This window comes from Bacteroides sp. AM32-11AC (genome assembly GCF_003603515.1).
Taxonomy (GTDB): Bacteria; Bacteroidota; Bacteroidia; order Bacteroidales; family Bacteroidaceae; genus Bacteroides; species Bacteroides uniformis.
Genome location: NZ_QTNH01000023.1, coordinates 401 through 42,247, shown reverse-complemented (window position 1 = coordinate 42,247; position 41,847 = coordinate 401). Strand labels below are relative to the sequence as shown.

General features: G+C 45.9%; 35 protein-coding genes and 1 tRNA gene. 16 read left to right on the top strand and 20 right to left on the bottom strand.

What is annotated here, in order from left to right:
* Positions 1 to 517: 517 nt before the first annotated feature.
* From DW800_RS19075 to DW800_RS19060, 4 genes are read left to right on the top strand one after another with little or no spacing between them, the layout of a single operon-like run.
* Positions 518 to 1,219: a YjbH domain-containing protein gene (locus DW800_RS19075; RefSeq protein ID WP_181979440.1), complete on the top strand. Its 702-nt coding sequence runs from the start codon at positions 518 to 520 to the stop codon at positions 1,217 to 1,219.
* A gap of 27 nt (positions 1,220 to 1,246) precedes the next feature.
* Entirely contained in the window at positions 1,247 to 2,494 is a 1,248-nt protein-coding gene (locus tag DW800_RS19070; protein WP_117703625.1) for a YjbH domain-containing protein, read from the top strand.
* Positions 2,495 to 2,535: 41 nt separating this feature from the next.
* Entirely contained in the window at positions 2,536 to 3,840 is a 1,305-nt protein-coding gene (locus DW800_RS19065; RefSeq protein ID WP_207814340.1) for a carboxypeptidase-like regulatory domain-containing protein, read from the top strand.
* A gap of 39 nt (positions 3,841 to 3,879) precedes the next feature.
* Positions 3,880 to 4,302: a BT0820 family HAD-type phosphatase gene (locus DW800_RS19060; protein ID WP_057281816.1), complete on the top strand. Its 423-nt coding sequence runs from the start codon at positions 3,880 to 3,882 to the stop codon at positions 4,300 to 4,302.
* A gap of 187 nt (positions 4,303 to 4,489) precedes the next feature.
* On the opposite strand, the gene DW800_RS19055 is transcribed toward DW800_RS19060, so the two are convergent.
* The 6 genes from DW800_RS19055 to DW800_RS19030 all read right to left on the bottom strand — a co-directional run bounded on the left by DW800_RS19055 (position 4,490) and on the right by DW800_RS19030 (position 12,809).
* Entirely contained in the window at positions 4,490 to 5,251 is a 762-nt protein-coding gene (locus tag DW800_RS19055; RefSeq protein ID WP_057281815.1) for a creatininase family protein, read from the bottom strand.
* Positions 5,252 to 5,313: 62 nt separating this feature from the next.
* The gene (locus DW800_RS19050; protein ID WP_005836102.1) at positions 5,314 to 6,192 is read right to left on the bottom strand and encodes a helix-turn-helix domain-containing protein; all 879 of its coding nucleotides are present in this window, start codon (positions 6,190 to 6,192) and stop codon (positions 5,314 to 5,316) included.
* Positions 6,193 to 6,266: 74 nt separating this feature from the next.
* Entirely contained in the window at positions 6,267 to 8,591 is a 2,325-nt protein-coding gene (locus DW800_RS19045; protein WP_117703623.1) for a TonB-dependent receptor, read from the bottom strand.
* 151 nt (positions 8,592 to 8,742) lie between these two features.
* Positions 8,743 to 9,081, bottom strand: a complete 339-nt coding sequence (locus DW800_RS19040) for a hypothetical protein (RefSeq protein ID WP_009036859.1) — start codon at positions 9,079 to 9,081, stop codon at positions 8,743 to 8,745.
* A 45-nt stretch (positions 9,082 to 9,126) separates the two neighbouring features.
* Positions 9,127 to 10,872, bottom strand: coding sequence for a bifunctional metallophosphatase/5'-nucleotidase (locus tag DW800_RS19035; RefSeq protein WP_057088204.1), 1,746 nt, complete (start codon positions 10,870 to 10,872; stop codon positions 9,127 to 9,129).
* 26 nt (positions 10,873 to 10,898) lie between these two features.
* The gene (locus DW800_RS19030; RefSeq protein ID WP_117703622.1) at positions 10,899 to 12,809 is read right to left on the bottom strand and encodes a sensor histidine kinase; all 1,911 of its coding nucleotides are present in this window, start codon (positions 12,807 to 12,809) and stop codon (positions 10,899 to 10,901) included.
* A gap of 119 nt (positions 12,810 to 12,928) precedes the next feature.
* Between DW800_RS19030 and DW800_RS19025 the strand changes: the two genes are divergently transcribed.
* A complete protein-coding gene (locus tag DW800_RS19025) occupies positions 12,929 to 15,064 on the top strand; it encodes a Tex family protein (protein WP_117703621.1) in 2,136 nt (711 codons plus the stop codon).
* A gap of 74 nt (positions 15,065 to 15,138) precedes the next feature.
* Here the strand turns inward: DW800_RS19025 and DW800_RS19020 are convergent, their stop codons facing one another.
* The gene (locus DW800_RS19020) at positions 15,139 to 16,035 is read right to left on the bottom strand and encodes a CPBP family intramembrane glutamic endopeptidase (protein WP_119958275.1); all 897 of its coding nucleotides are present in this window, start codon (positions 16,033 to 16,035) and stop codon (positions 15,139 to 15,141) included.
* Between the two features lie 112 nt (positions 16,036 to 16,147).
* Between DW800_RS19020 and DW800_RS19015 the strand changes: the two genes are divergently transcribed.
* Positions 16,148 to 17,200 (top strand): leucine-rich repeat domain-containing protein, encoded by a 1,053-nt coding sequence (locus tag DW800_RS19015; protein WP_009036854.1) that lies wholly within the window; start codon positions 16,148 to 16,150, stop codon positions 17,198 to 17,200.
* 280 nt (positions 17,201 to 17,480) lie between these two features.
* On the opposite strand, the gene DW800_RS19010 is transcribed toward DW800_RS19015, so the two are convergent.
* On the bottom strand, positions 17,481 to 19,100 hold the full coding sequence (locus DW800_RS19010) for an ABC-F family ATP-binding cassette domain-containing protein (RefSeq protein WP_057258978.1): 1,620 nt from the start codon (positions 19,098 to 19,100) through the stop codon (positions 17,481 to 17,483).
* Between the two features lie 221 nt (positions 19,101 to 19,321).
* Between DW800_RS19010 and DW800_RS19005 the strand changes: the two genes are divergently transcribed.
* Both DW800_RS19005 and dnaJ read left to right on the top strand, forming a co-directional pair.
* Positions 19,322 to 19,954 carry a nucleotide exchange factor GrpE gene (locus DW800_RS19005; RefSeq protein ID WP_005827933.1) on the top strand — a complete coding sequence of 211 codons (633 nt, stop codon included), beginning with the start codon at positions 19,322 to 19,324 and terminating at the stop codon, positions 19,952 to 19,954.
* Positions 19,955 to 19,965: 11 nt separating this feature from the next.
* Positions 19,966 to 21,138 (top strand): molecular chaperone DnaJ, encoded by a 1,173-nt coding sequence (gene dnaJ, locus DW800_RS19000; protein WP_035448062.1) that lies wholly within the window; start codon positions 19,966 to 19,968, stop codon positions 21,136 to 21,138.
* A gap of 81 nt (positions 21,139 to 21,219) precedes the next feature.
* Here dnaJ and DW800_RS18995 read toward each other — a convergent pair whose 3' ends face one another.
* The 5 genes from DW800_RS18995 to DW800_RS18975 form a co-directional block, all read right to left on the bottom strand.
* The gene (locus DW800_RS18995) at positions 21,220 to 21,681 is read right to left on the bottom strand and encodes a WbuC family cupin fold metalloprotein (RefSeq protein WP_009036853.1); all 462 of its coding nucleotides are present in this window, start codon (positions 21,679 to 21,681) and stop codon (positions 21,220 to 21,222) included.
* Positions 21,678 to 22,025, bottom strand: a complete 348-nt coding sequence (locus tag DW800_RS18990; RefSeq protein ID WP_005827910.1) for a UpxY family transcription antiterminator — start codon at positions 22,023 to 22,025, stop codon at positions 21,678 to 21,680. Before DW800_RS18990 ends, DW800_RS18995 begins: the two co-directional genes overlap by 4 nt.
* Positions 22,004 to 23,110 carry a Wzz/FepE/Etk N-terminal domain-containing protein gene (locus DW800_RS18985; protein WP_044468719.1) on the bottom strand — a complete coding sequence of 369 codons (1,107 nt, stop codon included), beginning with the start codon at positions 23,108 to 23,110 and terminating at the stop codon, positions 22,004 to 22,006. Before DW800_RS18985 ends, DW800_RS18990 begins: the two co-directional genes overlap by 22 nt.
* An 8-nt stretch (positions 23,111 to 23,118) precedes the next feature.
* Positions 23,119 to 25,587: an SLBB domain-containing protein gene (locus tag DW800_RS18980; RefSeq protein WP_117866191.1), complete on the bottom strand. Its 2,469-nt coding sequence runs from the start codon at positions 25,585 to 25,587 to the stop codon at positions 23,119 to 23,121.
* Positions 25,588 to 25,727: 140 nt separating this feature from the next.
* Positions 25,728 to 27,401: an SDR family NAD(P)-dependent oxidoreductase gene (locus tag DW800_RS18975; protein ID WP_117681626.1), complete on the bottom strand. Its 1,674-nt coding sequence runs from the start codon at positions 27,399 to 27,401 to the stop codon at positions 25,728 to 25,730.
* A gap of 199 nt (positions 27,402 to 27,600) precedes the next feature.
* Between DW800_RS18975 and DW800_RS18970 the strand changes: the two genes are divergently transcribed.
* The 8 genes from DW800_RS18970 (at position 27,601) to DW800_RS18940 (ending at position 34,502) form a co-directional block, all read left to right on the top strand.
* Positions 27,601 to 27,673 (top strand) — tRNA-Thr (locus tag DW800_RS18970).
* 380 nt (positions 27,674 to 28,053) lie between these two features.
* Positions 28,054 to 28,545 (top strand): hypothetical protein, encoded by a 492-nt coding sequence (locus DW800_RS20000; RefSeq protein ID WP_229103257.1) that lies wholly within the window; start codon positions 28,054 to 28,056, stop codon positions 28,543 to 28,545.
* Positions 28,542 to 28,700, top strand: coding sequence for a hypothetical protein (locus tag DW800_RS19765; RefSeq protein WP_165859505.1), 159 nt, complete (start codon positions 28,542 to 28,544; stop codon positions 28,698 to 28,700). Before DW800_RS20000 ends, DW800_RS19765 begins: the two co-directional genes overlap by 4 nt.
* 194 nt (positions 28,701 to 28,894) lie before the next feature.
* Positions 28,895 to 29,806, top strand: a complete 912-nt coding sequence (locus DW800_RS18960; RefSeq protein WP_117681632.1) for a TolB family protein — start codon at positions 28,895 to 28,897, stop codon at positions 29,804 to 29,806.
* A gap of 65 nt (positions 29,807 to 29,871) precedes the next feature.
* On the top strand, positions 29,872 to 30,909 hold the full coding sequence (gene mltG, locus DW800_RS18955) for an endolytic transglycosylase MltG (RefSeq protein ID WP_117681625.1): 1,038 nt from the start codon (positions 29,872 to 29,874) through the stop codon (positions 30,907 to 30,909).
* A 76-nt stretch (positions 30,910 to 30,985) separates the two neighbouring features.
* Entirely contained in the window at positions 30,986 to 32,578 is a 1,593-nt protein-coding gene (locus tag DW800_RS18950) for a thiamine pyrophosphate-dependent enzyme (protein WP_119958274.1), read from the top strand.
* Positions 32,579 to 32,582: 4 nt separating this feature from the next.
* Entirely contained in the window at positions 32,583 to 33,164 is a 582-nt protein-coding gene (locus DW800_RS18945; protein WP_009036846.1) for an indolepyruvate oxidoreductase subunit beta, read from the top strand.
* 30 nt (positions 33,165 to 33,194) lie between these two features.
* Positions 33,195 to 34,502, top strand: coding sequence for a phenylacetate--CoA ligase (locus tag DW800_RS18940; RefSeq protein ID WP_035448046.1), 1,308 nt, complete (start codon positions 33,195 to 33,197; stop codon positions 34,500 to 34,502).
* Positions 34,503 to 35,040: 538 nt separating this feature from the next.
* On the opposite strand, the gene rplT is transcribed toward DW800_RS18940, so the two are convergent.
* The 7 genes from rplT to ruvX all read right to left on the bottom strand — a co-directional run bounded on the left by rplT (position 35,041) and on the right by ruvX (position 41,704).
* Positions 35,041 to 35,391, bottom strand: a complete 351-nt coding sequence (gene rplT / locus DW800_RS18935) for a 50S ribosomal protein L20 (RefSeq protein ID WP_004289896.1) — start codon at positions 35,389 to 35,391, stop codon at positions 35,041 to 35,043.
* Positions 35,392 to 35,491: 100 nt separating this feature from the next.
* Entirely contained in the window at positions 35,492 to 35,689 is a 198-nt protein-coding gene (rpmI, locus tag DW800_RS18930) for a 50S ribosomal protein L35 (RefSeq protein WP_005827880.1), read from the bottom strand.
* Between the two features lie 67 nt (positions 35,690 to 35,756).
* Positions 35,757 to 36,359: a translation initiation factor IF-3 gene (infC, locus tag DW800_RS18925; protein WP_005827878.1), complete on the bottom strand. Its 603-nt coding sequence runs from the start codon at positions 36,357 to 36,359 to the stop codon at positions 35,757 to 35,759.
* A gap of 120 nt (positions 36,360 to 36,479) precedes the next feature.
* Positions 36,480 to 38,420, bottom strand: a complete 1,941-nt coding sequence (gene thrS / locus DW800_RS18920; RefSeq protein WP_117703611.1) for a threonine--tRNA ligase — start codon at positions 38,418 to 38,420, stop codon at positions 36,480 to 36,482.
* 79 nt (positions 38,421 to 38,499) lie between these two features.
* Positions 38,500 to 40,560: a tetratricopeptide repeat protein gene (locus DW800_RS18915; RefSeq protein WP_117703610.1), complete on the bottom strand. Its 2,061-nt coding sequence runs from the start codon at positions 40,558 to 40,560 to the stop codon at positions 38,500 to 38,502.
* Positions 40,561 to 40,677: 117 nt separating this feature from the next.
* Positions 40,678 to 41,235: a peptide deformylase gene (def, locus tag DW800_RS18910; RefSeq protein ID WP_005827872.1), complete on the bottom strand. Its 558-nt coding sequence runs from the start codon at positions 41,233 to 41,235 to the stop codon at positions 40,678 to 40,680.
* A gap of 43 nt (positions 41,236 to 41,278) precedes the next feature.
* On the bottom strand, positions 41,279 to 41,704 hold the full coding sequence (ruvX, locus tag DW800_RS18905; protein ID WP_005836066.1) for a Holliday junction resolvase RuvX: 426 nt from the start codon (positions 41,702 to 41,704) through the stop codon (positions 41,279 to 41,281).
* Positions 41,705 to 41,847: the final 143 nt, after the last annotated feature.

Genomic DNA, 41,847 nt, shown 5'->3' with positions numbered 1-41,847 from the left:
ATTTCAAAGAACGACTATGATTTTTTAGTGGACACTAATGTAATTATATAAAGAAGTAACTACTCTGTAATTATTAGTCTAAAATAAATTTTCCAACTTTACAATGAACTATACCAAATCTCCATCATATCCCCCTTTCTTATTATGGCTAGTTTTTATATACTCATTTTCAGAGTAGAGTATCACTATTTTGGAAAACAGTTTATGATTGGACACTTATATGAGATGCTATCATATTATCCATAAAATGCTGCTATAACATTACACTTCAACAAAAAAGTCTTACTTCATTATCCTTGATTAGTCCATTATATAAAATAACAAAGCAAAGAATATTACTACTAGTATAGGATATATAATTTTCCCCCATTTTTCTTGTATATCAGATATATTTGACGTAACTTTGCCACGTTTTGTAATCTATACGCCACCACGAACCTCTTCCCCCATGTGGCAGGCAGTAGCGTAGCGTACTTTAAACTCTTCAGACAACAACGCTCCAAAATCAAAAATTAGTATGAAATTTAGACAAGGACTTATGGTCTGTTGCCTATTGTGCTGTGTCCTCAAAGCACAAGCGCAATACTCCATGGGGAATACCGGGCAACTGAATATCCCCACAGCAGACATGCAGGAAGCCGGCACCTTTATGGGAGGTGGTAATTATCTGCCGGACGGCATGACACCGTTCAACTTCAATACCGGAAATTATTTCGTGAATATGACCTTCCTCTCGTTTGTGGAATTAAGTTATCGGTGCACATTATTGAAAACCAGACGATATGACGGGAAAAGAGGATATTTCCAGCAAGACCGGTCGATGACTGCACGTATACGACCATTGAAAGAAGGGAAATACCGGCCAAGTCTAGTAATAGGTGTAGACGACCCCTTCAAAAATACCGGAACAAACTATTTTGCCACTGTCTACGGCGCTCTTACCAAAGGCTTCTCCATTGCCCAAGGTGACCGTCTTGCTGTGACAGCAGGCTACTACATCCCACTGAATGATCACAGCATAAAGGACGGTCCTTTCGGAGGTATCAGCTACTCTCCTACTTTCTGCCGGGAAATGACTGTCATGGCCGAATATGATTCGGAAGGTTTCAATGTGGGAGCCGCCGCCAGATTATGGAAGCATTTCTCCATCCATGTGTTTACCAGAGAATTCAACAGCATATCGGGAGGAATACGGTATGAATGCAGGTTGTTGCACTAAGAGAGGGATTAGGGATTGGAGAATAGGATGAAAAACAAGAGAAAAAACAGTTTGAAGTGGATACTGGCAGTATGGTTCTGTGGCATTTCTGCAATGGCAGATGCTCAAGTGACAGAGAGCCTGAAAGCCATCGGAATGGAAAATATACAATGTGCACAGACCCCAGGGGTAACCACTGTAAGTTTTGAGAACAACGTATATAGAAGTACCTACACCGGAGTGGGCAAAGCCATAGATGCCTGCTTGGGAAGCGAGACAAAGGGCGATTTGCAATTGGTGGTACTGGAAAACCGGATTCCCAGGCTTTGCATCAATCTGCCGGATACACTGACGGCAGCATACAGAAACGGAGAAATTAGCCTGACACAAGTATATCAGCAAATGGGGATTACAGTAGATACGGATCCTGCCATGAAGGCATTGAAAAATGCCGGTCAGGAAGAAGTGCCGTCTGCCTGGAAGGTGGATTTGGTGATATACCCCGATTTGTTTTTGGAGAACAATACGTTTGACGAACTGTATACATATGCCATCAACCTGAATCCGGCAGTGGAAATGGCTCTATGGAAAGGTGGGAAAATGACCGCACAAGTGATACTGCCCGTAGCCACCAATCTGAGTGGAGAGATGAAACGGATAAGACCGGGAATCATAGCTCTATCGCAGGATGTACGCTTCAGGCACAACATCTTCGGGAAAATGACGGTGGGTAACTTCACCAACAACAGATATGGTGCACAACTGGAAATAAAATACCGTACAAACAACGGACGCTGGGAACTGGGCGGAACGGCAGGCTCCACCGGTTTCTCCGCCATCACCCGGGAAGACGGCTGGTATATAGGCAGAAAACAGCGTATCAATGCCTCACTGAATGCTTCGTACTACGAACCACGCCTCAACTTGCAGTTCGACTTGAAAGCAGGAAGATATATTTACGGTGATTATGGAGTGAGAGGAGACTGTACGCGGCACTTCGGAGAGTATGCCATCGGCTTGTATGCCCTTTGTACAGACGGAGAGATAAACGGAGGATTTCATTTTGCCATCCCCCTGCCGGGAAAAAAATGGAGTAGAAAAGGATTCTTCAGAGTAAAACCGGCTGACTACTTTGCATGGGCATACGGCATGGTGGCAGATGGAGAGTACATAGAAAAACAACTGGGAAAAAGTTACAGTACACGCCCTAACGAAAACCGAAGCAGCAACTTCTACCAGCCGGACTATATACGCTATTTCCTTATAAAGGAACTGCAAAAAGAAAAATCGAAATAAGTATAATTTAAACAGATTAGTTTTATCAAATGACGAAAATTATGAAAAAGAAAAGTTTATTTTTAGGAGGTGCATTGATGTTTGCAATAACCTTCAGCACAACAGTCCTTACATCTTGCCACGATGACGACAAGAAGTATGAAGAAGTGGAAGACCCGCTAAGAAGTCAAACAGCCTACTACATTGCAGGTACCATTACCGATGCCAACGGTCCATTGTCAGGAGCCACCGTAAAAAGCGGCGAATACTCTGCCACAACCGATGCAAAAGGCGTATACTCACTGACTGTGAACAAAACCGGCATCTACACGCTCACCGTAACAGCTGAAGGACATGATGACTACGAGGCCACAGCAGAATTTACAGACGGAACAGCCAACCACAGCTTGATGGTGGTAAATGTAAAAATGTCAACAACCATAGAATTCGGCGAGATGCAGGAGGCTGACGGAAGCACCATTGAGACTCCGAAAATAGAAAATCCGGAAAAGGAGAATGCCGCCACCATCAACATACCCACCGGAGGTACGGAAGAAAACACCAAGATTGCAGCCGTCGTGTTTGAAGAGGCACGTGAGGCCAATCCGGCAACTTCCACACAACCGGAAGCATCAAAGGCTTCTGTAAATAACGTAGCCATCAAGACAGAGCCGGCTGACGCTGTTGCCAAGGAAGATATCATCATTGCCATTCCCAATCCGTCGACTGATGCCAACCTGGGCTATTTTGATCCGGAAAACATGGAAGTGGAATCCAGCGAGGCGCCTGCAACCAGAGCCGCTGCTAAAACCGTAGGATTCAACAATAACAATTACATCATTACCATTCCGCAAGGCGAGAAGATAGCCGGCAAATATTCACCTAGAGTGAAATTTACCAAACAAGCTGCCGCCAGTGTAGCAGACGGCTACAACGAAGTGAATGGAAAAGCCGAGGTAATCAAGATTGAGAACAGAGATTACGATGCGCTGGAAAACATCATCCTGACCCTTAAAATCAAGAACGGATGGGACTATACCGTTTCTCCGGCTGAAGCGCTGAAAGCTGCAGGAGCATCCGATGCACTGGCCACATACATCAACAACTACATTGAAACTGAAGAGGGAGGTACGAACGGTTCTTATGAAATTGAACAAAAGCTGACTGCAAGTGTCAGTGGCAACCATGTACTGCTGTATGGCAGCAAGCGCATGGTACGCGTGAAGACATATACCTTTAAAGTAGTGGTAGGCAACCAGAGCAAAGACGTAAAAGTAGAGCTGAAAAGCTACACGGGACATCAGGAAGAATATTCAAACAATCCGGTCAGCCAGCACTCCGGCGGCACCACAGGCGGTCAAGGATAATTTTTTCCACAGTCTGAAACCAATAAAAGCTATTCATTTATGACCATAGCCGTTGATTTTGACGGTACCATTGTAGAACACCGCTATCCCCAGATAGGAGAAGAAATTCCCTTTGCCACCGCTACGCTGAAGATGCTGATAAACGAGCGTCACCGGCTGATTTTATGGTCGGTACGTGAAGGGAAACTCCTGGAGGAAGCTGTGGAATGGTGCAGGGAACGGGGTGTGGAATTCTATGCCGTCAACCGGGACTATCCGGAAGAAGACATCGCACACATCGGTTTTTCACGCAAAGTAAAAGCCGATCTCTTTATCGATGACCGCAACCTGGGCGGACTGCCTGACTGGGGAAGCATCTACCGCATGGTGCATGACGGGCTGACCTACGAAGAACTGTTTCGCGAAAACAGTGAACCAGTCCGGCAGAAAAAGAAGGGCTTTTGGGCACGTTTGAAAAAATAATATCCGAATGAGATTTTTGACTTATGTCAATTCATAACCCGCAAAAACCTTCTAATTTTGTACTCGAAATAGAGAAAGATTAGTTTTTATAAGAGTAAAGAGATTAGTTTTTAGGGTGCACTAAAAAAATAGGCAATATCCACAATGGTTATTGCCTATTTTTATATATAGCCGGAAGCCAAGTACATCAATACAGACTTCCTTGACCGACTTCCGTAAAGAGCTTCGACAACTTCTCCACCACCGGTTTCATATAACGTTCTCCTTTCTCGGCAGAAGCTTTTTTGGGGTTCCCTACCCCGCTGTCGACTGTAGCCTTATCCCAATGGCGAGGAGCCCAGCCAACCTTTTCATTCAAGGAAGGAATGGCAAACGGTTTGGATTCCCCGTCACCGGCCTCATCCAAATTCACCAGCTCGGGATGGTAATGCATCATGACGGAAGTCTCAGACTCGCCGGCATGGTCGTCGACAACAGCCTCAAAGTAGTCTTTGGGAGGGACGATGCTGAACCAGTCGGCAGCGATAATCAGAAAATCGGGATACACAAACGCCAGGTCACGAATCATTCCCTTGAAGTTGTTGCCGCCATGACCGCTGAGAATAATCAGCTTACGCATGCCTTGTGCATAGAGGGAGGCAACTATGTCTTCCAGAATGGCCTGCTGGGTGGAATAGCGGGTATGGATGCAGAACGGAAGTTCGCGCTGCCCCGGATTGTGTGCACCGAAAGGTACGGGAGGCATCACCATACAGCGTACACCGGAATTCTGCAAAGCCAGTGCAGCCGCATCTACGGCAATATCATGCGGCAGAATACAATCAGTGAGATAAGGCAGATGCAGATTATGGGGCTCCGTAGCTCCCCAAGGTAGGATGACAACGTCATACTTCACTCCTTTCACCTTTCCATAGCAGGAAACAGTAAGGTCAATTTCTCTTTTTTCCATGATAGTTTATTTTGGGGGTAAATCTTTACCGCAAAAATAAACATTATTCCGTCACATTGAACCTATTGCCGGCGATATTCTTTAGGTGACATGCCAGTGTGATGCTTGAAATACTTGCCAAAGAACGACTGGTTGGCAAAGTGCAGCTCGTCTGCAATTTCCTGAATGCTCAGCTCGGAAGACTTCAACAAGGCTTTGGCTTCCAAAACGACGAGACTGTCAATCCATTCGCCCGCCGTCTTTCCGCTGATTTCCTTCACTACGGTGGAAAGGTGCTTGGCAGTGAGGAACATCTTATCAGCATAGTAGGACACACTGCGCTCTTCCTTATAGGACTCGGAAATAGCACGGATAAAGCGCTCGAACAAGTCTTCCTTCCTGCTTTTGGGAATGCGTTCCTGGATGACATGTCCTTGATAGATATTATATATCTCATAAAAAAGGGCCAACAGCAACCCCTGAGTGATTTCCTTACGGAAAGGATTGTCTTTCAGCTTCACCTTGCTCCAAAGAAAAGAGTGATACTCCTGAAACGATTGGGATTCCTCCGGAGTGATGTGAACGAAGGGCCGCTCCTTAATCATGAAAAACATAGGGAAAAGCTGTTGCATGGTAGGTATCACCATATCCATAAAATCCCTTGAGACGGCAATGAAAAGACCGGAAAAATCATCGGAACGCTCGCGTTGCAGAACAATCTGGTCGGGAAGAATAATACCCAACATACCTTCCCGCATTTCACATTGCTGCAGGTTGAGTTCCAGTTTGCACCACCCTTTCAAGCAGACAGTCAGGCAAGCAGCATTCAAACGGGTGGGATAAGAGCTCAAAGGCATATCCTTGATGTCATTAAAAATAGCAAAATCATTGCCGATGAAATCAATCATCGGCAAATGATGTATCTGGGAAATGTCTACATTCCGTATTCTCTTAGTATCCATGGTTTTTGTGCTTTGGCGACAAATGTAGGACTATTTTGCGGAATTTAGCTCTAAAAATTCTTAAATGGAAACTTTTAGTTCATTATCTTGAAACCGATAAAAAAGGTTCTCGGCTGCGTCGGTCCGTAGAAATAACCCGCATCGCGGAATTCCCCTTTATCCAGGTCTTTCTGGAAACTGTTAAAGATATTCTGTACACCCGTATTCAACTGAAGCTTGATATGGTCGTGAAGCACAAACGTATAGTTCAACTTCACATTCAGATCCAGAAATTGGGGAGTATGCTCCATGCGGTCTGAAGTGATATTACAGAAGGCACCCTCGGGAGCATCTTCCGGTGCGTAGTGCGGAACAATCATCTTTCCCGTATAAGTGCCGGAAAGAGAGAAATCAAAATTCTTTACCGGTGCGGAAGAGAAAGTGAAGTACCCGTAATAATCCGGTGTACGGGGCATGCGCTTAGTGGTAAGGTCTTTTCCGTCCACCTTTGTCCAAGCTTCCTCATGGGTATAGCGGCTGCGCTGTGCCGTAAATCCGAGTTGGAACTGCGCCTCCTTACCATGGGCAATCCTCGCATCCAGATTGGCACCATATACACGTGCACCGTTTCCGTTGCGGCGCTCCTTAATAACATCCCCTACTTCGTTCTTGCCGATATCTTCGAGCACAAAGACATGGCGCAGGTCTGTATAGAAACCTTCCACCAGAATGTTTGCCTGCCAGTGCCCCAAATGGGCAGTCCAGTCTACCGAACCGCTGTAACTGTTGGAACGCTCTTCACGCAGATTGTCGGACAGTTTGATTTGGACACCCTTACCTCCTACTGCCGTTACGTGCAAGTCCTCATCGTATGCCTGCGGAGCACGGAAACCGGTAGAATAAGTCAAGCGTGCCTGAAAATCATCTGTCGGCTTGTAGAGCAGGTTGACGCGAGGACTGAAAATAAGCTTGTCAATCAGGTTGTGCTTGTCCAGACGGGCGCCGACCAACATGGTCAGTACATTCATTTTCCACTCATTCTGCACGAAAGCACTGGCAATGCGGACATCCTGCTCCATGTCACGATGATAGCCGGTCATAATGTCATGCAGGGAGTTGTTCTGATATTCCAGTCCGCCGGTGAAGGTAGCGGGAGCAAAGAAGCAGTTGTCCATATTGCCCACGTACATGCCGCCGGCAACCCAGGTCAGGTCTTTCGTCTTGCCGTAGGCATTCATGTTCTTTTGGGCACCATAGTAGCTGTTGCGGTCGGTGTGCTGGATGGAGGTGTAAGCCGAAATCTTATGCTTGTACTCTTTCCAGAACAAATCATAGCTCACGCCTCCGCTATTGATGATATGCTTGGTCTGCTCGGTGATGTCCGTCTCATGCGGCTGCAAATCAAATTTATTACCTCCACGACGAAGTTCGTTAGTGGTATGGTATTCCAGATTGATGCGGCTGAAATGCGTAGGACGGTAATAGGCGCGGAAACCGAAGGTATTCATGTTCAGCTTGCCCAGCTCGGAAAAGCCATCGCCATCGCGGTCGTAGGGGTTACGGTTGCGGTAACTCTCATAAAGGGCAATGCCGTAGGAGTTATCTTTGGCAACCAGCGATACATTGCCACCCATATATTGCTCCCAGGACTTGCCGTCCATATTGGAGAACATACTCGATACCTGGAAGGAATTGTTGATGGGATCTTTGGTTATGATGTTGATGGTGCCTCCCACAGCATTAGCTCCAAACAAGGCAGAGCCTCCACCACGCACCACTTCTACCCGTTCAATCATGTTCACGGGGATTTGCTCCAGTCCGTACACACCGCTCAATGCACTGATGATGGGACGGCTGTTTATCAATATCTGCGAATACGGACCTTCCAAGCCATTGATGCGCACCTGGGGGAAACCACAGTTCTGGCAGTTGTTCTCCACACGCAAGCCCGACTGGTAGTTCAGTGTCTTGGCAAGGTCGGTGGAGTTGACCATCTCGAACAATTTGGTACTCATCACATTCACGACTACCGGAGCTGCCTTGCGGCTTACCTCGTTGCGGTTGGCAGATACCACCACTTCATCGGTCATAAAACTCTCCTCTTCCATCGGGAAATGTATGACGGCAGTAAAGTCCTTGCTCACCGTCACTTCCTTCTCTTGGGTCTTATAGCCCACGGCAGACACACGGAGCTTGTATTTTCCCGCCGGAAGCTTGCGGAACTCAAATTGTCCTTCTTCATTAGAAACCGTTCCCTGACCGCTGCCGATAATCAAAACCGTAGCATACGGTATATTTTCCTCCGTACCTTTCACTATCACATGGCCGGAAATCATATTGCCTTCCTTTATAGGATTTACGGCAAAAGCTACGCTGGCACTTACCACTGCAAGTACCAACGCCAAAATGTATTGTTTCATCAAATTAGCGCTCTAAATAAAAAAATAATTCAAGTCTGAAAAAAGATAATAATCCGCAATGCCGCACTTCTTTCACTGAAATACCGGACATTCGAGACTAAAACACCTGGTATCTACATGCAAAAAATCCAGGCGTTTTTAAACCTAATGACTATGAAAAAAGAGCGGGAGGAGCGCGAAGGGAAAGAGTACGTATAACTTCCCCCTTTACAGTAGGCGTTGCCGGTTTGGCTCTGAGCATGGCCAGCAAAGGACGCATCGGGTGCTGAACCTCATACACATCCACTCCGGAAGAGTAGAATGCCGACAAATGCCCGATGACCAGAAGGGAAGTCTGGGAGTGAGAGTGTGTGCCATGAAAAGGGTGCGAGTGCGTTATCATCACCCCATTCACATAATGGACGTGAGTGAACGCGGTGATGCTTGCCTGGTACATGATAAACAGTACCAGCAAGCTCAATGCGCCTATAATTTTTTTCTTCTGCTTCACGTCCAAAAACTTACATTATAGATTCTGAGCCGCAAAGATAGTGAATTATTCTTTAACTTTGCCAAACAAGAACTCATAATCACGCATGGAAGCCGGAGCCACCCATTCTTCGGGAATAAACTTCCACTGATTCAGCGCACGCGGTTCAATCACCTTCTTTCGCTCGATGTACTGCATCAGATAATAGCGTAAGTCCTTATCCGTAGAGTGGATGATGCGCTCCTTCAATTCATCCTGCGAGATGCCGGAACCCTTTGTCAGCAATTCGCCGCCACCGTTTCCGCGATAAGAATTCACCGCTACCTTATACATTTTATCCATATCGAACGGGGTACCGTCTGCCATGCTGAGAATGGTTACCTTCTCCCCATCCGGCTTGGTCACATCCACCGTGTAGATAATACCCGCCGCAGAATCGAAGTTGAAACTGAAATTTTTGAATGAGGCCCTATCCGTAGCACCTTCGCGACGTTTCTCACGGAAGAGCAGGATATGGTCGTCCGGAGACTTCATCCGATTGGTCCACAAATCATACGACATCTCCAAGGCATCGCGTATCTCCTTTCCCGTCAAACGCATGGTGTAAAGCATATTTTCGTACTTATACAGATTGAACATATCGTTCACAAAAATGTCTCCTTTACGGATTTCCGTATCATAGGACAAAGGAGCCGCAAAAGAAATATCCGCTCCGCTGATTGCCAACTGCAACTCATGGATAAGGTCTATAAAAGCGGAAGAACCGAAATAGGCAGGACGTGTGGAGATGGTCTCGGTAAAGGAACCTATCTTCTTGGAAACAAAATTCTGCACAGCTTCATTTTCGGGGGCAAAGCGTTGCATGAACTCTTCGCTGATGCCGTAGTCTTTCGTATCGGACAGTATGCCGTCTATCTTCTTGCCAACAACCTTGCCGTCACGCAATTTCAAGGTTATATCCACATTACTCACAACGGCACCGTTGCTGGCAGGGTCCATCACCAGTACCGAGTCACCGGCTATGTTGCACACCCTCTTGCATTCGCGCGCATGGTCGTGCCCCATTAGGACAATATCGAATCCCGGCACGTTGCACGCCACTTCTACGGAAGCGTTTTCGCGATACTTGCCTCCCATCAGCTGGGCATCCTGGCCGGCATGGAACATACCGATAACCAAATCAGGCTTTTCCTGCTCACGGATAATCTTCATCCATTTGCGGGCAGTCTCCTCCATATCGTCGAAACGCAACCCTTTCCACAGATTCTCTGAAAGCCATACAGGAATGGCAGGAGTTATCATACCGAGAACCACAATTTTCACTCCGTCACGTTCCAGCACCTCATAGGGTTTGAAATGGGTTTCTCCGGTAGCAGTATCCACAATATTGGCACCCAATATCGGAAAACGGCAGTCACCTGCCCAACGGTCGAAAACGGTACGGCCGGTCTCTACGTCATGGTTACCCATATTGCCGGCATTATACCCCATGAAATTCATCATCTCCGCTGCCAGATGAGGGGCAACGGTATCTATGTAATTATAATAATAGGCTGTGGGCTGTCCCTGCAGAATGTCACCATTGTCCAAGAGAATCAGATTTTTGCCATAAGCCTCACGTTCTTTTTGCACCAAAGCATGCACACGTGCCAGACTGCCGGTTGCCTCCCGGCGGCGTATAAAGTCGTAGGGATAGTAATTTCCGTGTATATCACTGGTCTGTACGACTTTCAGTTTCACCTCTCTTTCCTGCGCAGGCAGTATGCTTGTCAGGACAAAAATCCAGATAAAAAAACAACTAAATCTTTTCATTATATTTCCTTATTTCTTGTCGGTTCTTATAAGTTCATAGGATGGGTAAACATAAACCGCGCTCCATCCGTATAGGCAGGATCTATCCAAATCTCGCCGCCCCACTTCTCAACGGTCAGCTTACAGATGGACAAGCCCAAGCCGGTTCCCTGCACATATTCGTTCAGCTTCTCGAAACGTTCGAACACCCGTTTCTGTTTGTCCAATGGAATGCCGCAACCGGTGTCAGTCACCGAGAATACTGCAACATTCCTCGCCGTATCCAGCTCCAGCTTCAAGGTTATCGTACCTTCTTTTGTAAACTTGTCCGCATTGGAAAGCAGATTTATCACAACCTGCTGTAAACGCTGCACATCCGTCCGCATCTCCACTACCTCACGTTCACACTCAAATAAGAATTGATTGGTCGACCTGCGTGCCTGGGCCACGGAAGCTACTACCTGCTGGCATATCTGCACTACATTGCAGCTCTCCAAAGAAAGGATGACGCGGTCGGCCTCCAAACGGGACACATCCAATATGTCATTAATCAACCGAAGCAGCAAATCAGAGTTGGTCCTAATAATCTCGAAATAGCCACGCTGTTCTTCTTCCGAGGCTCCTCCGGCAGACAGCACGTCCGAGAAGCCCACAATCGCATTCAATGGCGTACGGATTTCGTGGCTCATATTGGCAAGGAAAGCACTCTTCAGACGGCTGGATTCTTCGGCACGGTCTTTTGCTTCGCGCAAGGCACCCTCGGATACCTCCAGTTCATCCTTCAACTTCTTTGTATGATAATAAAAGTAAAGGGAAACGAACAAACCGCCCAACAGCACCAACAGAACAGCACCGACAGACCAGATATGATACTTGTACTGTTCGTAGAAAGAAGGGGTTACGTTCAGCATCTTTACCGGCTGCGGAAGGCCGGCGATATTCAGTTTCTTTTCCTTCACGAGCTTGCCGTCCAGTATGGTCTCATTCGGAATGACTTCCATATGAGTATTCCCATCCTGCGGGTCAGTCAGCAGACGATAAGATTGCCTTGCCATCTCCTTGCCCAAAGCACGGTAGGCAGGAACGATGCCTGCCACAGCCCAGTATCCCAAACCGGCAGAACTCAAAGAGAATGTGGGCAAGGCTGGAGCAGCTTCCATCATGGCATAAGTAGCATTACGCATAAAATAGCCATCATTCATATCCACGCGCCACGTCCCCATTAATACTGCCGTATGTTCCGGCAGTTCATGCAACCTATCACAAATAGTATATATTGTATTGACACGTCCGTCAAGCAGTATCAGATCCAATTCGGGAAATTTCTTCATTTCCTTCACTACATAAGCTTGCATAGCAACACCACCATAACTGTTGTCTGATATAAAAGCGATATTCTCGGTGTCAGGATACATCTGCTTTACCATGTTGATATTCGCCTCCACATCATACTCATAAACGAAGCCGGCCTTGATAGGTGAATCCGGAAAATCCGTGAAAAAATCTACGGATTCAGGCATCCAAGTCTTCAAATCGATGGTATCTCCCGGCAACAATATGGCGTTCCGGCTGGATAGCGCACTCACTACCGGAGTATTGCCGCGTACTGAGTCTTCCAAAGAAAGGTAGGCAGCCCAAGCTTCCTGCCCAATAAGAACAATCAATGCCGGACTTTTATCATTCTGGTATTTGGATAATAGCCCTGCCATTCTCTTTTCCCAAAAAGGAGCTTCGGAAAAACTTTTGCAATTCATGTTTTCCAATGCAACGGTATTCGTCCCTCCTAAACGTTGGAATTCCTCCATAAAGTCAGAGATATTGCTGGAAGTCCGACCGGCATCCGGATTATAGGAACTGATAATCAATACCGGATGCTCTCCCGTAATCGAGAAAGCAGGCAAAAGGCAGCAGAAAAGCGCTACCACGCATGGTAATATTGTACGATATATGTGTTTCAATTGATTGATTCGTTTAATTGCTCCATAGCTTTGACAAATATAGATAAAAGTTGGAACCTAAAGAAAAAACAACAATTGTTTTTTGTACTTTTGGCACCTATTATAAAATGAGATACAAAATGATACAAGATTTTCATCAAATGATATCTGCCGCTCTCGGCATATCAGAAAGACAAATAAGCCAGACCCTCGGCCTGCTGGAAGATGGAGCGACAATTCCTTTCATCAGCCGCTACCGAAAGGAAGTGACGGGAGGACTGGACGAAGTGCAGATTGAATCCATAAAGACCCACTACGAAAAGCTGAGCGAAACAGCCAAACGTAAAGAAACCATCCTCAACACCATACAGGAACAAGGCAAACTGACCGCCGAACTTCAGAAGCGTATCGAGGAGACCTGGGACAACACCCTACTGGAGGATATCTACCTTCCCTACAAACCCAAACGGAAAACACGTGCCGAAGCAGCCCGCCAAAAAGGACTGGAACCCCTCGCCACCTTGCTGATGCTGCAACGTGAACCTCATCCGGAGGAACGCGCCGCCAGTTACGTGAAAGGAGACGTGAAGAACGTGGAAGATGCACTGAAAGGTGCCCGTGACATCATAGCCGAGCATGTTAGCGAAGACGAACGTGCCCGAAACAGCGTGCGCAACGCATTTGCCCGCCAAGGCACACTGACCGCCAAGGTGGTGAAAGGCAAAGAAGAGGAAGCGACCAAATACCGCGACTACTTCGATTGCTCCGAATCGTTGAAGCGATGCAGCTCCCACCGCCTGCTCGCCATCCGGCGTGCCGAAGCGGAAGGCCTGCTGAAAGTCAGCATCAGCCCAGACGATGAGGAGTGCGTGGAACGGCTGGAACGCCAATTCGTGCGGAGCAACAACCCCTGCGGACAGCAAGTGGCGGAAGCCGTGCAGGATTCCTACAAACGCCTATTGAAGCCATCCATAGAGACGGAATTCGCCACGCAAAGTAAGGAACGTGCTGATGAGGAAGCCATCAAGGTATTTGCCGAAAACCTCCGTCAGTTGTTGCTGGCTTCACCACTGGGGCAAAAGCGTGTGATGGGTATAGACCCCGGATTTCGTACGGGTTGTAAAGTTGTGTGCCTCGATGCACAAGGAAATCTGCTCCACAATGAGAACATCTACCCCCACCCTCCGGTCAGCAAGCAGAAAGAGGCATTTGCCAAGCTGCAAATGATGATAGAGTCTTATAAGATAGATGCCGTAGCCATAGGTAACGGAACTGCCAGCCGCGAGACGGAGGAGTTCTTGAAACATCAGCGCTTCAACCGCGACATACAGATATTCATCGTCAGCGAGCAGGGAGCTTCCATCTATTCGGCCTCTAAAATTGCACGGGACGAGTTTCCCGACTACGACGTCACCGTACGCGGTGCTGTGTCCATAGGCAGACGACTGATGGACCCGCTGGCAGAGTTGGTAAAGATTGACCCGAAATCTATTGGTGTGGGGCAATACCAGCATGATGTGGACCAAACCAAGCTGAAAAAATCACTGGACCAGACCGTAGAAAACTGTGTAAACTTGGTAGGTGTCAACCTGAACACCGCAAGCAGCCATCTACTGACCTACATCTCGGGATTGGGTCCGCAACTGGCACAGAACATTGTGAACTATCGCGCCGAAAACGGTGCCTTCACCTCGCGCAAGGAACTGATGAAAGTACCTCGTATGGGTGCCAAGGCGTTTGAGCAATGTGCCGGCTTCCTACGCATTCCGCAGGCAAAGAATCCGCTGGACAATACTGCCGTACACCCGGAAAGCTATTGCATCGTAGAACAAATGGCAAAGGACTTGGGTTGCAGCGTAGCCGAGCTGATAGCCAACCGGGAGCTGCGTCTGAAGATTAATCCGGAACGCTACCTCTCCCCCACCGTGGGCATGCCGACACTGAAAGACATCCTGCAAGAGCTGGACAAGCCCGGACGTGACCCACGCGGACCGATAAAAATATTTGAATTTGATAAGAACGTGCGCACCATCAGCGACCTGCGCGAAGGCATGGAATTGCCCGGCATCGTAGGAAACATCACCAACTTCGGCGCATTTGTCGATATAGGCATCAAGGAAAACGGACTGGTACACCTCTCCCAACTCGCCGACAGATTCATATCAGACCCTAATGAAGTAGTGTCCATTCATCAACATATACGCGTAAAGGTACTCAGCATAGATATGGACCGGAAACGCATACAGCTGACAATGAAAGGAGTGGAACAGAATTAGTGATTAGGGATTAGGGATTAGTGATTAATGGTTAGTGGTTAATGGTTAGTGGTTAATGGTTTCCGTATTAATCATTAATCCCTAATCACTAATCCCTTATAATAGTGTCTTAAGATAATTACTGTACCAAGCACTAAAAGTAGTGAACACAGAATAGAGCCTTCGAACCCGAAAGTTCCTCCATTTATCAGATTTTCTTCCGGAAAGTGAAGAATCAGCAGATTCTTATTGCTAAATTCATTTCCACTGACTTTATATCCCAAAACAGAACCTTGAATCCAGTTCCAGAACCAATGCAAGGCAATGGGGAAACAGAGGTTACGCGTGTATATATAGGAAGCTCCCAAGAAACAACCCGCCAGCATGATATTCAAAAACGGGACGAAGGCAAAGCTGGGATTGAAAAGATGCATCAACGAAAATAACACCGCAGAGATAAGCAATGCCACAAACTTATTGACGCCTCCATCCAGCATACGCCCTAAAATGAAACCGCGTCCAATAACTTCTTCCGTAACTGCCACTAAAAAATAAAGCAAAAGACTCGACAACAACGAAATGGGAGAAAACAAGACCCCTGCCACTTCCACAGCCCCCAACAATAAAGACAAGCCAAAACCAACTACATACAAGAACACGACAAACAAAGCTCCGTTCAGCAGGCTTCTGCCCCATCCCTTCAAAGACAAGCCCAAGCTCGAAAAAGGAAGCTTCCTGAAGCCCAGCACCATACAAGCGGCAATAAGCCCACTGGCCAACATCAAGACTTCATTCAACATCATTAAATAGACGCTCATCCCACCAGCTTGTGTCTTCAACTCAGGGAAAGCAATCGCAAAAGGTATGGCAAACAAAAACAGAAAAATCATAAAAAGTACAGTAAACAGTACTATATCAACGAATGCCAGCCAAATACGTTTTGTTTTACTCATAGCAACACACTCTTCCTTCACCGTTTCTTCCGTCTCCATTTGTATCTCATTTTGATTAATATCCGACAAAAATAATAATAAAAAGAAAAAACTTCATGTATTCCTGCCGGTTTCTTCTTATATTTGAAAAATCAATCTGGAATCGACAAACATGAAACTAAGAAAAATACTTTTAGCCGTTGCCGGACTGGCGTTAATGCTGAATGCCTCGGCACAAAAATCCAAAAGATACTACGTGGCCAAACCTGGCACCCTGGTGGAACTGATGACAGAAGCGGAAGCCAATGAAATCACCCAACTGACCCTGCAGGGCAAGCTGAATGCCGTAGATTTCAGGCATCTACGGGATGAATTCAAAAACCTGCAACTGCTGGACATTTCCAATGCCTCCATCAGCATGTATGCAGGCAAGAACGGGACTTATCCAAACCGTTTTTATGTATATCCTGCCAATTGCATTCCGGCATATGCCTTCTGCAAGCAAATGGACGACAGTACCTTCATCGGCAAGGAGACACTGACCAGGATTATCCTTTCCGACAAGACCAAGAACATCGAAGATGCTGCCTTTAAGGGATGCAAAAATCTCAAGATATGCCAGATACGGAAGAAAACGGCTCCCAATCTGTTGTCCGAAGCATTGGCCGATAGCGTTACAGCCATATTTGTTCCATTGGGATGCAGTGACTCCTATCGTACCAAAAAGAAATGGGAGACCTTTGCATTCATTGAAGGAGAACCACTGACAGTAAATGTGCAGATTGGTAAAATGGGCAGCCTTGCCAGCGAACTGTTAAGAGCCGGATTTCAGCCCAAAGACGTTAACTTTCTGACCGTTGAAGGAAAAATGGACGAAGCCGACTTCACATTGATACGCGACTATATGCCCAATCTGGTTTCCATCGACATGACCAACAGTAATGCCACTGCAATTCCCGACTATACTTTCACCCAAAAGAAGTATCTGCTGAACGTACGGCTCCCGCAAGAGCTTAGAAGCATTGGACAGCGTGCATTCAGTGGCTGCGGCCGTTTGTGCGGCACGCTGGTGCTTCCTGCCAGTGTAACCGCCATTGAGTACGGAGCATTTATGGGATGCGACAACCTGCGCTATGTGCTTGCCACGGGGAATAAGATTACCACGTTAGGCGACAACCTTTTCGGCGAAAGCCAAGGCAAAATTATATATAAGGAGAAACAATAACTCAGACTATTCCCCGCCTTAATAAGAACAAAGAGACTCTTTTAATAGCAAAAGAAGGTGTGTCAGAATGATAGCTAAAAATCATTCTAACACACCTTCTTCTTTTTTTCAATATCGCACAAGCCTTTATTAAACAAAAAAGATATGAAAGAAGAATCGTTCCATCATGGCAGAAATATTGTTCCACCGTGGTGAAAAAATCGTTCCACCATGGTGGAACGATTTTTTCCTCATGATGGAACGATTTAAAATATGCTTATTTAGTCCTTAGCTTCCGTTATCACTTTGTTGCGTACATACGTGCACGCAACTCCTTGATGTGGTCTGAAGTGATGTATTCGTCATACTCCATCATCTTGTCGATAATACCGTTCGGAGTCAATTCGATGATACGGTTGGCAACCGTCTGAATGAACTCGTGGTCGTGGGATGAGAAAAGGATATTGCCTTTATAGGTCTTTAGATTATTGTTGAATGCCTGGATAGACTCCAAGTCGAGGTGATTGGTAGGTGTATCCAGAATCAAGCAATTGGCATTGCGCAGCTGCATACGTGCAATCATGCAACGCATCTTCTCACCTCCCGACAATACGCTTGCTTTCTTCAGCACCTCCTCGCCGGAGAACAGCATACGTCCCAGGAAGCTCTTCATATAGACTTCATTGCCTTCACCGAACTGGCTCAACCAGTCCACCAGATTCAGGTCTGTATTAAAGAATGCAGTATTGTCCAGCGGCAGGTAAGCGGTGGTAATAGTCACACCCCAGTTGAAAGTACCTGCATCCGGTTTCATATTCTCGTTGATAATCTCGAACAGGGCGGTCATGGCACGCGGGTCGTGCGAAAGGAATACAATCTTGTCTCCCTTCTCTACGTTGAAGTTGACGTCGCGGAACAGCACCGTACCATCTTCCAGCGTTTTCGTCAAACCGGAAACTTCCAGAATCTGATTACCCGGTTCGCGTTCGGGCGTAAAGATGATGCCCGGATACTTACGTGATGACGGCTTGATTTCTTCTACATTCAGTTTCTCCAACATCTTCTTGCGGCTGGTAGTCTGCTTGCTCTTTGCCACATTGGCACTGAATCGGCGGATAAACTCTTCCAGCTCTTTCTTCTTCTCCTCGGCCTTTGCCTTCTGGTTCTGCTGCTGACGGAGCGCCAGCTGGCTGGACTCATACCAGAAGCTATAGTTACCGGCAAAGAGGTTAATCTTTCCGTAGTCGATGTCCACCGTATGCGTACAAACGGAATCGAGGAAGTGACGGTCGTGGCTCACCACCAGCACCGTATGCTCAAAGTTTGACAAGTAATCTTCCAGCCAAGTCACGGTCTCCATATCCAAGTCATTGGTAGGCTCGTCCAGCAGCAAGTTATCAGGATTTCCATAGAGAGCCTGCGCCAGCATGACACGCACCTTTTCCTTGTTGTTCAACTCACCCATCAGCAGATAATGCTTGTCTTCCTTGATACCCAAGCCACTCAGCAAGGCGGCGGCATCGCTTTCGGCATTCCAGCCGTCCAGCTCGGCAAATTTCTCTTCCAATTCGGAAACCTTCAGTCCATCCTCGTCTGTGAAATCCTCTTTGGCATACAGCACTTCACGCTGCTTCATGATGTCCCACAGCACCGTGTGTCCCATCATCACCGTGTCCATCACCGTAAAAGCATCCCACTTAAAGTGGTCCTGGCTCAAAACGGAAAGACGCTCTCCCGGAGCCAGCATGATGGAGCCCGTCGTAGGGTCCAGCTCCCCGGAAATCGTTTTCAGGAAAGTAGATTTTCCGGCGCCGTTGGCACCGATGATACCATAACAGTTACCACTTGTAAACTTCAGGTTTACGTCATTGAACAACACTCTTTTACCAAACTGTACTGAGACATTAGAGACTGTAATCATCTTTATATTTACGATTTATTTATTTACAATTTACTATTTAATACCTATTAGTCTGCGAATTGCGAGTGCAAAGATAGTTATTTTTCCATGAATAGACACAGAGAAGCGCTGTCAATCTGACATAAAAGTATTACCTTTGCAGCGTTTTCGGCAAAAATATCCGTTTTGGCAAAGTTTTTGCTGGAGCACTAATATCGTATTAACTTAAACCCTTAACAGCAATGAAAGCTAAATCATTTTACAAGAATAATAAGCATAACAATATGAATCCGAAAGAAAAAGAAAACAACCAGGAAGAGGAGCTGAAAACTCAAGCTACTCCTAACGAATGTGACGAAGAAACTGTCGGACAAGAAACTTCACAAGAAAACGAAGCTCCCCTGACAGAAGAAGAAAAGCTCGCCCAGGAACTGGAAAAGGCCAATGAACAGATTGAAGAGCAGAAGGACAAATACCTGCGCTTGTCTGCCGAGTTTGACAATTACCGCAAACGCACCATGAAGGAGAAGGCAGAACTTATCCTGAACGGTGGTGAAAAGAGTATCAGCAGTATTCTCCCCATCGTGGATGACTTTGAACGCGCCCTCAAAAACATGGAAACAGCCACCGACGTAGCCGCCGTAAAAGAAGGCGTTGAACTTATCTACAACAAGTTCATGTCTGTATTGGGACAAAACGGCGTTAAGGTGATAGAAACAAAGGAACAACCGCTCGATACAGACTATCACGAAGCCATCGCCGTGATTCCGGCACCCAATGAAGCACTGAAAGGCAAAATTCTGGACTGTGTACAAACCGGTTACATCCTAAACGACAAAGTGATCCGTCATGCCAAAGTGGTAGTCGGAGAATAACATAAAACTGTATGGAAAAAAGAGATTACTACGAAGTATTGGAAGTCGAAAAGACAGCAACGGTAGAAGAAATAAAGAAAGCCTATCGCAAGAAAGCCATCCAATATCATCCGGACAAGAATCCGGGCGACAAAACAGCCGAAGAGAAATTCAAGGAAGCGGCAGAGGCATACGACGTACTAAGCAATCCGGACAAGCGTGCCCGCTACGATCAGTTTGGCCATGCCGGACTGGGTGGTGCCGCCGGTAATGGTGGTCCGTTCGGCGGCTTCAGTGGAGGCATGTCCATGGACGACATCTTCTCCATGTTCGGTGACATCTTTGGCGGACACAGTGGAGGTTTCGGCGGTTTTGGAGGTTTCGGCGGAGGCGGTGGAGCACAACAACAACGCCGTTACCGTGGTTCGGACCTGCGTGTCAAGGTGAAACTGAACCTCAAGGAAATCTCTACCGGCGTGGAAAAGAAATTCAAACTGAAGAAATACGTGCCTTGTACCCACTGTCATGGTACGGGAGCCGAAGGTGACGGTGGTTCAGAGACCTGCCCGACTTGTAACGGCAGCGGCACGGTAATCCGTAACCAGCAAACCATACTCGGCACCATGCAGACAAGAACCACCTGCCCGACGTGTGGCGGTGAGGGCAAAATCATCAAGAACAAGTGTAAGGAGTGTGCCGGTGAAGGCATTGTATACGGTGAAGAAGTAGTAACCGTAAAAATTCCGAAAGGCGTTGCAGAAGGTATGCAACTCTCTATGGGAGGAAAAGGAAACGCAGGCAAGCACAACGGCGTGCCGGGAGACCTGCTGATTCTTGTAGAGGAAGAACAAGACCCGAACCTGATACGCGATGAAAACGACTTGATTTACAATCTGCTCCTCAGCTTCCCGACAGCAGCCTTGGGTGGTGCGGTAGAAATTCCCACGATTGATGGAAAGGTGAAAGTAAAAATTGACTCAGGTACGCAACCGGGAAAAGTGCTCCGCCTGCGCGGCAAAGGTTTACCCAACGTGAACGGATACGGCACGGGAGATTTGCTGGTAAATGTCAGCGTATACGTACCCGAAACGCTGAACAAGGATGAGAAGAAGGCGCTGGAGGAGATGGAAGAATCGGATAACTTCAAGCCAAATACTTCGATTAAGGAGAAAATATTCAAGAAGTTCAAGAGTCTGTTCGACTGAAAATATGGTGCATAAAGAAGCCTCCCGGTATACAATAAAAAATATCGGGAGGCTTTCCTATGTTTTTTTATCGGGAAAATGTTAAAGTTCCAACATCCGCTTCATAAAAGCCTTTATTCCTTCCGTATCAGAAGTCTGAGGAGCCCACGAAGCCAAATCCTCTGAGGGTAGAGGCTGATATGGGCCTTTTTTAATTTCAAAAATAACGGTACCTGACTCCAAGGCAATAATACTATGCCATGTATTAGAAGGAATTTCCAGACCATATTTACCTTCCGAAGGATTGAGGCATACCTTATCTGTTACATTACCGGCATCATCATAAAAAAATGCCAGCAGACTTCCACGCAAAACCAGATAAGTTTCTTCCTTACCTGTATGACGGTGAGGAGGAAGATAAGTTCCCGGTTCCAAAGCATTCAGCAACCGATGAATAGGAGCATCCATAGACGCATGAAAATTATAATTCATACGTAAACGGGAGTTCTCCTTAGCTCGTGAAGTAACGGTATCCAGCAGCTCTTCTGTTATCAGCTTCATCATAACTTCAGCAATTGGGCAAACTTGGCAGGAAGTTCTGCTTTGCCCGCCTCAATAGACAAACTTTTTCCTTCATTATCTACTAATATAGCAGCCTTCTGCGAGGAAGCCAATGAGGTAACTTCCGACACATTACCGGCAACAAACAAACATCCGGAAAAAAGAGGAGTAATCACCTTTCGGGTATGCCCTTTCCATTTTACAAACACAGCCTGCATCGGGCAATATGTAGTATATCCCGCAGCATTCAAACGCTGCATCAACTTATGTTCAGACTTGGGTGCTGTGTACAATGCATGCCAGCACATCATATCATTATCCGTCATCATATTGTTTGCTTTTTCCATCCCTTTAATAAATCTTTTACAAATAATATCCATCCCACACTGCCGACACCTGCCAAGAACATGAAGCCGATCAAAATCATCAATTTATTGGGCTTTGCAGGCTTCAAAGGTACCGTAGCCGGCTGGACAACCGTATATACCGGTGTAATCTCCTGCACCTTAGCTCTTGCCATCTGCAATTGTTGAGACACTTGTGTATATACTTGATAGGCTAAATTCATTTCATTCTGTAAACGCTCTTGCTCTGCGCGATAACTCAGCAATATTATATTCTGGTTTGCATCTACAAAATTTGCGTATTTCTTCTGGGCAGACTCATAACTGGCCTTTGCTTCTCCATAAAGTTTTTCGGTAAATGCCAAATCATGACGAGCTTTATTAGTTCGATAATCTGTGATGTAGTTCTGCAGGCAATGCATCACGGTATCCGTCAGCGAAGCAGATATCAAAGGATCCTGCATAGTAACAGACAAGGTTGTCACACCTGTCTTTTTGTCTACGGAAACAGAGATACGTTTACTTAAAGCATCTGCAATGGCAGACTCATCTCTAGTAAGACGAAAAGGATCCAGCTTTGCATCCCCCTCTTCCGGTTCATCCTTAAACAAAGACAATGTCCATCCTAACACCTTAAAAGGAGCGGAGAAAATTGCACTCCACCAAGGAGAACGCTGTTCTTCTTTCAAATAAGCATATAAAGTCGTGTCTACTTTTGCTTTCTGATCCTTGACTTTAACATCGAACAGTTCAATCAGAAAAGGAGTAGAACTTACAATATCAGGATAAAGTTCGGGTGACAAAGCATCTTCACCAGAAGAAGTGCCCAAATTGATACCCGCCATGGCTGCAAGGGCTCCCATACTTCCGCCACCAGATTTACCACCACTCTCCGGAGCCAACGTCACACTTGTAGAATACTCCTTAGGAATACTAAATGCAACAACCAGTCCAACAAGGGCAGCGATACCACACGCCTTAAAAACCAATTTGCGACTAGCCCATACTTTCTGGGCCAGTTCTATCAAATCTATTTCTTGTTCCTCAGGTTGTGGAGAGGTTATGTTTTGTATTTTTTCTTCGCTCATAATTCAAATTACTTAAAGAGATTAACCATAGTCGCAATCATCGCTGCAATAGAAGCTGTCGTACTTCCCATTCCCAGAATTTCAGTGGTAGTCATCTTCCTTTTCTGTTCTTTACTTGGAACAATTATTTCACAACCTGGTTCAATGGCTTTCTTGTTTCCTGCTCTTAAACGAGAAACTGTACCATTCATGTATATTACATAGACCTTGCGTTTCTTGGCGTCATTACCAAAACCACCAGCCTGGTTGATGTAATATTTCAAGCTTTCACCCTTTTTATATAAAACTGTATTCGGATACATTACAGCACCGTTGATTTTCACTGTACTTACGTACTCCGGAACAAATAATACATCTCCCTCGCGAAGCACCATATCAGCATCTGAACCAGGATTTTTCAAGGCCTCTCCCAGATTTATACCTACAGAATAGGTATCGGACAAATCCAATCTTTTTACAGATATGGAATCTCCGCCTCCCGCTTGCGCCATACGCAGAGCATCTTCCTTACGGCGGAATTCTTCTTCGGTCATCCTACGTATAAGACGCGCTCCTTTTATATAAGCATCGGGAGTTACTCCACCAGCCTTAGCTATCAAGTCACTCAAACGTTCATTCTTTTTCGATAGTGCATAATTACCGCTAAAAAGGACTTCTCCACCCACCATAACATTCTGTTGTTTAAAATAGGACGGACTCTTACGAACATAAATTTCATCAAAAGGCTCAAGATGGAAATCCTGGCTTCCTTCTCCCACCAATAAGCCATCTTTCAAATCAAAAGAGAAATTCTGGCCTACTGTAGTACTGAAAGATGTACTCTTCGGATCTTTCATGCGCCGTGCAACTTCAACCTTTGTTGTAGCCGCCGCCTCCAACAAGCCACCAGCCTGCAACACCAAATCCTCTACTGTCATTTTATCAGAATAAAGATATGTACCCGGATTGGTAACTTCACCATGAATGGTAAGTGTAGCTTCTTCCTTCAAGTCATGAATACTTGGAATATATAAAATGTCATTCTTCTGCAAAGGAATATCTGCAGCCGTCCCGTTCAGCAAACCTTTCACATCTACTTGTATAACCTCATGCGACAAGTCTTCAAGTTCACGATCGATTATAGCACGGTTTAAGAATGCATCTCCGCGAAGTCCTTCCGCTTTCTTAATCAGCTGCTTCACTGTATTCATCGTACCGTCCAACTGATACAAACCTTCACGATATACAGCACCGCGGATTTCCACACGATTCTCAAAACGCTGTAAAACGGAATCAACCGTTATCTTATCACCGTCATCTACGCGGAATACGGAATAATCCATCTCATCCACATTATAAATTTGATGCTCACGTCCACTTTTACGGATTATACGTAATGCTTTCTTATAAGCATCACCCGTAAAACCACCTGAATACTTCAATAATGTACCTACGGTTTCAGTGGGTTTCATTTCATAAAACATCGGACGTTTTACCTTACCTAATATCTGTACCAGTGACTGGTAAGGATCCACAAGAATTACATCACCATCCTGCAGACGGATGTCATCCTTCATTTTTCCTTTCATAAGTAAATCATAAACATCCAAATCCGCTATTGTATTTCCATTGCGAATCACTTTAATACTGCGCAAACTACCAATCGGGTTCACACCACCTGCACGATATAAAGCATGAAATACGGAAGCAAATGATGAGAGGGTATAAGTTCCGGGCACCACAACTTCACCCATAACGTTTACTTGAATAGAACGTATTTCTCCTAATGTCAGTTTAACTTGGGTAGACGGAACATTTCCGGTTACTCCAGAATATATTCTGGCAAATTCTTGTTTCAAATAATTATTGGCTTCCTTTACAGTTTTGCCACTCAGATAAACCGGTCCTAAATTATTCACAAGAATACTTCCTTCCGGAGAGATTGTTTGTCGAATCGTTGTTTCAGAAGCTCCCCACACATCAATAATCACCTCGTCACCAGGCCCCAGACGATAATTCTCGGGAGTAGCAACATTCACATTGGGTTCGAAAGTCAAATTATCGTTAGTAAAAATATTATGACCATAAATTTGCGAAGTCGGATCCTCTGTTTCCTTCTCTTGAGACAAGGAACGATTATCCATCATTTGTAAAGAATCCCCTGCAACATCCGTTTGTCTGGCAGAATAAGTTTCCGAAGTTGTACGCAGCCCTTTGACTACGCCACTCATTTCACCACGTTGACGAGAACGCTTCTCATCTTGGGTATTGCTCTGCGGACTTCCAGATTTAGAGTTTTCATACTTTTTCTGAATTCTTTCAACTTGTTCCTTTGTCACTCCCCGCCGCATTAATTCAGTAGTAATCTGCTTTTGATTTTTGCCCATCTGCTGAGCGCTTTTTACATACTGAACAACCTGATCATCTGACATCTGCTGAGCAAAAGCTACCCCTGACAAAGTAAATACCAAAAAGAATAGTGTTATTAATCTACGCATAAGATATTCTGATTAATCTTTTGAGTTCTTGTAATAAATATAAATCGGGCACAAAGGTAATATATTATTTTTATAATATACATTTATTCCACCTCTAAGTTTCAGAAAAAGCATTAAAAAACTGTCACTTTCACGTCTTTTCATCGGGTAGAAGAAAGCGGAAAAATTGGCACTATTTTTTTCATTAGTCCAATCAAAATAGCCTTTTTTTCAGTATAACTATGTTGCACCAAGGCCAGCACTTCTTCCCGCACATGTTCATAATCATCAACAGATGCCTTTTCACGCTTTATTTTTTCACCGATTACAGAATCCAAAAGTCCATCCCCAGGCCCTCCCACAATGTACACTTCTCCCCCATCCCCCATGACTCCCACTTCCAGGGTGAGCATACAAGCTTCAGACAAGGTAATCAAACAATGAGTATTCGTCGGATACACCTCACCCAAACGTACTATGAACATATCAGTTTCCCTTGTGTCGCGTTTCAACCTGCAATCAGATGATTGCACATATATTTCCGCCACACGCTTACTATATTCCATAGCATTCTCCGGATGACGTGCATTAGCAGCAGATATCATAACCATACGGGACACTCTATACTTTGCCGCCAGGTCCGCAATATTCACTGTCCCCGATATATTCGTTTGAATTGCCTCCGATACAAAATCATCCATCAGTTGTACATGCTTATACGCAGCAGAATGAAAAACAAGTTGAGGACGTGTTTCTTCAAATATAGCCTCCATACGCGTACGGTTAGCAACATCTGCAACCAATACACGGACCTCCAGATTCTTCCAATGATCAGACAATTCCAACTGTACATCATACAATGGGGATTCTGCCTGATCTACCAGAATCAACTGATAAGGATTCAGTGTAGCCAACTGGCGAACGATTTCCCTTCCTACAGCTCCCGCCGCTCCCGTAACCATTACTCTACGCCCCTCGATATGGGCCGTAATTTTACGCATGTCAACTTGCACCGGTTCTCTACGGAGCCAATCTTCTATTTGAATGTCCTTTATCAGTCCATCGTCCATACAATCGCTTAAGGGAGGAACGGTCATTACATGAATATCATGAGAGAACAGTTTATCCAGCATTCCGGAATTTTCCAAATCCGACACCTTGCTTGGAGAGATAATGATTGTATCCACTTTCTTTTTCTTTAGACGGTCAAACAGCTGCTCATCATTGGGATATACCCTGCATCCCATCGTATGTTTACCTATCATATCAGGTTCGTCCGAAATAAAGCCACGCAGGCGATAATGATTATTACGACTAACTCTCAAGGATTTTGCAACATTGACTCCAGTCCCATGGAATCCATAAATAAAAACATTCACGCAATGACGTGCATCAAAAGCAATAGCTTCATAAAGCATCTTCACAGCAATGCGCATACAAGCCATCAGAGAGAAGGTGAACATATATGCCATAAACAGAATGCTGTTCGGCAAAGTTTCTCCAAGCCCCGAAACAGACCAACAGTAATTCCCTAAAAACAGTACAGCATAGCTTATCGTAAGACTCCAAAACACACGATAAATATCCACAAAAGAGGAAAAACGGATAACACCCACATAAGTACGGAGAATATGAAAGAAACAGACATTACACAAGACAGCCAAAATGGTCAGCCATACATACAAAGAAATTTCATAAGATACGGACGAAAGCCTATATTGCAAAAAACATGCAGAAAGCATGGAAATCACAACGATAATTACATCTACCAACAACACCGTCCATTTGGACGCTATGCGTGAAGAAAGATATTTATAATAGATTCTTAAATTCATAATCAGTATCAGACTTATTTGCTATAGGACCTACGACAAAGATGCTTCTTTTCGTTTTATTATCCAATTTTTATGGCAATAAAGTTCAGGACATTCAAATAGAAAATTATCCCACTAAAATATTTCTAAAAAAAACAGAGATTCTTTTTGCCTTTTCAAATAAAGATGTACCTTTGCACCCCGTAAACAAAAGCTTATTGCCGCTATAGCTCAGTTGGTAGAGCAACGCATTCGTAACGCGTAGGTCGCCAGTTCAAGTCTGGCTAGCGGCTCGATATTCAAGCACTGATTATCTGGAATAATCAGTGCTTTTTCTTTTCAAGAATCGTTAGAATAAAAAAACGCTCTTCTACCAATATATTTGCATAAAACACAATGCCCTTCCAAACAATTTAATCCATAGCCGCATAATTATCCCAAAGCAAGTAAAGCAAGTTTAAAACAGCACCATCTGATTACAATGATAACTTGAAACATATAGGCACATTATTAAAAACATAATACACCTTATATTATACATAGTAATTCCCAATATTTGCGGCAACTTTTCAATAACCCGATTTTTCAATCTTAAATAAAGGATTGAGGTGATTGAAGAACACAAGCCAAAATCAAAAGGCTACCATAGATTCCTATAACATACTATAAAAAAATGAAAAGAATCAAGTTATTTACAGCGGCTTTGCTGCTGGCGGCTATATCCGCAGGAAACGATGTGTGGGCGCTTTCCGATTCAAGAAAGAAAGACACGCGTCCGGTAAAATCACCCCAATTCTTCAGTGGAAACGCCAACCCGCTGTTGGATTTCATTTTTGTGGCCGACCCGACATCGGTGGAATACAACGGAAGGCTCTATGTGTATGGAACCAATGACACCCAGCAACTGGACAGTGTGGGAAAAGACGGCAAAAACACATACCAATACATCCATTCACTGGTCATGCTGTCCACCGATGACATGGTAAACTGGACTTATCACGGACTGATTGAGGTAAAGGTCCTTTCGCCATGGGGTATAGCCTCATGGGCACCATCCATCGTATCGCGAGTGGAATCGGACGGTAAGACGTATGCTGGTGAACCAGTTCACCCAAGGATTAGGCCACTGCAGGGCTCCTTTCGACCCGGGTGCCGTGATAGATGACGAAGGTACAGGATGGGTTGTCATTCGGCGGAGGCGGAAAGGGGGAAGTCGGCACCGACTACATGCCCGAAGATGCCCGCATTGTCCGCTTGGGCAAAGACCTGATTAGTCTGGACAGCGAGATAGTAGAGATAAAAGCTCCCTATCGTACATGACTTCGCACACGCCGCTCGACACCGACAACTGGCAGTATGTGGACAACTATTTCAAGAATCCCGGAGACTATTCATATGATAAGCACTACGCATTCGACCATCACTACAGATTCTCTCTGAAAAAAGCATGCTCCGACTATGTAGTTTCCAATAAAAAATGTATCTTGCGGAGATTTATTAAATACGATATGAACATGAAACCCTATCTAATCCCCTTCTTTGCAACTGTTGCACTGACCGCAACCGCTCAACAAAAAAACGAGATTACCAGCGTCCTCGAAATACTGGATGTAACTAACGGTAACCGGACCGTCGTAAAAGAATTTCCCTACCGGATTGAAGCTCCCAATTGGACGCCCGACGGGCAATGGCTGCTATACAACAACGACGGAAAGCTTTACCGCCTTTCCCCCACCTCGCCTGCCGAACCGGAACTGATAAACACCGGATTTGCCCAAAACTGCAACAACGACCACGTCCTCTCGGCCGACGGACAGCAGATAGCCATCAGCCACGGGACAAAAGAAGACTATAAATCGCGCATTTATACACTTCCCATCACGGGCGGCACTCCCCGTTTAATAACACCTATGGCTCCCAGCTACCTCCACGGCTGGAGCCCCGACGGCAAAGAGCTTGCCTATTGCGCCGAACGAAACGGCAACTATGACGTCTATACCATCCCGGCGGAAGGAGGTGAAGAAACCCGCCTGACCACTGCCGAAGGTCTGGATGACGGACCGGAATATTCCCCCTGCGGACAATACATCTGGTTCAATTCCGTACGCACCGGACTCATGCAAGTCTGGCACATGAAGGCAGACGGCTCCGAACAGACCCAGATGACCTTTGACGAAACCCGTAACTCCTGGTTCCCCCACATCTCCCCTGACGGAAAATCCGTTGTATTCATCACCTACTACAAAGGTGACCTGGAACCGGGAGAGCACCTGGCAAACAAGAACGTAGAGCTGCGCCTAATGCCCGCAAACGGTGGAGAACCCAAGACATTGTTAAAGCTTTTCGGTGGACAAGGCACCATCAATGTCAACTCATGGGCACCGGACAGCAAACGCATAGCCTTTGTCAGCTATCGAATTAACTGATATGACTTGAGGATTTTCACTCCATTTTTACTAACTTTGCCCGACTAAAGATGCAGTAAAACAAAATGGAAAAGAAAAAGAAGAGAATTATTATCGGAACATTCGTCGCACTGATTCTTATTGGAGCAGCTTGTGCAGGAACGGTATACTACTATCTGTTTGCCCCGCAATTCCATCCGCAAAGGACAGTCTATATCTATATAGACCGCGACGACACCGCCGACTCCATATATAATAAGGTGAAACAACAAGGCCATCCCCGAAGCTTCACCGGCTTCCGCTGGATGGCCCAATACAAGAAATATTCCGAAAACATACACACCGGACGCTACGCCATCCGGCCGGAGGAAAATGTATATCACGTATTCAGCCGTCTGTACCGCGGATATCAAGAACCTATGAACCTTACCGTCGGCAGCGTACGCACACTGGACCGGCTGGCACGCAGCGTAGGTAAACAGCTCATGATAGACTCCGCCGAAATAGCCGGATTGATGAACGACTCCGCATTCCAACAAAAACTGGGATACAACAAAGAGACCCTGCCCTGCCTCTTCATCCCCGAAACCTACCAAGTCTATTGGGACATGAGTGCAGAAGAGTTCTTCGAAAGAATGCAAAAAGAGCACCAGAAGTTCTGGAACCAGGAACGCTTAGACAAAGCCACCGCCATCGGAATGACCCTGACGGAAGTCTGCACCCTCGCCTCCATCGTTGAGGAAGAGACAAACAACAATCCCGAAAAACCAATGGTGGCAGGGCTCTACATCAACCGCCTGCACACCGGCATGCCCCTGCAAGCCGACCCTACCATCAAATTTGCCTTGCAGGACTTCGGCTTGCGGAGAATTACGAATGCCCATCTGGCAGTAGAATCCCCCTACAATACCTATCTCAACACCGGACTACCTCCCGGCCCCATACGCATCCCCTCACCCATCGGGCTGGATGCTGTGCTGAACCATACGAAACACAACTACCTCTACATGTGTGCCAAAGAGGACTTCTCGGGCACCCATAACTTTGCATCCAATTATGCCGAGCACATGAAAAATGCAAGAAAATATTGGAATGCATTAAACGAAAGAAAGATTTTCAAGTAATCTGCTGATAAAATAAAAGCAAAATCCTATATTTGCGTCAAATATTAATCCATGACTAACACTTAAATATTCAGATATGAGCAAGCAACTCTTACTTGGCGATGAAGCCATTGCACAAGCTGCATTAGATGCCGGACTTTCGGGTGTATATGCCTATCCCGGCACTCCTTCTACGGAAATCACCGAATATATTCAGATGGCACCGATTACTGCCGAAAAGAATATCCATAACCGCTGGTGCTCTAACGAGAAAACTGCGATGGAAGCTGCCCTGGGCATGTCCTTTGCAGGTAAGCGTTCATTGGTGTGCATGAAGCACGTGGGTATGAACGTAGCTGCCGACTGTTTCATCAACTCTGCCATTACCGGCATAAAAGGTGGTCTGATAGTCATTGCTGCCGACGACCCCAGCATGCACTCCTCACAAAACGAGCAAGACAGCCGCTTCTATGGCGACTTCTCCCTCATCCCGATGTACGAACCAAGCAACCAGCAGGAAGCATACGACATGGTGTACAACGGATTCAACTTCTCCGAACAGACCGGCGAACCCATCCTGATGCGCATGGTTACGCGCCTGGCACACTCCCGTTCCGGCGTAGAGCGCAAGGAGCAACAACCGCAGAATGAGATTTCCTTCAGCGAAGACCCGCGTCAGTTCATCCTCCTGCCGGGTAATGCACGCAAACGTTACAAAGCATTGCTGCAACGCCAGGACGAATTTATCAAAGCTTCTGAAAACTCCGCTTACAACAAATATACCGACGGCCCCAACAAAAAGCTGGGTATCGTGGCATGCGGCATCGGCTACAACTACCTGATGGAGAACTATCCCGAAGGTTGCGAATATCCGGTACTGAAAATCGGACAATACCCGTTGCCCAAGAAACAGCTGATGCAGCTGGTAGAAGCATGTGACGAGATTCTGGTACTGGAAGACGGACAACCGTTCGTAGAAAAACAGCTAAAAGGCTATCTGGGCATCGGCATCAAAGTAAAAGGCCGTTTGGACGGCACTCTTTCACAAGACGGAGAGCTGAACCCGGACAGCGTGGCACGTGCCGTAGGCAAGGAGAACAAGGCTGAATTCAGCGTTCCTTCTTTGGTAGAGATGCGCCCGCCCGCTTTGTGCGAGGGTTGCGGCCATCGCGACATGTACACGGTGCTGACCCAAGTATTGAAAGAAGAATATCCCACTTATAAGGTGTTCAGCGACATTGGTTGCTACACGCTGGGAGCCAATGCCCCATTCAACGCCATTAACTCTTGCGTGGATATGGGCGCCTCCATCACCATGGCGAAGGGTGCTTCGGATGCCGGCCTGCATCCTGCCGTAGCCGTCATCGGCGACTCCACCTTCACCCACTCGGGCATGACGGGACTGCTGGATTGCGTCAACGAAAACGCCGACGTCACCATCGTCATCTCCGACAACGAAACCACCGCCATGACCGGAGGACAAGACTCTGCCGGCACCGGACGTCTGGAAGCCATCTGCGCCGGCATCGGTGTAGCTCCCGAACACATCCGCGTCGTAGTGCCCTTGAAGAAGAACTACGAAGAGATGAAGCAAATCATCCGGGAAGAAATCGAGTACCACGGCGTATCCGTCATCATCCCCCGCAGAGAATGTATCCAAACATTAGCACGCAAAAAAAGAAACAAGTAAAGCCATGAAAAAAGACATCATACTTTCCGGCGTAGGAGGACAAGGTATCCTCTCCATCGCCACCGTAATAGGCAAAGCAGCCCTCAAGGACGGACTCTACATGAAGCAGGCAGAAGTACACGGCATGAGCCAGCGAGGCGGCGACGTGCAGTCCAACCTGCGCATCAGCGACCAACCTATCGCTTCGGACCTCATCCCCACAGGAAAATGCGACCTCATCATCTCCCTGGAACCGATGGAGGCGCTGCGCTACCTCCCCTACCTCAGCCCCGAAGGTTGGCTGGTGACCAATGAAGCCCCCTTCATCAACATTCCCAACTATCCGGCAGAGGAAGACATCAAGGCTGAAATCAACAAGCTGCCGCATAAAATCATGCTGAACGTAAACGAAGTGGCAAAAGAAGTCGGCTCTCCCCGTGTAGCGAACATCGTACTGCTGGGTGCCACCATCCCCTTCCTCGGCATCGACTATGCAAAGGTGCAAGACAGCATCCGCGAAATCTTCCAACGCAAGGGTGACGCCATTGTAGAGCTGAACCTCAAAGCGTTGGCTGCCGGCAAAGAGATTGCTGAAAAACTGATGTAAACTATAATTGACTCTAAATTTCAACATACCATGAATAACAAATACTGGGAAGAAGAGATTGAAACGATGCCCCGTGAGCAGTTGCGCGAACTGCAACTGCAACGGTTAAAAAAGACTGTCAGCATTGCCGCCAACTCTCCTTATTATAAAAAGGTATTCCAAGAGCATGGCATCACTGCCGACAGCATCCGGTCTATAGAAGACATACGTAAGATACCGTTTACTACCAAGGCCGATATGCGCGCCAATTATCCTTTTGGATTAGTAGCAGGCGATATGCGTGAGGACGGAGTACGTATCCATTCTTCCAGTGGCACTACGGGCACGCCGACGGTCATCGTACACTCCCAACACGATTTGGACTCTTGGGCTAACTTAGTGGCACGCTGCCTCTATATGGTAGGTATCCGTAAGACGGATGTTTTCCAAAACAGCTCCGGTTACGGCATGTTCACCGGAGGACTGGGCTTTCAGTATGGAGCCGAACGTCTGGGTGCGCTGACTGTTCCTGCCGCTGCCGGAAACAGCAAGCGTCAGATAAAGTTCATCACCGACTTCAAGACCACTGCCCTGCATGCCATTCCCAGCTATGCCATCCGCTTGGCAGAGGTATTCCAGGAAGAAGGGATGGACCCCGCCGGCACAAGTCTGAAAACGCTTGTTATCGGTGCCGAACCCCACACAGACGAGCAACGCAGAAAGATTGAACGCATGCTTGGCGTCAAAGCCTATAACAGCTTTGGTATGACTGAAATGAACGGTCCCGGCGTAGCCTTCGAGTGCACCGAACAAGACGGCATGCACTTCTGGGAAGATTGCTACCTGGTCGAAATCATTAACCCGGAAACCGGCGAACCCGTACCGGAAGGTGAAATCGGCGAACTGGTACTGACAACGCTGGACAGAGAGATGATGCCCCTCATCCGCTACCGTACACGCGACCTTACCCGCATCCTGCCCGGCAAGTGCCCTTGCGGACGTACCCACATCCGTATAGACCGCATCAAAGGCCGTAGCGACGATATGTTCATCATCAAGGGAGTCAATATCTTCCCCATGCAGGTGGAAAAGGTGCTGGTACAATTCCCCGAATTGGGCAGCAATTACCTCATCACGCTCGAAACGGTCAATAACCAGGATGAGATAATTGTGGAAGTTGAACTTAGCGACCTCTCTACTGACAATTACATCGAGCTACAAAAGATTAGCAAAGCCATTACCCGCCAGCTGAAAGACGAGATTCTGGTAACTCCGAAGTTACGGTTGGTAAAGAAAGGTTCCTTGCCGCAGAGCGAAGGAAAAGCCGTCAGGGTAAAAGACTTACGGGACAACAAATAAACTTAAAAAAACTCTTTTCAAAACAGACCATCTGTTCACCCGATACAGATGGTCTGTCTTGTATAAACACATCATCTATCTTCCCTTGACACATCATCTGTTTCAGCATCACGTATCATCGTTTCACAATCACCCACATCCGCATAAAACGAAAGAGGAACGGTTATCCAAACAGATTACCGTTCCTCTTTTATAGAAAGCCGCACCGATGATGTGATGAAACTCCGTATGACATGATTTGAGTGCTCCTCCTCTTTGTAATCCACCGACTCAAGAGTTACCCCGAAGGGCGTGGCCCGCCATTGAGAAGCGAAGCTTGTCTCGGTATTTCATAAAAATTGATGAGTTTCCCGATCCAATCAATGCGGCTATTTTTTCTATAACAAAGGTAATGAGTTTCTATGAAAGAAACAAGTAAAAGCAGTAAATTGTTTCAAGTCCTTTTCAAGTTTTAACCCCTCCCCGGAGTATCAGAAAACAAAAAGTGCTGACTACCAAAAGAGTAATCAGCACCTCGTAATTTATCTGCTAACTGTTTTTATGCAGCCTTCGCTTTAGCAACGATAGCCTTGAAAGCTTCCGGATGGTTCATCGCTAAATCAGCCAACACTTTGCGGTTGATTTCGATACCAGCTTTGTGCAAAGCGCCCATCAGCTTAGAGTAAGACATACCTTCCAGACGAGCGGCAGCGTTGATACGCTGAATCCACAAAGCACGGAAGTTTCTCTTCTTGTTCTTACGGTCACGGAACGCATAGGTCAAACCTTTTTCCCAAGTATTCTTGGCAACAGTCCAAACGTTCTTTCTTGCACCAAAGTAACCTCTGGTCAATTTCAAAATTTTCTTTCTTCTTGCTTTAGAAGCAACATGATTTACTGATCTTGGCATAGTTTTACTTGTTTTTGAATGTTAGCGCCGTTACTTCACGCAGCGGACTTAAAGCTAATGCATTCGGTTAATAACTTTAATACTTTTGTACGCTTTTCAATTACTTCATTGCTAAGAGCTCTTTCACCTGGCTTACATCTGTTGTACTAACAAGTGTAGAGTAGCACAAGTTTCTTTTCTGCTTCTTAGTTTTCTTAGTCAGGATGTGACTATGAAAAGCGTGCTTTCTTTTGATTTTACCTGTTCCGGTAAGAGTAAATCTCTTTTTAGAACCGGAGTTAGTCTTCATCTTTGGCATCTTTTTTAAACTTTTTAATTATTAAATTATATGGCAACGCACTATACCTATGGCGTTACTCACTTCTTTATTCTTCTTCGGTTTCAGCCGACGCAGCCTTTGGCGCATCTTCTGCAGGCTTGGGAGCCGCGCTCTTCTTAGGTGCCGCCACTTTCTTCGGAGAGAGCTGGATTGTCATTCTCTTTCCTTCCAAAACCGGCATTTGGTCTACCTTCGCATAGTCTTCCAAATCATTGGCAAAACGGAGCAGCAACACTTCACCTTGCTCTTTGAACAAGATAGAACGGCCTTTAAAGAATACGTAGGCTTTCACCTTATCGCCATCTTCCAAAAAGCCTTTGGCATGCTTCAACTTGAAGTTATAATCATGGTCATCAGTCTGAGGTCCAAAACGTATTTCCTTCACGTTCACCTTCACCTGCTTTGCCTTTTGTTCTTTCTGACGCTTCTTTAACTGATAAAGAAATTTAGAATAATCAATAATACGACAAACAGGGGGTTGTGCATTTGGAGAAATCTCCACGAGATCCGCTTCATGTTCTTCAGCAAGTCTTAAAGCCTGCGCTATCGGATACACTTTTGGTTCTACTTCATCGCCCACTATGCGGACTTCTTTGGCCCGGATTTGTTCGTTAATCCGATGTTGCCCTTTTAAGCTGTCATTCTTCATTAAATAACGTTTACTTCCAGTTTGTTTCTTATTTACTATTCCCAAATTAATGTTTTTGTTAAGTAAAAGCGAACTTTAGAACATCTAATATATGCTATGCTTCTACAATTGGGCGCAAAGTTACCATTTATTTATCATATTCTGAACTTCTTCGTTCATTTTTTTGGCAAATTCTTCAAATTTCATGGTTCCTTTATCACCTTCTCCCTGCTTGCGGACAGCAACTTCCTTGTTTTCAGCCTCCTTTTCACCTACAACCAGCATGTACGGAATACGCTTCATCTCATTGTCACGAATCTTACGACCAATCTTTTCATTGCGCTCATCCACAATGGCACGGATGTCATATCGCTTCAAGTATTGTTTCACTTCATGCGCATAGTCGTTGAACTTCTCGCTGATAGGCAGGATGGCAACCTGGTCGGGAGTCAGCCACAACGGGAACTTACCGGCCGTATGCTCAATAAGCACAGCCACGAAGCGTTCCATGGAGCCGAACGGAGCACGGTGAACCATTACGGGACGGTGCTTCTGATTGTCGGCACCGGTATATTCCAGCTGGAAACGTTCCGGCAGGTTGTAGTCCACCTGGATGGTACCCAGCTGCCAACGGCGACCGATGGCATCCTTCACCATGAAGTCCAATTTAGGACCATAGAAAGCGGCTTCTCCATATTCTATTTTTGCCTTCAGACCCTTTTCTTCACAAGCTTCGATGATGGCTCGTTCTGCTTTTTCCCAGTTCTCGTCGCTACCGATATATTTTTCGCGGTTCACCTTGTCGCGCAAGGAAATCTGTGCCTCGAAGTTCTCGAAGTCCATAGATTCGAACACGATGGAGATAATGTCCATTACACGGAGGAACTCATCCTTCACCTGGTCCGGACGGCAGAAGATATGCGCATCATCCTGCGTAAAGCTACGTACACGTGTCAAACCGTGCAACTCGCCACTCTGCTCGTAACGGCAAACCGTACCGAACTCTGCCAAACGTAAAGGCAGGTCTTTGTAAGAACGGGGTGAGTTCTTGTAAATCATACAGTGGTGAGGACAGTTCATCGGTTTCAAGAAGTATTCCTCTCCTTCTTCCGGTGTGTGGATGGGCTGGAAGGAGTCCTTACCATATTTTGCATAGTGTCCGGAAGTGATGTAAAGCAATTTGTTGCCGATGGGCGGACACATTACTTCCTGATAATCGTAACGGGCCTGAATGCGGCGCAAGAAGTCCTGCAAGCGGATACGCAGTGCAGTACCTTTGGGTAGCCACATCGGGAGCCCCTTACCTACGGTGTCAGAAAACATGAACAAGTCCATCTCCTTACCGATTTTGCGGTGGTCACGCTTCTTGGCTTCTTCCAGCAGAACAAGATACTCATCCAGCATCTTCTTCTTCGGGAAGGTGATACCATAGATACGGGTCATCATCTTACGGTCCTCCTGTCCACGCCAATAAGCACCGGCAACGGAAGTCAGCTTGATAGCTTTGATAGGCGCTGTGGTCATCAAGTGAGGGCCACGGCACAAGTCGGTAAATGCACCCTGCGTATAAGTTGTGATGTGGCCGTCTTCCAATTCGGAAATCAGCTCGCATTTATAAGTTTCTCCACGGTCACCGAACATCTTCAAAGCATCCGCCTTGGCAATGTCTTGTCTGACAACCGCTTCTTTCTTAGCCACCAGTTCAGCCATCTTTTTCTCAATGGCTGGCAGGTCAGCTTCCTTGATAGTCGTGTCACCCGGGTCCACATCATAGTAGAAACCGTTTTCGATAGCAGGACCTATACCGAACTGGATGCCCGGATAGAGTTCCTGCAAAGCTTCGGCCAGCAAGTGGGCACTGGTATGCCAAAAGGCATGCTTACCCTGCTCATCCTCCCATTTATAAAGAACCACTTCAGCGTCTTGCATGATAGGACGCCCCAAATCATAAATTTCTCCGTTCACGCCACAAGCCAGCACGTCTTGTGCCAATCGCGAACTGATGCTTTCTGCAATCTGCAGTCCCGTTACTCCTTCGTTATATTCACGAACAGAGCCGTCTGGAAATGTTATCTTTATCATAGTTTATATGTATATTTCATTTTTCAGAACGCAAAAATAGCTAATTCTTTTTGATATTCTATTTTTTAGCAAAAAAATGTTATTCCCGTGTATCTGTAAACCTCTTTATGATATTATAGGCCGAGACAATGCCCAACTCTCCGGCTTTACTCAAATCGGCAATACCTTGTTTGTTATTCCCCAGGAAGATGTGCGTCAACCCACGGTTAAAGTATGCTTCAGCAAAATCGGGACTCAGCTCAATCGCCTTGTCATAATCCGCCAAGGCGGCACGGTAATCCTTCAGTAACGAAGACACATTGCCACGGTTATAATAGCCATAGACAAAATCAGGAGCCAATAGAATAACGTGGTCCAGGTCATTCTTCACAACTTCATAATCGATGGCCGTCACTTCTGGCTTCTTCATTTCCGTTGTACCCGAAGTGGCGCCTTCACTCATTGTGGCTTCGGCCTTTTTATATTCCAGTTGCTTATAACGCACCAAAGCACGCATAAAGTATGCCGGAAAGAAAGTGTCGTCCAACAAGATACTCTTTGTAAAGTCATCTATGGAACTGGCAAAATCCTGAACCAGATAGAAGTCCAGACCTCTCATGAAACGTTTCTTGGCGTTCTTCTCGTCAGCCACCACATCAGACGTATGAGCGTCTATCAAAGCAAAGTGGAAGCGTACTTGTTCCTCCGTCAGCGGAGCTTCCATATTGGTGATGCGCAGTGGCTTCGGGAACAGTTTCGAATGGTTCAGTTCCTCAATATACTTATGATAATGTACGATACGTTTCACATCGCTCAGTTTCTCATAATAAGTCAAAGCATACATCGGCTCAAGCTTGATGGTCACATTTCGGTCTTGTACACGTCCGCGATAATCGCTCTTATAACGCTGGTCAACTTCCGAATCGTCCGCTATTACAATTTTCCGATAATTTTCCATGTTCTTGTCGGATTTCTTACGGGTCTTCCCGCCATCTCCATTGGAGTTTTCCGAGGAATTATCCGCAACATCCTTACTGTCGTCACCTTCCTTTTTGTCACCAGAAGAAACACCGTTACGCTTGTCTATCTGCATCTTCATGATTTTGAACTCATCCTGCTCGGCTCCCTTATGGTCGCCAATCTTTTTACGGGCTTCGGCACGCTGATAATAGCCGGCCATAAAGTTAGGATATTCTGCAATCACTTTGGAATAGTCACTGATAGCTCCCCGGTAATCCCCCGTCTGCGCACGTAACAAACCACGATTGAAGGTGGCCATCATGTTATCCGGTTCCATCTTCAACACAAAATCAAAATCCTCTATTGCCCGGTTGTCATCGCCCACCTGGGCACGCAGCAAACCGCGGTTGTAGTGCCCGAGAAAATTATTCGGATCAATATCCAAAGCCAAATCATAGTCACTCATGGCGCCTCTCAAATTATTCTGATGGAAACGCGCCAAGGCACGGTTGATATAGTTACCGGCATTCTTTGCACTCAGATGGATAGACTGGTCCAAATCAGCTTCAGCCTCTTTATACTTCCCCTGCTGGAGGCGTACAATGGCTCTTGCCCCCCATCCATCCGGGTCATAACGGTCCATATCGATGGCTTTGTCAAAATCACGCAAAGCTTGTATCGTATCGTTCTGTTTCAGGGAGACTTCCCCGCGCATCAGATAAGCACGTGTATATCTGGGGGCAATTGTCAGAAGCGTACCCAAATCTTCCTTAGCCGCCTTATAATCTTCTTTCTGAATATGGCAAAGGGAAAGATTATGCCAAAGCACCACATTCTCCGGGTCGTATTTGATGGCAGTTTTATAATCTTCAATCGCCTCGTCAAACTTGTTCTGACGGATACGTGCCAATCCTCTGATTTGGTAAGCACCTACCACAAAAGGGTTCCGCTGAATCGCAGCATCACAATCACTCTCCGCTCCCTGATAGTCATCCAAATTGATTTTTGCCAGTCCACGGAAGAAATAAGGCTCATATAAATAAGGTTTCGCGTTGATTACTTGATTAAAATATTGGATAGAAAGCACGTAATCCTCAAAATACAATGCATTCCGAGCAATGGTCATCACCCGTTCCGTATTGATTTGTGCATACAACAATGTGGGTAACAGCAAAATAGCCGTCAGTATTTTTTTTATCATCTTGTTTTATAAATGCTTGTAAACGAAACAAAAGTAACGTTTTTCGTTTACTTGTCGGGATTAGCGGAACACTTTTTATATTTTTTGAGCCTTTTATACCATATTATATGGTTAAACTTATTTCTTTACGGTTTTCACCTTATAAGTGCAGTGTGCCTTGCCTTTCAACATGGCATTCAGTTTTCCTTTAATCATCTGCTTGCGTAACGGAGACAAATGGTCGATGAACATCTTTCCTTCCAGATGGTCGAACTCGTGCTGCATCACGCGTGCCAGGTAACCTTCGATAATCTCATCGTGCGGTTCCAAGTTCTCGTCCAGGTATTGCACGCGTATTTTGTTGCCACGCTTCACTGATTCATGAATTCCTGGAAGGCTCAAGCAACCCTCGTCCATAGAAACTTCCTCACCGGACACTTCCAGAATATGGGCATTGATATACGCCTTGCGGAAATCTTTATATTCTGGCAAATCATCAGACAAGACATCCAGATTAATGGTTACTACGCGGATAGGCAAACCTATTTGCGGTGCAGCAAGTCCCACACCTTCAGCATTGTCCATCGTTTCAAACATATTCTCAATAAGTTCTTTCAAATTCGGATAGTCCGGGGCAATATCCTCTGCTACCTTTCTCAATACGGGCTGGCCGTACACATAAATGGGTAAAATCATTTCCTTTACTACAAATTACTAATTACAAATTACTTTCTATACATTATAAAAAAGAGAAACGTTTGTTCTCTAAATAAGTTTGCAGAATAATAGTTGCACTGATTTCATCCACCAGCGCTTTGTTTTGGCGGTCCTTCTTTTTCAATCCGGCCTCAAGCATCGTCCGATGAGCCAGAACAGAAGTAAAACGCTCGTCTACATATTCAACCGGCATGTCAGGCAGTTTCTTCTTCAGCGAACGGACAAAAGGTTCGATATTCTTCATATTTTCCGAAGCCTCATTGTTCATCTGCTTAGGAAAGCCTACCAAGATACGCTCTACCGGCTCCTTAGCCACATAATCAAGAAGAAACTGCAACAATTGGTGTGTAGGCACAGTTGTCAGTCCATTCGCAATCATCTGCAATGTATCACTCACGGCTATTCCCGTGCGTTTCCGACCGTAGTCTATGGCTATTATTCTACTCATAATGGGCTACAAAATTACGATTAAAATTTGAATTCCGCCGTTAATCTTACATATATAATACAGAAAAAGGGATGTCTGATAGTATCAAACATCCCCTCCTCTGATTTTTTCACTAATTATTTCAAATGAATTTTGTATGTCAA

Excerpts from the sequence above, each read along its gene's own strand:
- DW800_RS19010 (WP_057258978.1), bottom strand. The coding sequence starts at position 19,100 with ATGATTACAGTCTCTAATGTCTCAGTACAGTTTGGTAAAAGAGTGTTG.
- DW800_RS19050 (WP_005836102.1), bottom strand. The coding sequence starts at position 6,192 with ATGGATACTAAGAGAATACGGAATGTAGACATTTCCCAGATACATCAT.
- DW800_RS18960 (WP_117681632.1), top strand. The coding sequence starts at position 28,895 with ATGAAACCCTATCTAATCCCCTTCTTTGCAACTGTTGCACTGACCGCA.
- DW800_RS19020 (WP_119958275.1), bottom strand. The coding sequence starts at position 16,035 with ATGGAGACGGAAGAAACGGTGAAGGAAGAGTGTGTTGCTATGAGTAAA.
- DW800_RS18950 (WP_119958274.1), top strand. The coding sequence starts at position 30,986 with ATGAGCAAGCAACTCTTACTTGGCGATGAAGCCATTGCACAAGCTGCA.
- rpmI (WP_005827880.1), bottom strand. The coding sequence starts at position 35,689 with ATGCCAAAGATGAAGACTAACTCCGGTTCTAAAAAGAGATTTACTCTT.
- DW800_RS19765 (WP_165859505.1), top strand. The coding sequence starts at position 28,542 with ATGACGAAGGTACAGGATGGGTTGTCATTCGGCGGAGGCGGAAAGGGG.
- DW800_RS19035 (WP_057088204.1), bottom strand. The coding sequence starts at position 10,872 with ATGAAAAGATTTAGTTGTTTTTTTATCTGGATTTTTGTCCTGACAAGC.
- DW800_RS19065 (WP_207814340.1), top strand. The coding sequence starts at position 2,536 with ATGAAAAAGAAAAGTTTATTTTTAGGAGGTGCATTGATGTTTGCAATA.
- DW800_RS18980 (WP_117866191.1), bottom strand. The coding sequence starts at position 25,587 with ATGCGTAGATTAATAACACTATTCTTTTTGGTATTTACTTTGTCAGGG.
- DW800_RS19005 (WP_005827933.1), top strand. The coding sequence starts at position 19,322 with ATGAAAGCTAAATCATTTTACAAGAATAATAAGCATAACAATATGAAT.
- infC (WP_005827878.1), bottom strand. The coding sequence starts at position 36,359 with ATGAAGAATGACAGCTTAAAAGGGCAACATCGGATTAACGAACAAATC.
- DW800_RS19060 (WP_057281816.1), top strand. The coding sequence starts at position 3,880 with ATGACCATAGCCGTTGATTTTGACGGTACCATTGTAGAACACCGCTAT.
- rplT (WP_004289896.1), bottom strand. The coding sequence starts at position 35,391 with ATGCCAAGATCAGTAAATCATGTTGCTTCTAAAGCAAGAAGAAAGAAA.
- DW800_RS19015 (WP_009036854.1), top strand. The coding sequence starts at position 16,148 with ATGAAACTAAGAAAAATACTTTTAGCCGTTGCCGGACTGGCGTTAATG.
- dnaJ (WP_035448062.1), top strand. The coding sequence starts at position 19,966 with ATGGAAAAAAGAGATTACTACGAAGTATTGGAAGTCGAAAAGACAGCA.
- DW800_RS18985 (WP_044468719.1), bottom strand. The coding sequence starts at position 23,110 with ATGAGCGAAGAAAAAATACAAAACATAACCTCTCCACAACCTGAGGAA.
- DW800_RS19075 (WP_181979440.1), top strand. The coding sequence starts at position 518 with ATGAAATTTAGACAAGGACTTATGGTCTGTTGCCTATTGTGCTGTGTC.
- DW800_RS18915 (WP_117703610.1), bottom strand. The coding sequence starts at position 40,560 with ATGATAAAAAAAATACTGACGGCTATTTTGCTGTTACCCACATTGTTG.
- DW800_RS18975 (WP_117681626.1), bottom strand. The coding sequence starts at position 27,401 with ATGAATTTAAGAATCTATTATAAATATCTTTCTTCACGCATAGCGTCC.
- DW800_RS18995 (WP_009036853.1), bottom strand. The coding sequence starts at position 21,681 with ATGATGAAGCTGATAACAGAAGAGCTGCTGGATACCGTTACTTCACGA.
- DW800_RS18945 (WP_009036846.1), top strand. The coding sequence starts at position 32,583 with ATGAAAAAAGACATCATACTTTCCGGCGTAGGAGGACAAGGTATCCTC.
- def (WP_005827872.1), bottom strand. The coding sequence starts at position 41,235 with ATGATTTTACCCATTTATGTGTACGGCCAGCCCGTATTGAGAAAGGTA.
- DW800_RS18990 (WP_005827910.1), bottom strand. The coding sequence starts at position 22,025 with ATGGAAAAAGCAAACAATATGATGACGGATAATGATATGATGTGCTGG.
- DW800_RS19025 (WP_117703621.1), top strand. The coding sequence starts at position 12,929 with ATGATACAAGATTTTCATCAAATGATATCTGCCGCTCTCGGCATATCA.
- DW800_RS19045 (WP_117703623.1), bottom strand. The coding sequence starts at position 8,591 with ATGAAACAATACATTTTGGCGTTGGTACTTGCAGTGGTAAGTGCCAGC.
- DW800_RS18940 (WP_035448046.1), top strand. The coding sequence starts at position 33,195 with ATGAATAACAAATACTGGGAAGAAGAGATTGAAACGATGCCCCGTGAG.
- mltG (WP_117681625.1), top strand. The coding sequence starts at position 29,872 with ATGGAAAAGAAAAAGAAGAGAATTATTATCGGAACATTCGTCGCACTG.
- DW800_RS19070 (WP_117703625.1), top strand. The coding sequence starts at position 1,247 with ATGAAAAACAAGAGAAAAAACAGTTTGAAGTGGATACTGGCAGTATGG.
- ruvX (WP_005836066.1), bottom strand. The coding sequence starts at position 41,704 with ATGAGTAGAATAATAGCCATAGACTACGGTCGGAAACGCACGGGAATA.
- DW800_RS19055 (WP_057281815.1), bottom strand. The coding sequence starts at position 5,251 with ATGGAAAAAAGAGAAATTGACCTTACTGTTTCCTGCTATGGAAAGGTG.
- DW800_RS20000 (WP_229103257.1), top strand. The coding sequence starts at position 28,054 with ATGAAAAGAATCAAGTTATTTACAGCGGCTTTGCTGCTGGCGGCTATA.
- thrS (WP_117703611.1), bottom strand. The coding sequence starts at position 38,420 with ATGATAAAGATAACATTTCCAGACGGCTCTGTTCGTGAATATAACGAA.